This is a genomic window from Capillibacterium thermochitinicola (assembly GCF_013664685.1).
Taxonomy (GTDB): Bacteria; Bacillota; UBA4882; order UBA10575; family UBA10575; genus Capillibacterium; species Capillibacterium thermochitinicola.
Genome location: NZ_JAAKDE010000008.1, coordinates 57,672 through 115,342, shown reverse-complemented (window position 1 = coordinate 115,342; position 57,671 = coordinate 57,672). Strand labels below are relative to the sequence as shown.

Annotated in this window: 58 protein-coding genes (2 of these 58 cut by a window edge); 10 read left to right on the top strand and 48 right to left on the bottom strand. The window is 52.9% G+C overall.

Translation table 11 applies throughout. From position 1 onward, the window contains the following. From G5B42_RS04710 to G5B42_RS04695, 4 genes are all read right to left on the bottom strand, one after another. Window positions 1–30, bottom strand: partial view of an isocitrate/isopropylmalate dehydrogenase family protein gene (locus tag G5B42_RS04710; RefSeq protein WP_181339299.1) — the start only. Its footprint begins 1,050 nt before the window's first position; only the first 30 of its 1,080 coding nucleotides appear in the window; the start codon lies at window positions 28–30; the stop codon falls past the left edge of the window. Between the two features lie 108 nt (window positions 31–138). Continuing rightward, complete coding sequence (locus G5B42_RS04705; protein ID WP_181339298.1) at window positions 139–606, bottom strand: deoxycytidylate deaminase; 468 nt, start codon at window positions 604–606, stop codon at window positions 139–141. Between the two features lie 23 nt (window positions 607–629). Beyond that, entirely contained in the window at window positions 630–1,202 is a 573-nt protein-coding gene (locus G5B42_RS04700) for a hypothetical protein (protein WP_181339297.1), read from the bottom strand. Further along, window positions 1,195–1,740: a DUF523 domain-containing protein gene (locus tag G5B42_RS04695; protein WP_181339296.1), complete on the bottom strand. Its 546-nt coding sequence runs from the start codon at window positions 1,738–1,740 to the stop codon at window positions 1,195–1,197. Before G5B42_RS04695 ends, G5B42_RS04700 begins: the two co-directional genes overlap by 8 nt. 122 nt (window positions 1,741–1,862) lie before the next feature. Between G5B42_RS04695 and G5B42_RS04690 the strand changes: the two genes are divergently transcribed. After that, entirely contained in the window at window positions 1,863–2,405 is a 543-nt protein-coding gene (locus tag G5B42_RS04690; RefSeq protein WP_181339295.1) for a YpiB family protein, read from the top strand. Here G5B42_RS04690 and G5B42_RS04685 read toward each other — a convergent pair. The 3 genes from G5B42_RS04685 to G5B42_RS04675 all read right to left on the bottom strand — a co-directional run bounded on the left by G5B42_RS04685 (window position 2,402) and on the right by G5B42_RS04675 (window position 5,494). Continuing rightward, window positions 2,402–3,520, bottom strand: coding sequence for a DUF362 domain-containing protein (locus G5B42_RS04685; RefSeq protein WP_181339294.1), 1,119 nt, complete (start codon window positions 3,518–3,520; stop codon window positions 2,402–2,404). The two genes, G5B42_RS04690 and G5B42_RS04685, sit on opposite strands and share 4 nt — an antisense overlap. A gap of 113 nt (window positions 3,521–3,633) precedes the next feature. Further along, complete coding sequence (gene murC, locus G5B42_RS04680; protein WP_231133235.1) at window positions 3,634–5,055, bottom strand: UDP-N-acetylmuramate--L-alanine ligase; 1,422 nt, start codon at window positions 5,053–5,055, stop codon at window positions 3,634–3,636. Between the two features lie 238 nt (window positions 5,056–5,293). After that, the gene (locus G5B42_RS04675) at window positions 5,294–5,494 is read right to left on the bottom strand and encodes a hypothetical protein (protein WP_181339292.1); all 201 of its coding nucleotides are present in this window, start codon (window positions 5,492–5,494) and stop codon (window positions 5,294–5,296) included. 115 nt (window positions 5,495–5,609) lie between these two features. On the opposite strand from G5B42_RS04675, the gene G5B42_RS04670 reads away from it, so the two are divergent. The 4 genes from G5B42_RS04670 to G5B42_RS04655 all read left to right on the top strand — a co-directional run bounded on the left by G5B42_RS04670 (window position 5,610) and on the right by G5B42_RS04655 (window position 9,016). Beyond that, complete coding sequence (locus G5B42_RS04670; protein ID WP_181339291.1) at window positions 5,610–5,795, top strand: small, acid-soluble spore protein, alpha/beta type; 186 nt, start codon at window positions 5,610–5,612, stop codon at window positions 5,793–5,795. A 193-nt stretch (window positions 5,796–5,988) separates the two neighbouring features. Beyond that, window positions 5,989–7,182 (top strand): hypothetical protein, encoded by a 1,194-nt coding sequence (locus G5B42_RS04665; RefSeq protein ID WP_231133234.1) that lies wholly within the window; start codon window positions 5,989–5,991, stop codon window positions 7,180–7,182. Window positions 7,183–7,209: 27 nt separating this feature from the next. Beyond that, window positions 7,210–7,848 carry an N-acetylmuramoyl-L-alanine amidase family protein gene (locus G5B42_RS04660; protein ID WP_181339289.1) on the top strand — a complete coding sequence of 213 codons (639 nt, stop codon included), beginning with the start codon at window positions 7,210–7,212 and terminating at the stop codon, window positions 7,846–7,848. A 163-nt stretch (window positions 7,849–8,011) separates the two neighbouring features. Continuing rightward, a complete protein-coding gene (locus tag G5B42_RS04655; RefSeq protein WP_181339288.1) occupies window positions 8,012–9,016 on the top strand; it encodes a fibronectin type III domain-containing protein in 1,005 nt (334 codons plus the stop codon). A 149-nt stretch (window positions 9,017–9,165) separates the two neighbouring features. On the opposite strand, the gene gltA is transcribed toward G5B42_RS04655, so the two are convergent. The 3 genes from gltA to G5B42_RS04640 form a co-directional block, all read right to left on the bottom strand. Continuing rightward, a complete protein-coding gene (gene gltA / locus G5B42_RS04650; RefSeq protein ID WP_181339287.1) occupies window positions 9,166–10,560 on the bottom strand; it encodes an NADPH-dependent glutamate synthase in 1,395 nt (464 codons plus the stop codon). Further along, complete coding sequence (locus G5B42_RS04645) at window positions 10,557–11,390, bottom strand: sulfide/dihydroorotate dehydrogenase-like FAD/NAD-binding protein (protein WP_181339286.1); 834 nt, start codon at window positions 11,388–11,390, stop codon at window positions 10,557–10,559. The genes gltA and G5B42_RS04645 overlap by 4 nt, the downstream gene beginning before the upstream one ends. A 334-nt stretch (window positions 11,391–11,724) precedes the next feature. Continuing rightward, window positions 11,725–12,975, bottom strand: a complete 1,251-nt coding sequence (locus G5B42_RS04640) for a Glu/Leu/Phe/Val family dehydrogenase (protein ID WP_181339285.1) — start codon at window positions 12,973–12,975, stop codon at window positions 11,725–11,727. Window positions 12,976–13,277: 302 nt separating this feature from the next. On the opposite strand from G5B42_RS04640, the gene G5B42_RS04635 reads away from it, so the two are divergent. After that, window positions 13,278–13,979 (top strand): DUF421 domain-containing protein, encoded by a 702-nt coding sequence (locus G5B42_RS04635; RefSeq protein ID WP_181339284.1) that lies wholly within the window; start codon window positions 13,278–13,280, stop codon window positions 13,977–13,979. Beyond that, window positions 13,976–14,356 (top strand): DUF4363 family protein, encoded by a 381-nt coding sequence (locus G5B42_RS04630; protein WP_181339283.1) that lies wholly within the window; start codon window positions 13,976–13,978, stop codon window positions 14,354–14,356. Before G5B42_RS04635 ends, G5B42_RS04630 begins: the two co-directional genes overlap by 4 nt. Here G5B42_RS04630 and ftsY read toward each other — a convergent pair. From ftsY to G5B42_RS04545, 17 genes are all read right to left on the bottom strand, one after another. Beyond that, a complete protein-coding gene (ftsY, locus tag G5B42_RS04625) occupies window positions 14,353–15,288 on the bottom strand; it encodes a signal recognition particle-docking protein FtsY (RefSeq protein WP_181339282.1) in 936 nt (311 codons plus the stop codon). The genes G5B42_RS04630 and ftsY overlap by 4 nt on opposite strands. A gap of 11 nt (window positions 15,289–15,299) precedes the next feature. Further along, entirely contained in the window at window positions 15,300–18,857 is a 3,558-nt protein-coding gene (gene smc / locus G5B42_RS04620) for a chromosome segregation protein SMC (protein ID WP_181339281.1), read from the bottom strand. Between the two features lie 163 nt (window positions 18,858–19,020). After that, a complete protein-coding gene (locus tag G5B42_RS04615) occupies window positions 19,021–19,710 on the bottom strand; it encodes a sigma-70 family RNA polymerase sigma factor (RefSeq protein WP_181339280.1) in 690 nt (229 codons plus the stop codon). A 109-nt stretch (window positions 19,711–19,819) separates the two neighbouring features. Further along, entirely contained in the window at window positions 19,820–20,080 is a 261-nt protein-coding gene (locus G5B42_RS04610; RefSeq protein ID WP_181339279.1) for a stage V sporulation protein S, read from the bottom strand. A gap of 94 nt (window positions 20,081–20,174) precedes the next feature. Next, window positions 20,175–20,864, bottom strand: coding sequence for a ribonuclease III (rnc, locus tag G5B42_RS04605; RefSeq protein WP_181339278.1), 690 nt, complete (start codon window positions 20,862–20,864; stop codon window positions 20,175–20,177). Between the two features lie 22 nt (window positions 20,865–20,886). After that, window positions 20,887–22,128 carry a beta-ketoacyl-ACP synthase II gene (fabF, locus tag G5B42_RS04600; protein ID WP_181339277.1) on the bottom strand — a complete coding sequence of 414 codons (1,242 nt, stop codon included), beginning with the start codon at window positions 22,126–22,128 and terminating at the stop codon, window positions 20,887–20,889. A 126-nt stretch (window positions 22,129–22,254) separates the two neighbouring features. Next, window positions 22,255–22,491, bottom strand: a complete 237-nt coding sequence (locus G5B42_RS04595) for an acyl carrier protein (RefSeq protein WP_181339276.1) — start codon at window positions 22,489–22,491, stop codon at window positions 22,255–22,257. A gap of 93 nt (window positions 22,492–22,584) precedes the next feature. After that, on the bottom strand, window positions 22,585–23,322 hold the full coding sequence (gene fabG / locus G5B42_RS04590; RefSeq protein ID WP_181339275.1) for a 3-oxoacyl-[acyl-carrier-protein] reductase: 738 nt from the start codon (window positions 23,320–23,322) through the stop codon (window positions 22,585–22,587). 15 nt (window positions 23,323–23,337) lie between these two features. Next, window positions 23,338–24,258, bottom strand: coding sequence for an ACP S-malonyltransferase (gene fabD / locus G5B42_RS04585; RefSeq protein ID WP_181339274.1), 921 nt, complete (start codon window positions 24,256–24,258; stop codon window positions 23,338–23,340). A 46-nt stretch (window positions 24,259–24,304) separates the two neighbouring features. Further along, complete coding sequence (gene plsX / locus G5B42_RS04580) at window positions 24,305–25,291, bottom strand: phosphate acyltransferase PlsX (protein ID WP_181339273.1); 987 nt, start codon at window positions 25,289–25,291, stop codon at window positions 24,305–24,307. Between the two features lie 238 nt (window positions 25,292–25,529). Beyond that, window positions 25,530–25,715, bottom strand: coding sequence for a 50S ribosomal protein L32 (gene rpmF, locus G5B42_RS04575; protein WP_181339272.1), 186 nt, complete (start codon window positions 25,713–25,715; stop codon window positions 25,530–25,532). Then, entirely contained in the window at window positions 25,702–26,244 is a 543-nt protein-coding gene (locus tag G5B42_RS04570; protein WP_181339271.1) for a YceD family protein, read from the bottom strand. Before G5B42_RS04570 ends, rpmF begins: the two co-directional genes overlap by 14 nt. A gap of 84 nt (window positions 26,245–26,328) precedes the next feature. Beyond that, on the bottom strand, window positions 26,329–26,997 hold the full coding sequence (locus G5B42_RS04565) for an S-layer homology domain-containing protein (RefSeq protein WP_181339270.1): 669 nt from the start codon (window positions 26,995–26,997) through the stop codon (window positions 26,329–26,331). Continuing rightward, the gene (locus G5B42_RS04560; RefSeq protein WP_181339269.1) at window positions 26,972–29,101 is read right to left on the bottom strand and encodes a cohesin domain-containing protein; all 2,130 of its coding nucleotides are present in this window, start codon (window positions 29,099–29,101) and stop codon (window positions 26,972–26,974) included. Before G5B42_RS04560 ends, G5B42_RS04565 begins: the two co-directional genes overlap by 26 nt. Next, window positions 29,102–29,935 (bottom strand): energy transducer TonB, encoded by an 834-nt coding sequence (locus tag G5B42_RS04555; protein WP_181339268.1) that lies wholly within the window; start codon window positions 29,933–29,935, stop codon window positions 29,102–29,104. Window positions 29,936–29,973: 38 nt separating this feature from the next. After that, window positions 29,974–30,372, bottom strand: coding sequence for an ExbD/TolR family protein (locus G5B42_RS04550; RefSeq protein ID WP_181339267.1), 399 nt, complete (start codon window positions 30,370–30,372; stop codon window positions 29,974–29,976). A gap of 4 nt (window positions 30,373–30,376) precedes the next feature. Next, window positions 30,377–30,988 carry a MotA/TolQ/ExbB proton channel family protein gene (locus tag G5B42_RS04545; protein ID WP_181339266.1) on the bottom strand — a complete coding sequence of 204 codons (612 nt, stop codon included), beginning with the start codon at window positions 30,986–30,988 and terminating at the stop codon, window positions 30,377–30,379. A gap of 394 nt (window positions 30,989–31,382) precedes the next feature. On the opposite strand from G5B42_RS04545, the gene G5B42_RS04540 reads away from it, so the two are divergent. After that, window positions 31,383–32,714, top strand: a complete 1,332-nt coding sequence (locus G5B42_RS04540) for an aminotransferase class I/II-fold pyridoxal phosphate-dependent enzyme (RefSeq protein ID WP_181339265.1) — start codon at window positions 31,383–31,385, stop codon at window positions 32,712–32,714. A gap of 18 nt (window positions 32,715–32,732) precedes the next feature. On the opposite strand, the gene G5B42_RS04535 is transcribed toward G5B42_RS04540, so the two are convergent. Further along, entirely contained in the window at window positions 32,733–33,857 is a 1,125-nt protein-coding gene (locus G5B42_RS04535) for a DUF445 domain-containing protein (protein WP_181339264.1), read from the bottom strand. 189 nt (window positions 33,858–34,046) lie between these two features. On the opposite strand from G5B42_RS04535, the gene G5B42_RS04530 reads away from it, so the two are divergent. After that, entirely contained in the window at window positions 34,047–35,387 is a 1,341-nt protein-coding gene (locus G5B42_RS04530; protein WP_181339263.1) for an aspartate kinase, read from the top strand. A gap of 94 nt (window positions 35,388–35,481) precedes the next feature. Here G5B42_RS04530 and G5B42_RS04525 read toward each other — a convergent pair whose 3' ends face one another. The 3 genes from G5B42_RS04525 to G5B42_RS12105 all read right to left on the bottom strand — a co-directional run bounded on the left by G5B42_RS04525 (window position 35,482) and on the right by G5B42_RS12105 (window position 38,786). Then, on the bottom strand, window positions 35,482–36,879 hold the full coding sequence (locus G5B42_RS04525) for an asparagine synthase-related protein (protein ID WP_181339262.1): 1,398 nt from the start codon (window positions 36,877–36,879) through the stop codon (window positions 35,482–35,484). Window positions 36,880–37,010: 131 nt separating this feature from the next. Continuing rightward, window positions 37,011–38,435 (bottom strand): UDP-N-acetylmuramoyl-L-alanine--D-glutamate ligase, encoded by a 1,425-nt coding sequence (gene murD, locus G5B42_RS04520; RefSeq protein WP_181339261.1) that lies wholly within the window; start codon window positions 38,433–38,435, stop codon window positions 37,011–37,013. A gap of 216 nt (window positions 38,436–38,651) precedes the next feature. Then, window positions 38,652–38,786 (bottom strand): hypothetical protein, encoded by a 135-nt coding sequence (locus G5B42_RS12105; protein ID WP_269206159.1) that lies wholly within the window; start codon window positions 38,784–38,786, stop codon window positions 38,652–38,654. A gap of 239 nt (window positions 38,787–39,025) precedes the next feature. Here G5B42_RS12105 and G5B42_RS04515 point away from each other — a divergent pair, with 239 nt between their 5' ends. Continuing rightward, on the top strand, window positions 39,026–39,916 hold the full coding sequence (locus tag G5B42_RS04515; RefSeq protein ID WP_181339260.1) for a tetratricopeptide repeat protein: 891 nt from the start codon (window positions 39,026–39,028) through the stop codon (window positions 39,914–39,916). Here G5B42_RS04515 and G5B42_RS04510 read toward each other — a convergent pair. From G5B42_RS04510 to G5B42_RS04435, 17 genes are all read right to left on the bottom strand, one after another. After that, window positions 39,873–41,969, bottom strand: coding sequence for a thioredoxin domain-containing protein (locus tag G5B42_RS04510; RefSeq protein ID WP_181339259.1), 2,097 nt, complete (start codon window positions 41,967–41,969; stop codon window positions 39,873–39,875). The two genes, G5B42_RS04515 and G5B42_RS04510, sit on opposite strands and share 44 nt — an antisense overlap. A 451-nt stretch (window positions 41,970–42,420) precedes the next feature. Further along, window positions 42,421–42,585, bottom strand: a complete 165-nt coding sequence (locus G5B42_RS11805) for a hypothetical protein (RefSeq protein ID WP_231133233.1) — start codon at window positions 42,583–42,585, stop codon at window positions 42,421–42,423. Window positions 42,586–42,640: 55 nt separating this feature from the next. After that, entirely contained in the window at window positions 42,641–42,880 is a 240-nt protein-coding gene (gene mtrB, locus G5B42_RS04505; protein ID WP_231133232.1) for a trp RNA-binding attenuation protein MtrB, read from the bottom strand. A gap of 22 nt (window positions 42,881–42,902) precedes the next feature. After that, window positions 42,903–43,526 (bottom strand): TrkA C-terminal domain-containing protein, encoded by a 624-nt coding sequence (locus G5B42_RS12245; RefSeq protein ID WP_181339258.1) that lies wholly within the window; start codon window positions 43,524–43,526, stop codon window positions 42,903–42,905. Between the two features lie 126 nt (window positions 43,527–43,652). Further along, on the bottom strand, window positions 43,653–44,879 hold the full coding sequence (locus G5B42_RS04495) for an NAD(P)-dependent malic enzyme (RefSeq protein ID WP_181339257.1): 1,227 nt from the start codon (window positions 44,877–44,879) through the stop codon (window positions 43,653–43,655). A gap of 28 nt (window positions 44,880–44,907) precedes the next feature. Next, window positions 44,908–45,711 carry a TrmH family RNA methyltransferase gene (locus G5B42_RS04490; protein ID WP_181339256.1) on the bottom strand — a complete coding sequence of 268 codons (804 nt, stop codon included), beginning with the start codon at window positions 45,709–45,711 and terminating at the stop codon, window positions 44,908–44,910. 56 nt (window positions 45,712–45,767) lie between these two features. After that, window positions 45,768–46,121, bottom strand: a complete 354-nt coding sequence (gene rplT, locus G5B42_RS04485; RefSeq protein ID WP_181339255.1) for a 50S ribosomal protein L20 — start codon at window positions 46,119–46,121, stop codon at window positions 45,768–45,770. A gap of 37 nt (window positions 46,122–46,158) precedes the next feature. After that, a complete protein-coding gene (gene rpmI, locus G5B42_RS04480; RefSeq protein WP_181339254.1) occupies window positions 46,159–46,356 on the bottom strand; it encodes a 50S ribosomal protein L35 in 198 nt (65 codons plus the stop codon). A 36-nt stretch (window positions 46,357–46,392) separates the two neighbouring features. Beyond that, window positions 46,393–46,893, bottom strand: coding sequence for a translation initiation factor IF-3 (gene infC / locus G5B42_RS04475; protein WP_181339305.1), 501 nt, complete (start codon window positions 46,891–46,893; stop codon window positions 46,393–46,395). A gap of 227 nt (window positions 46,894–47,120) precedes the next feature. After that, a complete protein-coding gene (locus G5B42_RS04470; protein WP_181339253.1) occupies window positions 47,121–48,086 on the bottom strand; it encodes an RluA family pseudouridine synthase in 966 nt (321 codons plus the stop codon). Next, entirely contained in the window at window positions 48,052–48,843 is a 792-nt protein-coding gene (locus G5B42_RS04465) for a prolipoprotein diacylglyceryl transferase (protein WP_181339252.1), read from the bottom strand. Before G5B42_RS04465 ends, G5B42_RS04470 begins: the two co-directional genes overlap by 35 nt. Window positions 48,844–48,876: 33 nt before the next feature. After that, window positions 48,877–49,335, bottom strand: coding sequence for a signal peptidase II (gene lspA / locus G5B42_RS04460; RefSeq protein ID WP_181339251.1), 459 nt, complete (start codon window positions 49,333–49,335; stop codon window positions 48,877–48,879). Between the two features lie 219 nt (window positions 49,336–49,554). Beyond that, on the bottom strand, window positions 49,555–53,820 hold the full coding sequence (locus G5B42_RS04455) for a PolC-type DNA polymerase III (protein ID WP_181339250.1): 4,266 nt from the start codon (window positions 53,818–53,820) through the stop codon (window positions 49,555–49,557). A 59-nt stretch (window positions 53,821–53,879) separates the two neighbouring features. Further along, a complete protein-coding gene (locus G5B42_RS04450) occupies window positions 53,880–54,527 on the bottom strand; it encodes a glycosyltransferase family 2 protein (RefSeq protein ID WP_331274041.1) in 648 nt (215 codons plus the stop codon). 39 nt (window positions 54,528–54,566) lie between these two features. Continuing rightward, a complete protein-coding gene (locus tag G5B42_RS04445; protein WP_181339249.1) occupies window positions 54,567–56,279 on the bottom strand; it encodes a proline--tRNA ligase in 1,713 nt (570 codons plus the stop codon). After that, window positions 56,276–57,412 carry a flavodoxin-dependent (E)-4-hydroxy-3-methylbut-2-enyl-diphosphate synthase gene (gene ispG / locus G5B42_RS04440; protein ID WP_331274040.1) on the bottom strand — a complete coding sequence of 379 codons (1,137 nt, stop codon included), beginning with the start codon at window positions 57,410–57,412 and terminating at the stop codon, window positions 56,276–56,278. The genes G5B42_RS04445 and ispG overlap by 4 nt, the downstream gene beginning before the upstream one ends. 48 nt (window positions 57,413–57,460) lie before the next feature. Continuing rightward, a protein-coding gene (locus G5B42_RS04435; RefSeq protein ID WP_331274039.1) for a hypothetical protein crosses the window boundary here: on the bottom strand, window positions 57,461–57,671 show its final stretch. It continues 227 nt past the right edge of the window; only the last 211 of its 438 coding nucleotides appear in the window; the start codon falls outside the window, past its right edge; the stop codon is at window positions 57,461–57,463.

Genomic DNA, 57,671 nt, shown 5'->3' with positions numbered 1-57,671 from the left:
ACCCGGGATTAGCGTAATCCGATAAGCCAACCACATCGCTCCTTCCGCAAATTTTTAATGTTTTATGTTTCAACTTACGGACCAACCATCATTCCATTTTTGCCGGTCTAGTAACCGCTGATATTTTCTTTGTTCCATTCACCCCGGTCCTCTTTTACCCAATCTTGAACCGAATAACGGCAGACCCCCCCCATCGGGTGCGTCCGTGACCACCCACTCAATTCCGGCATTGATAATCATGCGCGTACACATTTTACAAGGGCGCACGCCGGTGATCCGCTCCCCGGTCTTGGGTGACAGGCAAGCCAAATAAAGGGTCGCCCCCAACATATCCGTCCGGGCGGCGTGGATAATGGCATTCATCTCCGCATGGACCGAACGGCACAGTTCATATCGTTCGCCGGAGGGAATCCCGGCTTTCTCCCGCGGGCAATCATTCAGATCAATACAGTTAATGCTGCCGCGGGGGGCACCAACATACCCGGTGCTGATAATCTGGTCCGCCTTGACGATAATTGCCCCGAAGTGCCGGCGCAGGCAAGTTGAACGTTTGGCGACCGCGGCCGCAATATCCAGATAATAATGGTCTTTATCCTGCCTCATCATCGGAAAAACACCCTTTCCCTCGTTTACTGGGGCACGTCCACTTTCGCGGCCTCCGGCAACCGGACCTCCACTTTGGCGACGCCTGGTTGATCATTAAGACTGACCACCAATAACAGCTCTTCCCGGGGAGTTGCGGCCAATTCGCCCGTAAGCGGCAATGTTTTAACCTCGCCCGGCTGGAAAGACGGAAGCGGGAACCGCTGCCAGGAGGTGCGGAAAGCAACACCGTTTCCCGACTGCCGCACGGCAAACAACAATTCGCCGCTGCCCGCCGGTATAGCCTCGCTTGAACGGTTTGCCACCATGATTGTTACCCGGTAAGTTAGACGGTTTGGCGTATTGAAAGCAACCGGTTCAAAGTTAAGCGTAGTAATGATCAGGCCGGGTCTTCCCTGGTCCAAAATATTCTGTAATTCCCTGTTTTCGTTCTGTAATTGCCGATAACTTTCCTCGAGCGCCATTGCCTTTTCCTGCCAGGCATTCCGTTCCGCCAACAAATATTTGTTTTCGCGGAAAAAACTATTGATCGTCAGAAAAAAGAGGATTACGGCCAACAAAGGCCCGGAAATCTTTAACCAGCGGTATTTTTTAGACATCATTGCCCCTCCTTTGTGCGGACCAGTCCGTCTCCGCGATAACCTGAATTCCATGTTTCTTTAATAAAGCAGCCGTTACTCCTACTCCAGCAACCAAGCGGTGGCGAAAGGTGCCATCATAGATCTTGTTGCAACCGCAAGAAGGGCTGTGGTCTTTTAAAACGGCTATTTTAACACCGTTTTGCTGCGCCAATTCCAGTGTTTTGCGGGCTCCTTCCCGGAAAGCCAACGTCATGTCACGGTTATCTTCGGTAAAGACACCCGCCTGTCCTTCCCAAACCAGCTCGCCGTCGCCCCCTTTCAGTTCGCAAGGAGGACGCGGTACAGGCAATCCCCCCAGTACCTCGGGGCAAGCCGGAACAACCGGAAAACCCTTAAGCGCTTCGACCAAGGAGGGCAAAATATAGCCTTTGCCGTTGTAACGACATTTCTCCCCCAAAAGACAGGCGCTGACTAAAACGGTAGGCGCCGGTGTTGTAATTCCTTTCCTCAGTTTCTTCCCCTGCCTCCATTCAATGATTAAATTGAAAACCACCATAACAACATGGTCTATAAAACCGGCCAGTTTGAGCCGAAATCAACAGTAAAGGGAAAAGGCGGAAATACGATTCATCAGTCCGGACCGACCGTAATATTAATATAATTAGGGAGGTGCCTGCCTTGAAGCAACCACTGGTCAGTCCCCTGGCCAAGAAAGCGTTTATCCAATGGTTCCTCACCAATTGTGAATTTCGGGGCGAAGCTCCCCGGCGCATCCTTTTGGCATTGCTCAAAGAGGAAAGCACCTTAAAACGGATTAAAATCGTCCGCCACGGATCGATTCTCCGCCCGCTCCTGGTGGTCTCAAGTCTTGGGACGGGAATGCCCCCAGCGGTGCTCCTCACTTACAACTTGGTCCTCACGGATCCGGATGATGTCCTCGAATACTTGTCAAGCACGGGCAACGACTGTTTTTATCTAACTTTTTATTTCCCGGAACGGGACCGCTGCCTGTCCTTCCGCGATGTCCTCGAAGAACTTCCGCTCCCGGTCGAACCGGAAAAAGTGGATAGTCTCCAAATGGACCTGGAACTCAAACTCGTCTTAATCGAAGCCGAAAACGAAGAGCAAAGAACCAAACTGCTGGCGCAGATCGACGAAGCCCTCGCAAAGAAAGAAAAAAAGACCTTTCTCCGGCTCGCCCGTTTATTAAAAAGCCTTTAGAGAAAACGCCCCAAAAACGGGATCTTTAATTCAATGGCATTGTGCGGGCAGAACTCCTGACAACAATAACAGCGTAGACAATGACGGTCGTCAATCATAACTTTGTCCCGGCCGAAGGTGATCAGGCGGGCCGGACAAGCCTCGAGACAAACCCCACATTTTCGGCAATTATCCTTAATCACGGGGTAAGGCGAAACGTACCGACGGAAAAAGCTGTTCACCACCGCGGGAACCCGAAAGCCAATGCGCGTTGCGGCCGGAGGCACCTTAAAATCAGAGATGATAAACGCCTCCAACGCTTCCCCCAGGACCTCCACCTCGGTTTCCTTGAGACCGGGGAGACCTCTCTTCGCGGCCAGCGCCAAGAGGGGAACAGCAGCGGGTTCAAGTCCAACCAGCCGGGCGATGGTGGCATCGACGGCAAAAGGATCGGTTCCCGCGATAATTAAACCCATAAAACGCAAGCTCCCGTTGCGCGGCCCTCCTCCTTCCATCGCCATGATCCCGTCCACGATGTTCAGAACCGGTTTAATGGTCAAGGCCAGATCAATCAGCATCTCATGGAAAACTTCCGCGTGCTGCAGGCGAAAATGCATCTCGCCCTTGCGCAGGCCGGCTACGCAACCAAAGAGGTTTTTCACCGCTCCCGTTAAGCGGGTCAGCCCGTGGGTTTTCACCCGCGGCAAGTTAATGACCGCATCGACTTGGGTGACCTCTTCGACCAAAGGAAAGGATCTTAAAATCCGCCCATGGGGTGCCTTCACCTCGATTTCGCGGTCAAAGACCCCGAGCGGTACCCCCAGTTCCTGACAGACTTGAGTGATCCCGGTCTTTTGCGCCACCCGCGCCAAACTCCCCAACCCGGGGCTGTCGCCCACCAACGGCTTCGCCCCGATGGCCAAAAGCTCCTTGAGGACCGCCCGGACAACTTCCGGGTGGGTAACAACCCCCCGTTCCGGTGGTTCCGCGGCCAACAGGTTTGGTTTGACCAGCACCCTTTGGCCGGGACGGACATAGCGTGCGATGCCACCCAATTCAGATAGGCTTTTGCGGACCGCACTTTCCACCGCACTCCGCTCGTAATTATCACAACGGGCAAGGGCAACTTTGGTCATTAGTATTCTCCCTTTCGGCTTTACGTTCGGCATAGAAAAAGTTCCCTGGATGAATTTCTCCAGAGAACAGAAGGACTCCTTTGGCAAAACTCCTTTTTTACTTGGTCTTAAATTTATCCCCTCGCCCCTTGCGCCTGCAGAAATTCTTCCCCAACCTTAAAGATATCGCCAGCCCCCATGGTCAGCACCAAATCACCCGGCTTCGTCTCCTTTAAAAGGTGGTCTTTAATCGCCGCCATGTCACCGAGGTACCGGACATCGGGATGGTATTTCCGGGTTTCGTCCGCCAACTGCCGACTGGAGACCTCCCCCCGGTCAACTTCACGGGCGGCGTAGATATCAGCCAAAACAAGAACATCGGCGTCACCAAAGGCCTGGGCAAACTGGGAAAAAAGGTATTTTGTGCGGCTGTAAAGGTGAGGTTGGAAGACACACCATACCCGGCCCGGATATTGATTTTTGGCGGTCGCCAGGGTCTGACGGATCGCGACCGGATGATGGGCATAATCATCAACCACCACCACACCGCCGGCTTCGCCTTTTAATTCAAAACGGCGGCGCACCCCGGTAAACGTTTGGAGATGTTTAAGGCTATCGGCCAGCGGCACTCCGGCCTCCAGCGCAACGATCAACGCCGCCAGGGCGTTCCGGATGTTATGCTCGCCGGGAACTTGCAAAACTAAATCACCACAATAGTTTCCTTTGTGATAAAGTTTACCTTTGGTCCCCATCGGCGGGACCGTTTCAATCTCAGTGCAGTACCAATCGGCTTCCGGTGTTAGCCCGAACGTTAAAACCTGAGCCTTGGCCGCTTTCAGTAACTCCTCGCGATTAGGATCGTCCTGCCAGAGAACGATCTTTCCCTCCGGAGGGACAAGCGCAATGAATTCTTTAAAAGTATCCACTACCGTACCGGCCGTGGGAAAACAGTCGGGATGATCCCAATCGACATTGGTGACAACGGCAATCTTGGGTGAAAGATAAAGAAAGGAACGGCGAAATTCACAGGCTTCCACCACAAAGTAAGGGCTTTTCCCGGTCCGGTGGTTCCCCGGCAACTCCTTCATCTCCCCGCCAACTTCCACCGTGGGGTCTTTTCCCCCTTTAATGAGAAGCAAGGAGATCATCGCGGTTGTCGTTGTTTTTCCGTGGGTTCCGGCAACGGCAATCCCCTTCCCTTTTTCTTTCATCAAAAGACCGAGAAGCTCAGCCCCCTCATAGAGGGGAAGTCCTTTGGCTCTGGCCGCCAATAACTCCGGATTTTCCTCGCCGACCGCATTGGTATAAATCACCGCATCAATATCATCAGTGATTTGTTCAGCCTGATGCCCGTAATTGATCTTAATCCCTTTGGTTTCCAACTCTCTGGTACTACGGCTGGACATCCGGTCCGAACCGGTTACTTTATAACCGCTTTCCAGCATGATCTTGGCCAAGGCGCTAAGGCGCGCGCCGCCAATGCCAATAAAATACAGATGGTCTCCTGGTTTCAACCTGATCCGTCCCTTCTCGGCCAATCCTCTTTTTTTCCACATTTCCTATTCTATGACGATTGACTAAATAAAACAATAGTTCTTTTCGCAAAAAACCCGAATCTTTCATTTTTAAACCCGGTTTAAACAGAGACTTACCAATCCTTTCCGCTTGATTTATTAGTTATTTTATCCATTTTTGTTAAGTTTAATCATTGGACGGTCCTTCGGCATAACTCCGGTTAGAACCGGACTTATGGGGCAAAAAAAAGAAAACCCGGTTTCCCGGGTTTCAGTGATTCTAATAGTCTTCATTGGAAGAATATAATTGGTGTTCACCAACGGTGGCGACCTGCCCTTCACAGACTGGGCAAGTAACCACTTCGTCCTCATCATCATATCCTAAAAGAATCATTGTTCCGCATAAAGGACATTTAACACTTTCTTCCGCATTATCCGCCCTTTCGGAAAGGCTAAGCGGTGGACGGCCGTCTCTACCCATCTTGTTGTTCCCTCCTCGCTTATATTGTCCTTAAATGCCTGCTTGAGTATGCATCTTTTTTTTTACACGTGTTTTCTAACGGCAAACGGAAAAACTATTCTTGGGAGGTGAAGCTGTGGCGCGTCGTAGTATCGTATCTGATGCGGTCAAATACGAAATTGCCAAAGAACTTGGTTTTGCTGACCGTATTCAGATCAACGGCGACCGTTACGACTACAGCAATCTCACTACCCGGGAAGCTGGCCTGATCGTGCGCGGCCTAATCGAAAAAGCCGAGCAATTGTTGGCCAGCCAAAAATAGGATTAGGGGGGTGCCCGCCACCCCCTAATCCAAAAAATAAAAATTACACCGTTCATGTCTGAAAACGCAGTTTTTCGAGGCCGTACATTGTTTACCATAAATTCCATTCCTGCCTTGAGCAGGGATTTTTATTTATAACGAGAAAATTAAAGGGCAGATGGGGAAAAGGTACTTTCGGCCAAACTTGTAAAATTTGCAGAAAGAAACGGAGGAATCTTCTTTGCGACGCCAGACCAAAAATAACTTGCCCCTTGGCTGCTTTCTCTTTTTCGTATGCCTCACTTTGATCGGCGTTTTGTGGGCAATCCCCGCCCAGGGTGCCACGGACAATATCACGAAACGCCTCTCCAACTTGGAAAGCCGCTGGGGCCATCTCCAACTTGGAGGCGAATTCAGCTTACTCGCCGATTATAAACAACGGTTCTTCGAAGAATACCGCACTCCGGATTTAAAAAACTACCTCAACCTCTATCTGGATGCGCAGATCGACCGGAATTTCTATTTTTATCTTATGCTTTCCTACTACGATAATTATGGTTATATCAACCATCTTTATCTCAGCGAAGCAGCGGTTCGTTACCGCTCACCCCAACTGTTAGTTGATTTGGGGAAATTCTATTTTACCCTTGATCCGCTTGGCTTGATCGCCGACCATTCGACGTCTCCCCTTCAAGGTTTCGCCGTGCAGACCGGGAACACCGACCTTTATCTCGGTGGCTTTTATTCCCGGCTCTTCCTGAACCCGGCCAGTATTGATGAAGAAAAGATCGGGGTGACCAGTGACGATCAGTTAGGGTTACGGATTGCTGTCCCCAAACCCGGCTATATGCTGGGCATGACCTTGGTAACTACGCCGGAGGGCGACCTTAGTGAAACCGCCATTGGACTTGACTTTATTACCAATGTGGCCGACGGGGCCCTTCAAACCGAAGTGGCCTGGTATAAACCGGGAACAGACAGCTTCCAAAGCTACAAGCATGATGGTGCTTACGGCGGCTTGGTCACCTGGAGCAAAAACATTGCGGCCACAACTTATACCCTGAACGCCTGGTATTTCGAGAAAGGGTTTGCCCCAATCTCTTCGGTCCTAAACGACAGTTTCCTTGAAAAAGGCGAAATCTATGCCAACAACTCTTACGGGATTGGCGGCGGCCTCCAGCACAAAATGGCCAACAACTGGGATGCCACGGTAAAAGCCGGTGTCCTGCTCTCCCCGGACCAGACCTTCTCCGGACCCCAGTTGACTTTCTCCGGACGGCTTCGGAAAGCCTTTTCCATCGCCACCAATCTTGAATTCGGCTTTGATTCCGGTTTTGAGGCGGACGTCAATAAAATTGACCTCCACCGGTACAACCGGTTGTTTGTCGGGTTTAATACCATATTTTAGTTGTCGAACGAAAGGGAGGAGACCGCTTTGTTTAAGGCTAAACCTTTCACCATTCTGATCCTCGTAATCCTGTTTCTGGTCGCCACCGGGACGGTTGCCGTCGCCAACAAGCCCCTCGCCGGGGTCAAGGTTGTTGTCGATGCCGGCCACGGTGGTTGGGACCCGGGTGCCGTCGGGGTGAACGGGTTAACCGAAAAACAGGTCAACTTGCAGGTGGCCAAAGCGCTTCGCAATTGTCTGATCGAGTACGGAGGAGCCGACGTCATCATGACCAGGACCGACGACTCCTATGTCTCGTTGGCGGCCCGGGTGCAGAAAGCCAATGCCAGTTGGGCGGATCGTTTCATCTCCATTCACCATAATGGATCGGTCAACCCCGCGCATAACGGCACCTCGGTCTATTCGGCCAAGACTGGCAGTGCGGCCAGCCATGATTTGCGGAATAAAGTGCAAAAACGTCTACTCCAAATGACCGGTCTCCGGGATCTGGGAGCCAACACCGCCAATTTTTATGTCTTACGAAACACAAGGATGCCGGCGATCCTCACCGAAGCCTCTTTCATTACCAATCCCAAAGAGGAAGAAAAACTACGGGATCCCGGCTACCTCTGGCGGGAAGCCTACTATATTTACCAGGGCCTGGTCGACCACATGGGGAAACAATGAGCAGACGGAGACCGCTAACCGCGGTCTTTTTTTTACGTCACTGACCCCCTCCGCCACAACAGGAAAAAAGGATTTTTCCAATTTCTGTATAATATTTATGTTAAGTTATTACTTTTATTGGTGGTGATTACATATCATGTCTTGTTTGAGGCGTGTGGGGGTTATGGTCCTGCTCACTCTGGGCCTTTTCTGCCACAGCGGCTGTCTGTCCAAACCTTATCTGCCCGGCCAGGATCTGGGCACTCTCTCCCTCCGGCTGCAACGGGCGGAGACCTCCCCCGACCAAAAACAATTTTCCGTAATGGCCCATTATCAACCGATCAAAAAAGTTACAGTCATCATCAGCAGTAAAAAAACGGTCATTACAAAGACGGTCGATCCGTATGTCGAAGGTGATGTGATTACCATTGGTTCCATCTACCCGGGCTCCTGGCAGATTGAAGTGAAATGCTATGACGCGGATGACCAATGGTCCCTCTACGGGGTGACAACCAAGACGATTCAGCCGGGGGAAAACGCGGAACTTTTGATCATCATCCGGCTGGCCCCGGGAGAATTATCCATAACGATGGATGTCGCTCCGCTCTTGGCGGCCGGGTATGACGCCTCCCGTGGACGGCTGTACGTTTATGAAGATCCGGCAACCGACCGCGCCACCATCTTTGATTTGATTTTAGAAGGAAAAGTGCTGAAAAACCGGGAGCCAATCCTGTTGCCGCCGGGAACCTATAACGCCCAAATCTACATCCCGAACAAATCTAATTCTTTTTATGAAAGCGATTATATACTGTTTGACATTATAACGGGACAAATAGAAAGCTATGCTCTAACCGCCGATGCCAGTTTAGTCGTGGCCGGATTGGTTGATCTCCCGCCCGCGACGCCGGAAAACTTCGAAGTACGCATGGCAAACGGTCAGCCTCTGCTCGGCTGGGATCCGGTTCTCGACGCCGATCTGGCCGGTTATAATGTTTACCGGACCAACCGGGACGGCCGGTTTGTTCTTCTTGCCCAAGTCGGCAACGACACCTGTGTATACCATGATCGCGAGGTAAAAATCGCCGATTATGCGCAGAGCCGCCTTGGTTACGCCGTAAGCAGTTATGACCAAGGGGGAAACAACAGTCTTTGGACTCCCACTCTTTACTGGCCTTTTGACGAGGAATAACGGCCGTATTGTTTAAATGAAAAATACAGCAAAGATCAACGCGTAACCGGTAAATTGAAAAGGGGCCGCGCTTGACGGCGGCCCCTTTTTGTGCGGGTAGTTGATGCCTTATCCATGCATGGTTTCCGGAGTGCGTAATGATTTCATCCTTATTTTCCAGCCTCTTTCTTCGCCGCCAAATACCGGTCGATGGCCCGGGCCGCCTTCTTCCCGGCCCCCATGGCCGCAATCACAGTCGCCGCACCGGTAACGATATCTCCACCGGCAAAGACCCCCGGAATACTGGTCATCATGGTCTCCGGATCCACTTCGATATAACCTCGTTTGTTCAATGCTAAACCGGTGGTCGCTTGCAGGAGAATGGGGTTAGGTCCTTGACCGACGGCTACGATCACCGTGTCCACCGGCAGTTCCTCTTCCGAACCGGGAATTGGCACCGGTCTTCGGCGTCCGGAGGCGTCCGGTTCCCCAAGGGCCATTTTTTGACAGATCATGGTCGTCAGATTGCCGCGCTCATCCCCTTCCAGGCGAACCGGGTTGGTAAGCAGTCGGAAGACAACCCCTTCCTCTTCGGCGTTTTCAATCTCTTCCCGGCGGGCGGGCATCTCGGCGCGGGAACGCCGGTAAACAATGCTCACGGTCTCCGCCCCGAGCCGTAAGGCCGTACGTGCCGCGTCCATCGCCACGTTCCCGGCCCCAACCACCGCAACCCGTTTCCCGATGCGGACCGGGGTGTCGTATTCCGGAAAAAGATAGGCTTTCATCAAGTTAACCCGGGTGAGGAATTCATTGGCCGAATAGACGCCGTTCAAGTTTTCGCCGGGAATATCCAGGAAATACGGAAGCCCGGCCCCCGTCCCAATGAACACGGCTTCATAACCGGTGGCAAACAATTCTTCGATGGTAATGGTCTTGCCGACCAAAACGTTGGTTTTAATCTCGACACCCAGTTTCTTCAGATTCCCCACTTCATAGTCAACAATGGCCTTCGGTAACCTGAACTCGGGAATGCCGTAACGCAAGACCCCGCCGGGGGCATGGAGTGATTCAAAAAGGGTGGCTCTATAGCCCATCAAGGCTAAATCGGCCGCCGCCGTCAGTCCCGCCGGACCGGAACCGACCACCGCCACTTTTCCTTTCACGGCGCATTCCGGCTCACAGCTCGGTTCCACGGCCTGGTTGGCCCGGCCCCAATCGGCACAGTACCGCTCTAAAGCACCGATTGCTACCGGCTCGCCCTTCCGCCCCAAAACACACTGCTTTTCACACTGGTTTTCCTGGGGACAGACCCGACCGCAAATGGCGGGCAGACTGTTCTTCTCTTTGATCTTGGCCAGCGCTTGATCCGGCTTGCCGGCAACCAGTAACGTAATAAACTGCGGAATATCAATCTCCACCGGACAGCCTTGCACACAAAGGGGTTTTTTACAATTCAAACACCGCTTTGCTTCGGCCAGCGCCTGCTCGGCGGTGAAACCAAGAGCGACTTCATCAAAGTTGGTCCTTCGGACTGCCGGGTCTTGTTTCGGCATTTGTTGTCTCATTCTTGTCCTGCCTCCTCTAGTTTGCAACGGTGAAATGCTTCTTTCTCCTGTTCCTGGTAGTAGCGTTGGCGCATGAGCAGTTCCTGAAAATCCACGGCAGCACCGTCAAAAGTCGGCCCGTCCACGCAGCAGAATTTGGTTTCACCGCCCACCGTAACCCGGCAACCACCGCACATGCCGGTGCCATCAACCATCAACGCATTCAAACTCACAACCACCGGAACATTGAACTCCCGGGCCACCTTTACCGCAGAGGCCATCATCGGCACCGGCCCCACCGCCACCACTTCATCCACCTTTTCGCGGGCCAGTACCTGACGGAGGGGTTCGGTGATGAAACCATGGTGGCCAAAACTGCCGTCATCGGTACTGAAGTGGATCTCCGCGCTGATCGCGGCCATCTCTTCGGTCATGATCAACAGTTCTTTCCGCTGGGCGCCAATCAGACTGATAATTCTGTTCCCCGCTTCATACAGAGCTTTGGCTTTCGGGTAAAGGGGCGCAACCCCCAAGCCGCCGGCGACGCAGACAACGGTGCCCAGTTTTTTAATGGGGTAGGCTTTCCCTAAAGGCCCCAAAAGGTCTAAGAAGGAGTCACCCACTTCCATCCGGTTGATCTCATAAGTGCTCTTCCCGATCCCCTGGCAAACCAAGGTGATCGTCCCCTTTTCCCGGTTGTAATCGGCAATGGTTAACGGGATCCGTTCGCCGTTTTCTTTATACCGTAAAATAATAAAATGTCCCGGTTGGGCTTTTTTGGCGATCTGAGGAGCTTCCACGATAAATCTCACGATCTCTGGTGCAAGTTGTTTTTTGTCGATTATTTTCACTTCGTTCTCCTCCAAATTGGTTATTGTTAATTAAGAAACAAAATTGGTCATCGATTATTGTAACATTTATTGTTTGTTTTGAAAACCGTTTACCATCCTTCTCCGCAAAAAGAACCAGTAATGACGCTGTAGAACAATTGGCGGCTTTTCACCGGGGTAAATGCCCATTCCCATTATAACATGCCGGTTTTGAAATGCAATGGAAACCGTTGTCGGTCATCAAACTATGGTCAAGTCATTTGTCAAGTCTTTGTTCTTTGTATCGAATTTTATCGAAACCAGCCAAGCGAGGGATAAAAACGAAAAAAGCGGGAAAACCCCGCTTTTTTTCGCTTTATGCCCAACCGCGCACTTTGATGGCCTCGGCCAACCGGGCAATGGAATACATGTAGGCAGCCATCCGCATCCCAACCCCATACTCCTGGCTCATCTGGTAGATCCGGTCAAAGGCTTCCACCATCTTCTGTTCCAACCGGGTGTTAATCTCCTCGGCGGTCCAGTAGTAGTTCATAATATTCTGCACCCATTCAAAATAGGAGACGGTAACGCCACCCGCGTTCGTTAAAATATCCGGCGTTAAAAAGATCCCCTTCTTGTCCAGGATTTCGTCAGCTTCCGGGGTGGTTGGCCCGTTAGCGGCTTCGGCCACAATCTTTGCTTTAATTCGGTCGGCGTTTTCATGGGTAATCTGATTCTCCAACGCCGCCGGAACCAGAATATCGCAGTCCAAGGCGAATAACGTTTCGTTATCGATGGGCTCGCAACCGGGGAAGGTGGTAATGGTCCCATGTTGTGCCCGGTAGGCCAAAAGGGCCTCCGGATCAATCCCGTCCTTATTGTAGATCCCGCCGTCAATCTCCATAATAGCGATGATCTTTACCCCTTCCTTGGCCAAAAACCGGGCGGTCGCACTACCCACATTACCAAACCCTTGAATGGCCGCGGTTGCCGTCTTCAGATCAATCCCCAACCGTTTGGCCGTTTCCCGAATGATGATCACACACCCCCGGCCGGTTGCTTCGCCCCGGCCAAGGGAACCGCCGACGATAATCGGTTTCCCGGTAACTACGCCCGGATAAGTGATCCCGCCTTTATATTTACTGAACTCATCCATCATCCAGGCCATGATCTGCGGATTGGTATTGACATCAGGAGCCGGAATATCCTGATCCGGACCGACCAGTGCGGAGATCGCACCGATATAGGCCCGGCTAAGCCGCTCCAGTTCACCTTGGGACAGCGTCTGCGGGTCAACGACGACCCCACCTTTGCCGCCACCGTAGGGCAGACCCAAAACACCACATTTGAAAGTCATCCACATGGAAAGCGCCTTCACTTCTTCCATCGTCACTTGCGGATGAAAACGGATTCCGCCCTTGGCCGGACCAAGCGCGTTATTATGTTGGGCCCGGAAACCTTTGAAAACACGAACCGAACCATCATCCATCCGGACCGGAAAATTTACTTCCAAAACCCGGGCCGGTTCTCTCAGGATGGCATGGATATTCGGATCCAGTTTCAATTTTTCGGCTGCCAGATCAAGTTGCCGTTGCGCCACAGCCAGCGGACTAATCTGCTGCTGCATAAAAAATCCCCCTCATTCAATATTTATTTTACATTTCACAATGATATCTTTTCCCCAATCATTAAGTCAATAACATTATCATTCATCACAAAAAGTATATAGTATACAAACTCGCCGTTCGGTTCTCGTTGCCCGTGGGTAGGTCGCGCATGCGCAGGAATGCCTTAGCCCGTGTTTACCAGGACGGTGCAGAAGTCTCCGTAGGCTTGAAGATCTTGACACGGTTCAGCTAATTTGAGATTCAAGGCTAAAGTATAGATTCAAGCCCAATGTGCTAATAATAAAAAAATAAGGAGGTCAAAATGCTGATCATTTTTGTGCGCACCCTCTTCCTCTACCTTTTGGTCGTTGTCGTCACCCGTTTAATGGGAAAACGACAAATCGGCGAGTTACAACCCTATGAATTTGTAATAACCATCATGATCGCAGATTTAGTCGCCGTACCCATGCAAGACCGGGGTTTATCCTTGTTTAGCGGCGTGATCCCCGTCCTCACCCTCCTTCTGGTCCAGGTCGTCTTCTCCTACTGGTCGCTGAAAAGTCTAACCTTTCGCCGGATTCTCTGCGGCAAACCGAGCCCCATCATCGAAAAGGGGAAGATCAACTGGGCCGAAATGCAGAGTAACCTGTATCATGTCAATGACCTTTTGGAACAACTGCGTTCCCAGGGCTATTTTAACCTTGACGAGATCGAGGATGCACTGCTGGAAACAAACGGGAGTTTGACGGTTTTCCCCAAGGCGGAAAAACGCCCGGTGACCCTGGCCGATCTCAAATTGCCGGCCACACCGGAAAGAAGGCCGCTCGCGTTAATCCTCGACGGCAAGATCGAAACCGCCAATCTGGTACGGGCCGGACTTAACCACCAGTGGCTCCAGAAGGAACTAAAAAAACAAGGCGTCACCGATCCGCGCACCGTCTTAATCGCGATGCTCGACACCCGCGGCCGCTTTTACTGCCAGACGAAACCGCAAACGAAAAAGGAGAAGCAGAGGCAAAAATGAAGGTTTTCACCGGTGTGATCATCTTTTTTCTCTTTTTTTTGGCCTTTGGTTGGTATACGGAAATCATCATTGCCAAACAGGCGGAAGTGATCCTCACGGAACTCGAGCGACTGGCCACCTATGTTAAAAACGCCGATCAAGAAACAATCGCCACCCAACTACAGGTCATCAATCAACTCTGGGTCAAAGCGCGTAACTTCTGGGTTCTCCTCATCGATCACCATGATATGGACGATTTTGAGGTGGCGCTGGCGCGGACAAAAGCCTTCCTGGACAACAACGCGCCGGTCCTGGCTTTAAGCGGCATCGCCGAATTAAAACAGATCATCTACCGTATTCCCGACCAACTCCGTCTAAATTTAGAAAACCTTTTTTAAGCTTTTGGCTCCTCCTCGTGGCCCAACAGCGCCGTAGCAAACTCTGCGGCGTCAAAGCGGCGTAAATCTTCGGCTTTCTCACCGATGCCCAACCAAACAATGGGCAGTCCCAATTCGACCACAATCGCCAGCACAATTCCGCCTTTAGCCGTACCGTCCAGCTTGGTCAGGATAATTCCATCTATGCCGATCGCCTCATGAAAGACACGCGCCTGCTCCAAGGCATTTTGCCCCGTAGTCGCATCCAGGACCAAAAATTTAACCAATTGCCTGGGGCCCAGATTCTGGGTGACTACCCGGTGAACCTTTTGTAATTCGGACATTAGATTAACCTTGGTGTGTAATCGCCCGGCCGTATCAAAGATGACCACATCGGTCTTGCGGGCGTTGGCCGCCGAAATTCCATCAAAAGCAACCGCCCCCGGATCAGCCCCCGCTTGGTGACTGACCAAATCGGCCCCGGTCCGCTTTGCCCAGATCGCCAATTGATCGATGGCGGCCGCCCGGAAGGTATCCCCCGCCACCAGTAGGCAGGATTTGCCCTTCTCTTTGTAGTGGGCGGTCAACTTCGCAATGGAAGTGGTCTTGCCGACCCCGTTCACGCCAGCCACCAGAATCGCCAAAGGCGAATCACTATCGAGCACCGCCGGCGGTGGTACCGACAGCAGTTCGGTGATGATCGTATGGAGGTAACCGAGGACGGCTTCGGTATCGTCGACCCGTTCGGCTTTCACCTTCGCTTTCAGTTTCTCCATCAGGAGCATGGTGGTCTTCATCCCCACATCGGAGGTGATCAGGATCTCTTCCAACTCTTCATAAAACTCGGGACTGATCCTTTTATGGAACTGAACCGCCTCTTCCAATGGGCCTAAAAGTTTCTGGCGGGTTTTATTTAAACTTGCTTTTAAACGAGCAACTAAACTGTCGGCCATTCTTCCCCTCCTTAACTGGCATCTTCCTTTAATTCGAGCGAGATTAGTTTGCTGATTCCTTTCTCTTCCATCGTTACGCCGTAAAGGACATCGGCCACTTCCATCGTTCCCCGTCGGTGGGTGATGACGATAAATTGCAGTTCTTTACTGAAGATCCGCAAGAGCTCGGTGAAACGTTGCACATTGGCCCCGTCCAAAGTGGCATCAATCTCATCCAAAATACAAAACGGAGAGGGTTTCACCCGGAGAATCGCAAACAGCAGGGCAATCGCCGTCATCGCCCGTTCCCCACCGGAAAGCAGGGATAAATTCTGCAGGCGCTTCCCGGGCGGCTGCGCCAAAATCTCAATCCCCGATTCCAGAGGTTGATCCGGATCGGTCAACTGTAAATCGGCTTTTCCCCCTGAGAATAAGCGCTCAAAGAGCTCGATAAACTCCCTCCGGATCTGAGCAAAGGTGGCGGTAAACTGCTTCTTGATTGTCTTTTCGATCTCGTCAATCACTTTGTGCAACGATTCCCGGGCCGTGGTCAGGTCGGTCAACTGCTGGGAGAGGAAATCAACCCGCTGCTTTAAATTTTGATAATCCTCAATCGCCTGCAGATTAACGGGCTCGAGCGCTTTCATCTGCGTCTTCAGCCTTAAAATCTCCTGGCGCGGGTGGGCGGGAAGCGCCCAATCGGTTTGGACCTCCTGCCACCAATCTTCCCCATAAACTTCCGTGAGATTGGCGGTCAAGTTATCCCGATTGATATTTAGGCGGTTAATCTGCAGTTCCAAGCGGTGAAGTTCGGTCAACAATTCCCCTTCCAGTTTTTGTTGCTGGCGGAGGTTGAGCTCCATCTGATTGACGTGATCCAAAGCCGCTTGCCATTCGGCCCGCCGCTGTTGTAACTCCGTTTCTTCCGCCGTGAGTTCCTGCGCGGTCTTCGCCATGGCCGCTTCCAACTGCGCCCTTTCCTCTTCCAGGCGGCGCAGTTCTTCAGTCGCCCGCAGCAGCTCCCTTTCCTGCCGGGCCACTTCGTTCTGCAGTTCTTCAAGGTTACGACTTAATTCCTGTAGGTTTTCTTGTTTCCCAACCCATTCCTGTTGGACCCCGGCCAGGCGGGAGGAGAGCGTGGACAGATCCTTTAAACATTGTTCCCGTTCTTGAACAAGGACGCCTTCCTGCTCCTCGAGGGTGCGAATTTCGGCCGTAATCAGCTCAATCTCTGTTGCGGAGCGCATCAGTTTTTCCTGCAACTGGTTGACCGTGAATTCCTGAGCTGTTAACTCGTCGCCCAGTTTTTGGAGGGCTGTTTCCAGGCCATCCCTTTGCTTGACCACCCTTTGGTAACCGGCGTTCAGGACTTCCATATCCTTTAAGAATGAGTTTTGCTGGAGACTAATCTCCTGACCTCTATTGCGTTTCTCCTCGTATTGCCGGGAAAGTTCTTTCAGCTCCGTTTGCAGCTTGTTTTCTTCGTTCAGTCCCCGTTCCAAAAAAGCCAAAAGGCTTTGCTTTTCTTCTTTTAACCGGCGGATTTCCCCTTTTCTGCTCAGCAAGCCGCTTTCCCGGCGTTCGAGATTACCACCGGTGATGGCACCGCCGGGCGCAATCAGCTCCCCTTCCAATGTCACCACCCGGAACTGCTTCCCGGTCTTTTCGGCCACGGCCACGGCGGTTTTAAAGTCGGGTGCGATCAAGGTCCCGCTTAACAGGTGGGAGACAACTGCCTGGTATTGCCGGTCATAAGACACGGTCTCCGTCGCCGGTCTGGAGTTATACTGGGCGAGAATTGATTTATACTCGCCAAAGCGGTCCGGCTTCCCTTCAATCAGGTTCAGCGGGAGAAAAGTTGCTCTCCCCAGGCGGTGTTGTTTAAGATATTCGATGGCTTGTCCGGCGTGGCGGTGGTGGGTAATCACCAGATTTTGCAGTGCCGAACCAAGCGCTACTTCCAAAGCCAGTTCGTAGCCGGGTTCCGGGCGGATTAAATCGGCAACCACCCCGTGGATCTCCTGGTGGAACGGTTCCCGTGTTGCTTGAAGAAGGGCTTTAACCCCTTGGTAGTAGCCCTGGTGACTCCGTTCCATCTCCGTCAGGACGGTGATCTTCGACTCCAGTCCGCGCAGGCGCTCCCGTATTTCCTGGTTTTTCTGGACCCGTTCCGCCAGATAGGTCTGGTGTTTCTGTAGCGCGGCCGCCAATTGACGTTCCTCCGCCTTCGCCTCCTCGGCTTCCTGCCGTAATGTTTCCAGTTTCGCCTTGATGGTCCGTAAGCGTTTCTCGGTCTCCGCCATTTCTTTTAGGGTCAGCTCCAATTCGGTCCGGAGTTCAACCTCTTTCTCCCGGCGGAACGCTTTTTGCGCCCCCGCCTCGCTAATCTGCTGTTTTAAAACGGAATCGGCGGCCAACTTCTCCGTATAAAGGTTCTTTTTCTCGCCTAATTTGTTCCGGAGCTCCTTAATCTTCTCTTCTTTCTCCGCCAAGGTCCGTTCCAAGTCCTTGACCGCACCAGCGAGCCGGTTCTTTTCCGATTCAATTTCGGTGGCGGACTGCCGAAGCTGCTCCTGTTTCTCCGCCAAAAGTTCGCTCTTTTCCTGCAGCGCCGCCAGGTTCCCGGTGAGCTCTTCTTGCCGGTTCTGGAGGGAACGTTTCCGTTCCGTATAAAGGTTAAGTTCACCCGTTACCCGTTCCCGTTGGGCCAACCCTTCCATCAGCTTTTTCTGTCTGGCTTGTAATTCGGTTTCAAGGGCAGTCGCCCGCGCCTTCTCCTCCTGCACCTTTTCGGCCAGGACTTCCGCCTCGCTTTGCAGGGCGGTTAGGGCTTGCTGTTTTTCTTTTTGCGCCGCTTCCAAGGTCTGCAGGTTTTCGTTGATGGTATTAATCTCCCGGTATGAGTGGTTAATCTCAATTTTTTTCAAGTTTTCCCGGAGATCGATATATAAAGAAGCCTTCTCGGCCTGGACCGACAGAGGATCCAACTGCGCACGGAGTTCTTGTAACAGATCCTCGATCCGCAAAATATTATTCTCGGTTTCACCCAATTTCTTTAGGGTTAAATTTTTTTTCACCTTATACCGCATGATCCCGGCGGCTTCTTCGAAAACGCTTCGCCGGTCCTCCGGACGTACGGAAAGAATCGCATCGATCTTCCCCTGACTGATTACGGAATAGGCCTCTTTGCCCAAACCGGTATCAAAGAAAAGTTCTTGAATATCGCGGAGCCGGACCGGCACCCGGTTGATCAAAAATTCGCTCTCGCCCGAACGGTAAACCCGTCGCGTAACGGCAACCTCCGTATAATCCAATGGTAAAGTTTGGTCCGTATTATCCAGAACCAAAGTGACTTCGGCCATCCCCAAAGGTTTCCGCTCTTCACTGCCGGAAAAGATCACGTCATCGGTTTTCGTTCCCCGGATGTTGCGGAGGTTGGTTTCACCCATTACCCAACGCAGACTGTCGGCAATATTGCTCTTCCCGCTTCCGTTCGGGCCAACGATCGCGGTAATCCCTGGTTTAAAGACTAAATTAATCCGGTCGGCAAAAGATTTGAACCCATGAATTTCCAAACGTTTCAGATGCAAAAGGGCCCCTCCCGTACATAATTTAGACTGCTCGGTCTTGGCCAAACCAAACTATTTTATTTTACCATATTTTTCGCAAAAAATCACCCGTAACCCATCCTGCGTTTCTCCGTTTACCAGCATCTTTCCAAATAAAAAACTGCCCTTGGGGGCAGTCTTTTTTTTAAATCACATTAACCTCCATGGCAAGATCCGCCCGTTTCCGGGCCCGGAGGGGAATCTGCGGATTGGAAAGGGAACCGTACTGGTGGATTATTTTTTGCAATTTCCGCCGTGCCCTGGTCTTTGCGTTATCCACCACTTTACTGTCCAAGCCGAGTTGCTCACCGATCTCCCCACAGTTCATCCCCTGGAGATATAACCAAAAGACCACATATTCAATCTTTGTCAAATAAACCCGCAGCACTTCGTTTAAACGGCGGAGATTCGCTTTTTGGATCACCAGTTCCTGGGGGTCCATCGCGGCTTGATCATCAATCACGTCCATTAAACTTCTCGATTCCTCACCAGCGCCTTGGCCACATAAGGAGAGTGTATTCGTATTAAATTGGTGTTTAACGGAAGCATAGTGTTTCTGGACATTTAACATCTTCCGCAAGACGCAAATGTAAGCAAAAGTACTGAACTTCACCTGATACTGATGGCCGTTGTAATTATCAATCGCCTTTAAGAGACTGATCAAACCCTCTTGGATCAAATCCTCAAACTCGTATCCCGGCCGGTATTTCCGCTTAACAATGTGTTTGACCATCGGCAGATATTTGGTTACCAGTTCTTCTTTGGCAGACCGGTCCTGACCTACTTTAATCCTTTTGAGCAACTCCAAGTCCTGTCTTTGATTCGGAGTAGTCACTAGGAACACCCCCTGCCCAGCAAGCCGTATTCCTTTCCTCTCTGCGAAAATTATATGGTCAGGTTGTCCCCAATATGCCAAAAAAAAAAACGCCCGTAAGGGCGTTCCGTCACCTGGGCTGTACAATAAAGCGAATTGCCGTCCGTTCTTCTCCATCAATATCAATCTCAGAAAAGGCCGGAATACAAACCAAATCAATCCCGTTGGGGGCAACATAACCTCTGGCAATAGCAATCGCTTTTATGCTTTGATTGACGGCCCCAGCTCCCACCGCTTGCACTTCGGCACTGGATTTTTCACGGACAACCGCTGCCAGAGCACCGGCAACCGATTTCGGATTCGAGCTGGCTGAGACTTTCAGAATCTCCAAACATGAACCCCCCTATAGAAATTGTCATCGCTTTGTCTTTTAATTGTTTTTGATGTAATTTGTTATTCCACAATTAACGGAAATTTCCTTCTTTCTATTCTAAGTCTTTCAAAGCTTCCTCCGCTGCTTCCTGTTCCGCTTCCTTCTTGCTGCGGCCTACGCCTTGGCCTAAAAAGGAATTTCCGTTGTAAACCGCGATTGTATAAAGGCGGTTGTGGTCAGGGCCTTCCGCTCTGACCAATTTGTAGCGGGGAACGGAGCCCTTCGCTTGTAACAGCTCCTGGAGATGGGTTTTCGGATCGATTGGTAAAGGATACTTTTCCATCAGGGCGAGCAGGGGCTCCCATTGTTCCAAAATAAAAGTCTTCACCCGCTCCCACCCGTATTCCAAGTAAATGGCCGCGATCAAGGCCTCCATCGCGTCGGCCAGGATCGACCTTCTTTCCCGGCCGCCCGATTTGTCTTCCCCCACGCCCAAGAGCAGATACCGGCCAAGCCCCAGTTTCCTCGCCAGGCGCGCCAAACTTTCGGTACTGACCAGATAAGCCCGCCACTTGGAAAGGTCTCCTTCGGGTTTTTGCGGATAATGCATAAAGAGATATTCACTGATTACCAACGATAATACGGAATCGCCGAGAAATTCCAGGCGCTCGTTGGAATCCCCACCGGCTTCGTGCGTATATGAGCGGTGGGCTAAGGCTTGTTTCAATAAGCGACTGTTTTCCTGAAAAAGCCCGAGCTGCTGGATTAAGGGGTTTATTTCCGCTAAAGATTCACCGTTCATCTTTCCATCCTTCAATCACTGATCATTCCTCATATTTCGCAAAAGCCAAGGTGGCATTGTGTCCCCCAAACCCGAAAGAATTGGAAAGAACCCGTTTAATCGGTTGGCGACGGGCCTGGTTTGGCACGTAATCCAAATCACAATCGGGATCGGGATACTCGTAGTTAATGGTGGGTGGAATGATCCCGTCGCGGATGGCCAGCAAACAGATGATCGCTTCAATCCCGGCAGCCGCGCCCAAGAGATGGCCGGTCATGGATTTGGTTGAGCTAACGGCCAGCTGGTAGGCTTTTTCCCCGAACAATTGTTTAATCGCCTTCGTTTCCAGCAGGTCATTCTGGAGCGTCGAGGTTCCATGGGCGTTAATGTAATCAACCGTCTCCAGCTCCCACCCGGCATCTTTCATCGCCATGGCCATAGCTTTCAGCGCGCCTTTCCCTTCGGGATGGGGTGCCGTGATGTGGTAAGCATCACCGGAGAGGCCGTATCCTTTTATCTCACCGTAGATCTTGGCCCCCCGCGCCAGTGCATGATTCAGCTCCTCCAAGATGAGTACGCCCGCCCCTTCACCCATGACGAAACCGTCTCTTTTCGCGTCGAAGGGCCGGCTGGCTTGCTCCGGATGCTCATTGTTCGTCGACAGAGCCCCGGCGGCGTTGAAGCCGGCCAACCCTAGAGGAGTAATCGCCGCTTCGGCACCACCGGCAATCATCACCTCGGCATCACCATATTGGATTAACCGGAAGGCCTCACCGATGGCGTGGGCGGCGGAAGCACAGGCGGTCACGGCCGCCAGGTTCGGCCCCTGCGCACCGGTGAAAATGGAGACATAGCCGGAGGCCATATCCGCGATGATCATTGGAATAAAAAAGGGACTGACCCGTCGCGGCCCATGTTCGAACAAGCGCCGGGTTTGCTCCTCCAAGGTTTTTAAGCCACCGATCCCGGATCCGATGACCACCCCCACCTGGTGGGCATTATCTTCCGTAATTTTGAGTTGACTGTCGGACAACGCCTGTCGGGCAGCCACCACGGCAAACTGAGTGAAACGGTCCATGTGGCGTGCATCTTTTTTCTCAAAATGATCGGTCGGGTTAAAGTCCTTAACTTCGGCCGCAATTTTCGTCTGAAACTCCGATGTATCAAAGGACTCCACCAAAGAAACGCCGGATTTACCGTTCACGATGTTCGTCCAAAAGGTGTCTACGTCAAGCCCAAGGGCCGAGATGACACCCAGCCCGGTAACAACCACTCTTCTGCTCATTTCGGCACCTCTTTCTCGTGCAAGTTCAATCCTTCATACTTATAAAATACCCCACCGTAACGGCGGGGAAAAACAAAGATTAGACCTTTTTGTGGTAAGTCCCGAGAAATTCCCGGGACTATGTATTTATTGAGCATTCTCTTTAATGTATTTCACCGCATCACCAACAGTGACAATCTTTTCGGCATCTTCGTCCGGAATCTCGGTTTCAAAAGCCTCCTCGAATGCCATAATCAACTCGACAATGTCCAACGAATCGGCACCTAAATCATCGACAAAAGAGGCCTCCATGGTTACCTCTTCCTCATCTACACCCAGTTGTTCAACTACGATTTCTTTTACTTTCTCGAAGATCTTTTCCAACCTGCTTCACCTCCTTCCAATGCTTCCTCAATTCTATTTTAATTTATAATTTAAGTTAAACGCGAATGTCTCTTTCGTCGGCAACAGCAGATGTTACATCACCATACCGCCATCGATGTTTAAGACCTGCCCGGTAATGTAGTCCGCATCGGAAGAGGCTAAAAAGACGACTGCTTTGGCCACATCTTCCGGTAGGCCCAAACGGGAGAGGGGAATCTGTTTTTCCAACTCCGCTTTGACCTTATCCGGCAAGACATCGGTCATTTGGGATTTGATAAAACCCGGGGCCACGGCGTTGGCCCGAATCCCGCGGGAACCCAGTTCCTTGGCGACCGATTTGGTAAAGGCGATGACCCCCGCTTTCGAAGCGGCGTAGTTTGCTTGTCCCACGTTGCCAATCTCACCAATAATCGACGCAATATTGATAATTTTCCCGGTTTTCCTTTTTATCATATGTTTAATTGCCGCTTTCGTCAAGTTAAAAGTTCCGGTTAAATTGATGTTGATCACTTTTTCCCAGTCTTCCGGGGGCATGCGTAGTAATAGATTATCCCTGGTAATACCAGCATTATTCACCAGAATATCAACTTGTCCAAAATGCGCAATCGTCTGGTCGACCATCTGCTGGGCTTCATCAAAGCTGGACACATCCCCCGTGAGCGCCAGAACTTCATGACCGGCCTGCCGCAGCTCCGCAGCGGTGTCATGAACGGCGGGCAATAGATCAACCAGTACTACTTTGGCGCCCTCTTTGGCCAATGCTTCCGCAATCGCCCGTCCAATTCCGCGGGCCGCCCCGGTAATGATTGCCACTTCCTGAGCCAACTTCATATTACTAAACCTCCCCTACTTTTGCAAGTATTTTTTTACATCCTCCGCTTCCATGAGGGAAATGACCTTCGCCCCTGCGGTGGTCTTTTTCACCAGTCCGGAAAGGATCTTCCCACCCAACTCCAGGAAAAGATCGCACCCGGAAGCAAGCAAGTGGCGCGTCGTGGCCTCCCACTGTACCGGCGAATAGATCTGTTTTTCAAGTAAGGACGGGAGTTCATCTGGGGACGTCACCTCTTCCGCCGTCACGTTGGAGATGAGCGGTGTTTTCAATGGCAAAAAGTTTGTCCGTGCCAGATCGTCGTGAAAACGCTTCGCCGCCGGTTCCATAATCCGGGAATGGAAAGCACCCTGTACGGCAAGGGGGATTGCCCTCCCGACTTTTTCTTCCGTTATCCGCGCCACCAGCGCCTCAACCAACTGCTTTTCGCCGGAGACCACAATCTGCGTTGGTGAGTTAAAATTGGCAAGTTCAATTATCCCATCAGCCGCCAGCTCTTTAACCATCGCCTCAAGCTGGGCAAAAGGATAATTGACGACCGCCGCCATCGCCCCGTCAACGGGAACCGCCGCCATATACTCGGCCCGCTTCTGGACCAGCTGCAAGGCATCGGCGAACGTAAGGGTCCCCGCGGCAACTAAAGCGGCGTATTCGCCCAGACTGTGACCGGCCACCCAGGTCGGGGCCACCCCTTCTTCGGTCAGGAGACGGTAAATTATGTATTCCACCGTCAGGATCGCCGGCTGTGCGATCCGGGTCTTGGTCAACTCGGTTAAAGGCCCCTCAAAACAGTATTTCCTTAGCGGAAGCCCGAGTACTTCCTCCGCCTCGGCAAAGATGGAACGCGCCAGCGCGAACTCTGCGTAAAAAGAGGCCCCCATCCCTACATACTGACTTCCTTGTCCCGGAAAAAGATAAGCAATTTTTTCCGCCATTAAAAGCCTCCTTGTTGCCGTGTTACCGTCTTGCTTTTAAACTAAACTAAACTAACGAGGAGCGGATCTTGGCAATAATATCCTGCTTTACCCCATTGGCCGCCGCTTTGATCGCATTTTTGAACGCTTTCGCGTCGGACCGGCCATGACTAATGATACTTACGCCATTTACACCCAATAAGGGGGCACCACCATATTCCGCATAGTCAAAACTGGCTTTTAACTTTTTCAGCCCCGGCTTAATGGCCAAAGCGCCCAGTTTGGTCACGGGTGATTGCAGGAGCGCCTCTTTCATCTTCTGGAAAAGCGCGGCGGCCATCCCTTCCGCAAACTTCAGGATAACATTGCCGACAAAACCGTCGCAGACGACCACATCGGCAACCCCCATTAAAATATCTTTCCCCTCGACGTTACCGATAAAATCAAGACCACTGGTCTTCAGGAGCTGGTGCGCCTCCAGGGACAGTTTATTCCCCTTCGTCTCTTCTTCGCCAATATTGAGTAGACCCACTTTGGCACTGGCCAGGCCGAGGACCGATGTGGCATAGATCGTTCCCATCACCGCAAATTGGACCAGATCTTCCGGATCATTTTCTGCGTTGGCCCCGGCATCAAGTAAAACCGTGACCCCTTTCACCGTTGGCAAGGGTATGGCGATCGCCGGCCGGGAGATTCCCGGAATTCGCCCTAAAATAAACAGGGAGGCCGTCATCGCCGCTCCGGTATTTCCCGCGGAAATCACCGCGTCGGCTTCCCCGGTTTTCACCAGTTGGTTGGCGACGACAATCGAGGAATCCCTTTTTTTCCGCACCGCCATGGCCGGGTTATCCGTAAACTCCACCACTTCCCGGGCATCCTTGATCGTAATCAGATCTTGCGGGTAATCCTGATACTGTTTCAGTTCCCGGCTGATCTCTTCGCTTCTGCCCACGAGTACCGAAGCGATTCCCTCTTCCTTCGCCGCCAGAACACTCCCAAGAACAGCTTGTTGGGGGGCATAATCACCACCCATCGCATCCACCGCTATGCGCAAATTAACACCTCCTCCTAGGATTAACTCCCAAAAAAGAGTATAGCAAAGATAAAAGCGGGAGTAAAGTAATATTTATACAATAATGCCATAAAAACTTGATTTTCCTCTTTGCGGCAGGGGCAAAACCCAGCCTGGCCCACATAACCGCCTAAGAAATATTATTTTCCTTTATCTTTTTTATGCCCTAAATTAAGTGAAAAAGAAAAAAGGTCATAAAAGACCTTTTCCTTATTAGCTTTTAACCTTCAGTTTTTACCTCCATCACTTTCCTTCCCCGGTATGAACCACAACTGGGGCAAGCATGGTGCGGTAAACGCGGGGCCTGACATTGTTCGCAACGGGACAAAGAGACCAGGTCCAATTTCCAGTGGGTACGACGTAATCTCCCCCGGGTGTTGGTATGTCGCCGTCTAGGATTGGCCATCATCTCCACCTCCTTTGTCTTGCTTCCATTTAAGCAACATCGCCATTCTTGGATCGAAGCTTTCGGGCTTGCAGTTACAAGTCGCCTTATTCAGGTTTGTTCCGCAAACCGAACATAGCCCCCGACAAGCTGGCGTACAAAGCACTTTCAATGGTATTTGCAGAATAATCGCTTCCATAATCGCCGTCGAAAGATCCATTTCGTCACCGGTAAAACTCCTTGCCTCTTCTTCCTGGTGGGAAATGGCTTCCGGCAAAAAAAGGTCGTTGAACTCCGTCTCCAGTGACAACCGGACCCTTTCCAGACAGCGGTCGCAATCCAACCGGTAACTGCCACCGGTTTTGCCGTTAACTTGATACCCCCGCGACACATTAGTTACTTCCAGTTCAATCCACCACGGATTGTCAAACTCCAGTAGCCGTTCACCCTCCCAAGTAATGTTGGGAAGGGTAATCTGGTCCCGAAGCTCCAGTCTTGCCCCGGGTGAATCTTTGATCGAAGTTAGATCCACCAGATAAATGGGTTTCATGGTCAAACTCACCTCTGTATTATAAACGAGCAGGAAGCGGTTGTCAATTTAAAGAAACAAGCTGCCCGCTCCATTTTCCGCATCCTATTGTGCCGGGAGGAAAATACCGGCCGCCCCGATCAGCCCAAGAACAATCAGTAACATCCGGTTTGTTCGTCGCTCCTTCTCCAGCTCCGCACGGAGATTCTCCAGTTCAACCTGGTGTTCTTCCTGTTGCGTTTCCAAAGTGGAAAGCCGGGCCTCCAGTTGGTTTTTTTCGGCAAGAATCTGTGCAACTTGATTGCGCAGCGCCTTCAGTTCGTTACTGAGGGCCTGCATTCCGGCGGTGTTTTTCGTCTGGTCTTCAGCCAGGATGAGACGGCCTTGCTCGATCTGGACCAGCCGTGCCTCCAACTCCTTATTCTTCAGGGTCAAAAGCACCAGTTCATTCTGGAATTCATTGGACAGTTTGCGCAGCAAAGCCACATCATCCTGCCCGGCACGGGTGACCCCTTCGCCAAAGTTCGTCAACAACTTGGCCACCACCATCGCGAAAGTGTAGCGGTCAACCGGATTACCGCCACGGAAGGTCCCATCTTCATAGAGTTCAAGGTAGCCATTGTCCACCAGTTTTTTTACCGCCTGGTACGCCCAGTCGGGAACATCGGAATAGGCACGGTTTTGCCCCAGGGCCGGTACCGCAGCCAGCAAGAAACACAAACCCAAGACCACCGTTGAGAGCCATTTTTTACTGGTCAACCGTAATAGTGTCAATCCGCACACCCCCCTGTTGATTAATGGTTATTTTCAACCCTTCAACCTGATAAAACGGTATTTTGGCCACGGTGCTCTGGAGGGTAACGGCCGATGGGGCTAGAATTGCTTCGCCCGGTTCCTTGCTTAGTTGAATATGGATCGTGGCCAAAGTCGAACTGGTCAAGGCCGCCGTTTTCCGCTGGCCGCCAATCTGCGCCACCACCCCGGTGGCACTGTCGATGGTTCCCGGTTGCCAGGGGGCCATCGCCTGATCCTCAATAAAGAAGAGACCCCTTGATACCCTAATTATCTCCATTAGTTCGGGATTATACGTTAGATCGAACTCGACGCCGGTCAGCATCGGCAAGTTTTCGACCCGGACTTCAACCTGGAGGATCTCCCCGGCTTTCGCCGGAGTAATGGGGACCAAACGCAGTTTCGGCGTTAAAACCGGCAACTGCACACCGGCGATGTACATCACCGGTTTGGTCGAGTTCGATTCAAACTGAATCCCGAGGTAGGAGCGTTTACCGATTCCTTCCGGAGACAAATACCAGGTTAGCTTATATTCTTCCCCTGGTTTCAAGTTGCCGATGTAGCGCCGGAGAATCTCCTTGGGAGCCGGTTGCATCCCTTCGCCCAACTGCAAGCTGCCGATCACCCCGTAGGCTTCCGACTCCCCGGTGTTTTTGATCACCGCCGTCACCGGGTACGGAACCGGCGTAAGCTTTTCATCCACCACCTTTAATCCCGGTGGCGGGCTGACCTTTAACGTTAATTCGGCCGGTTTCAACACCCGGATGTTTCTTTCCACCTTGTTTTCAGGCACATTGATCGCCGAAGCCACCACCGAGAAGGGGGCCAGTGTCCCAAAGACCGAACCCGTCGGCCTGACCTTCCAATGGAGCTGGGTCACTTCGCCCGGCTCCAGCTTTCCAATGTAAATGTCGGCCGGCTTTCCTTCCGCAATCCGCAGGGCGGACGGTAAATTCAAACGGGCCCGCACGCTCATGGCGGGTGCCGCGCCAGTGTTCTGGATATAGGCGACCACCGAAAATGGTTCGGCATCGGCGGCGTAAACAACCTCCGCCGGCGAACTAACCCCCAACTGGAGTTGACCGGGGACCACAGTTACCCCGCCCAGCCCGTAGTAGAGGACATAAGTCTTACTGCCGGCGGCCGGGATCGTGACCGGTTGCCAAAGGTAAACCGCGGCGCTGTCCAATTCAAATTCACCCGCCCTGGTAAAGTCCCGATCCGGAACCAAAGGGGGCTCCCAGTGGTAATCCGCCACACTCCCCCAGTTCGTAAAGTAAAGCAGATCCGGGGGCGTTGCCTCCCTTCCCTTTAAGGTTCCTTGGGCAATCACCTTTGGGTCCTTCAACGTATCAAAAGCCTGCCAAAACTCGGGCAAGCGTTCTTTATCGAAGACCGCGTCGGTCTGGACCGCCGTTTCCCCGATCCGGAACGGGGCGCCGTCGTTCTCCCCCAGCATTGTATCGATCACGACCCGCAGCCCGACCTCATGGGACACCTGGTCGCGGTTGATAATGGAATACTTGATCTTGGTTGTATCCGGATAACCGGTGGTGGTGCTTTCCACGATGGAGATCTCCTGGATCACCTCGACCATACCATAACGGCAGGTCATCGTGATACTATTGGTCGCGCTATCCCAGGACGGGCCGCTGACCACCGTTCCGTATTCACCGGTCCCGCCGGAACGCCGCCGCGTTTTTCCGCCAAATATGTAATTTTTCCCGTCCAACCGAATGGTGGTGAAGGAGGTCCATGGCATTTCATAACCAAAGATCAATGGTTTCTCCTCGTCTCCCCGCCGGAGCGGATCGCCACCGGTCACCTTGACACCGAAGCGGCCGGTGGCATCGGTGGAATTGTTCACAGCCACTGCGATGAATTCGTTTTCTAAAATTAAGCGTTCCGGATCCCGGTAGAGCGATTCCGGAACCGCTGGTTTGGCTCCACTACCCCCTTGGGCAGACCCCTCGCTACCCGCCGAATAGACCGCTGGGCCTTGGGCGTGCAGCGTAAGGGAAACTCCCAATAAGCACAGGCCGATGATTAAGTTAAAAAGCCATTTTTTCTTGCTTTTCCCCTTCAATTATGATCCTCCTTCCTCCGTTGAAAGGTAAGCCGCTTCCCCTACCGCCACCACTTCCACTTCATACTTCCCGTTCCCTTTGTTATAAAAATACCTGATTTCCATCTGCAACTTATAGGGCTCAGGCGCCGTTTTAAAGCGCAACTGGCCCGAAGCGAGCAAGCGCCGGGCATGTTCATCCAAAACCCCATGCCCGGAAGAGGCCAGCATGAGCGGTTCTTTTAAGAACACCCCTTCCGGGGTCAGGTAGATCTCCATGACCACCGTTCCTTCAATCCCCAGGTGTTCCGCATTTTTGGGAAAAGTAAAGCCGGGGATCGGCCCAACCATCCCGCTGGCCCGCCCTAAAGGCGGTAAAACCGGAACGGACGGTGTTTCCCCTCCAGCCGCCGCTTCCCCCTCGCGGGCAGTGGTGCCGTCTACAGGCTGTTCCTTCCCTTCGCCCGGGTCATCAACGGTAGGGGGTGTTTCTTTAGCGATCTCGCCCGGTTCGGGTTTTGTTTCCCGGGGTGCCGGTTTCTCCTGGTGTACTTCTTCGATCTTCGTGGCCGGCTTTTCCGCAGCGGAGGCGGGTTTCTCCGCCGCCGGTGGCTTTTCCACCGGTGGCGCCGGCGGTTTGGGGGTCGGCTGCGGCCTGGCTTGTTCGGCTCTTCCTTCCCGCCGCACCGGTTCAATCTCGACCAGACGCGTTTGAATCAACGTGTAACCAAATTCGTCGCCACCGGCCCGCCAATACCCACCAATTTGGATCGCGAAAAGGAGCGCATGCAACCCCACCGCCAGAAAAAAAGAAGCGGCCTTTCTCGTCAGTTCTCCGGAGCGGAGTTTATCCATAACAAAAAAACCCCCTAGTGAGCACCGGTGGACAGCGCTTAATTTTTCTTTTCAACCGCTAACGCCGGTTGAGCAACACCGGCCTCGGTGATCGCATCCATGACCGCAATCAATCGCCCGTAAGTCACCCGGGTATCGGCATTGATCACTACTAATAGATTGGGATTCACGGCAACAAGCGGCGTTAACCTTTCCGTAAGTTTCGCCAAGGAGATTTCTTCATCACCATAGTACACTTTTTCTTGCCGGTCGATAGTGACCATCACCCGTTGTTCCTCCAAAACCACCGCCTGGCTTGAACTGGGCAATTCCAACGGAATCCCGGAAATTGACGTGCGAAAGGTCGTAAAAACCATAAAAAAGAGCACGAGATAGAACATGATGTCAATCATCGGGACAATATCCAAACGGGCAACTTTCGGTTTGCGCTGAAACATGATGCTACTCACCTCGGTTACCGTAGTTGTCGAGAAACTCCCGGGCCATCTGGTTCATCACCTGGATCCGCTTCTCAATGATGGCGTTGAACCAGTGCTGTAAAAAGAGGGCGGGAATTGCGATAATTAACCCAAAAGCCGTTGTCAACAAGGCCTCGGCAATCCCCCCGCTTAACTGCGCCGGCGAGGCCACGCCTTGTAATGCTCTTAACACATTAAGACTGGTAATAATTCCGGTCACCGTTCCGAGCAAACCAAGCAGCGGCGCCGCCGTAATGATGACATTAAGCAGCCCTAAGCCCCGTTCCATCTTTCGAATCTCCACTTCCCCCGCATCCCGCAACGAAATTTCCACTTCGGACTGGGGTTTACCGTAATGAAGCAAAGCGGCTTGGTACATCCGGGCCACCGGTTGGTTTAATTTTTGCAAGTATTGAATGGCTTCCAGAGGAGCATTCTTCTCCATCAGGCGGAAGACGATTCTTCTGATCTCATCAATGTCGCCCCGCTGACCGATGAAAAACCAAAGGCGCTCAATGGTAATCGCCAAAACCATGATCGAACAGAATAATAAAGGAAACATCACCGGACCGCCGCTTAAAAACAATTGCCACATGTTTTCTCCTCCTCAGCTCTTTTTCCAATCCTTATTGGTATTAGCTGAAATCGGTTGGAAAAACAAATTCAACCGGTTGCTTTATCTTAGAGTTTCGCTGAGCAACATTAAATTCCTTCCGTTTGTTAGGTGCAGGAACAATCTTCCATCGGTAGCGCCCAAGAAGTGAAAGGGTTTTCCGCTGACTTTCAGCGCTTTCATTCATAAATTATATTATAAACAGATCGCTGCTAGCAGAAAATCCCGATTTTAGGGACAGGCGTTAACCGGGATTACCATAAGACAAAAGGATATTAATAAGGTATACTTGTATACTTTCGCATCTTTGTTGCTTTTCGATCCCGCCTTACTTATAATTAGAATAATGACGACCACTTTTGCAGGGGGATTTATAATGGCGGATTTTATGACGTTGAATAATGATACCCTACGCCATATCCAAAAACAGTTAACCTTAAAATATGAGGAGTTCAAACGGAAAAATCTGAAACTCAATATGTCCCGTGGCAAACCTTGCCCCGAACAGCTGGATCTCTCCGCCGGCCTGTTGGAAGGTCTGAACGGGAACTACTGGGCCGAAGACGGAACCGACTGCCGGAATTACGGCGGCCTCGAAGGTTTACCGGAAGCCCGGCGCCTTTTTGCCGAATTATTGGAAGTCCAACCGGAGGAGATCATTGTCCATGGCAACTCCAGTTTGGCCCTGATGCACGATCTCGTGGCCCGGGCCCTATTCTTTGGCGTGGACGGACAGCACGCTCCCTGGGGACAACAACCCGTCAAATTCCTTTGCCCGAGTCCTGGTTACGACCGGCATTTTGCCATCTGCCAGTTTTTCAATATCGAAATGATCACCGTCCCGCTGCGGGAAGATGGCCCCGATATGGATTTAGTCGAAGAACTGGTGGCCACGGATGAAACCATCAAAGGAATCTGGTGCGTGCCCAAACATAGCAACCCCACCGGCATCACCTACTCGGACCAGGTGGTAACCCGCCTGGCGCGGATGAAAACGAAAGCCCCGGATTTCCGGATCTTTTGGGACAACGCCTACGCCTGGCATGATTTCACCGCCGATCCGGTTCCTTTAAAAAACATTCTCACCGCCTGTAAAGAAGCCAATCATCCGGACCGGGTCTATATCTTCAGCTCAACCTCGAAGATTACGTATGCCGGAGCCGGACTGGCCATGGTCGCCTCCAGTGTCCAGAACATCAACCGGCTGAAAAAACAGATGGCCATCCAAACAATCGGACCGAACAAACTAAACCAACTGGCCCACGTCCGCTTCTTTAAAAATGCGCAGAATGTTCGGTTGCACATGCAAAAACATGCGGCAATCATCCGCCCCAAATTCGATTTGGTCCTCAATCTTTTACAGACCGAACTGGGCGATAAGAAAATCGCCACCTGGAGCCGCCCGCAAGGCGGGTATTTCATCAGTTTTGACACCATGCCGGGCTGTGCCAAAAAAGTAGTGCAAATGGCGGCCGACGCCGGCGTGGAACTGACCAAAGCCGGGGCGACCTTCCCCTATGGGATTGATCCCACGGACCAAAACATCCGCATTGCCCCCACCTACCCGCCGCTGGCCGAGTTGAAAACAGCAATGGAATTGTTTATCGTCTGTGTCCAGCTGGTTAGCATCGAAAAGATTCTCAGGAGCCGGGAGGTTACGACAGAAGAATATGCCTTTCTCCCCGGCGACGAAGCACAGATTGTTTGAACCAGCTTAAACGCTGGTTTATTTTTTTTCAACCGTACGGAGGTAAACCACCCACAGCACTAAACCGGCCAGTAAAAAAACGGGGCGCAAGAACGGGTAAAGAATGGCCAGTCCCACCAGGAAGCCGAAAATACCGCCGGAAGTCTGGATAAAAACCAGCTCCGCTGAGATGTTGGCGGTTAATAAGTGCTCGAGGGCGGAAGGATCCATCTTTTGCAATTGGGCGCGGATCACTTTTTCCAAATCGATCCCCCGCACCCCTTCGGCTATTAAGTCCGCCACCAGCGGTTCCACCACCTTTTCCCCGGCGACCAACTTGACCGGGATGGTTTCCAGATAAGCCACCAGCCGTGCGGTAAAATAATCGGAACTGGCGGGTAACTGCGCCAGCAAACCTGAAACCTGTTTACGCAGCGATTTTACCCAAAGCTCCTTCGTCCACGCCAGCACCTTCCCACTAAAACTTTCGGTGCTCCACTCCTTGATAAGCTGTTCGAGGTACTGGTCGAGACGTGCTTCGGTCCGCGGGTCGTTGCCGATCCGGGCCAGCAATTCGGCAACGACTTCTTTTAATTCCTGCTGAAACTGGGGGTCCCGGAACACCCCATCCAGCGCCCCGGCAACGGCGGTAGTCAACTTATTGAGGACACCATGCTCGTAAAGGTAATTCCGGATAATCTCCGGGGAAACCATCGCCGACTGGATCCCCGCAGCCAAGTTTAAAATTAGCTCTTCCCGGCGGGCATGGATCAATCCCCACCAAACCGCGTTTTTACGCTGGGGATGAAAAAGCATCTTGATCGCCAGCCAATTGGTCCAATAACCCACCGCCGCCGGTCCGCAGACCGCCACCAGTGGTTGGCTGCAACTTTGCACTTGCGCCCGCACCGTGGGCGGTAAAAAAGGGGCGGACAGGTATTCGAAAAGAAGCCAGCTGCATAAAACAATCCCCGACCAGTACAGGGGATAGTTCAGGAGATTTAAAACCATGGCGATCCGGATCGAAAGCGGCCGTTTTCCCTGCCCCGCGCCCTGGTCTCCAAGGTTTTGCCCGGCCCGCTCCGGAAGCAGCCGGTCTCCCAGATCGGATTTGAGTTTACCTAACCATTTATAGACAAATGATTTTTCAGTGGAATCAGCCATGCCCTTGTCTCCTTTATGGTTAAACTATTAAACCTGGCCGTTGCTTGAACATCGCCGCTCGGTACGCCGGCCCCAATCCCGGCCAAAGTATTAAATATTAGTAAAGAAGAAGGCGTTATATTTTTTACGCCTAATATCTTCTAGAAATTAAGATCCCCATCAGGTCGGATTTTGTAAAGGAGGAAACAGATGGATATCAAAGTTGCAAAATTCGGCGGTTCATCCCTGGCCGATGCCGCCCAGTTCCGCAAGGTACGGGCCATCGTGGAAGCAGATCCCGCGCGTCGGTACGTTGTTCCTTCCGCCCCCGGAAAAAGAGACCAACATGATCAGAAAATTACCGACCTTTTATATAAATGTCATGCGCTCGCCCAAGAAGGGCATTCCTTCGCCGAGGTCTTCGGCCTGATCAAAGGGCGGTTTCTCACCATCTGCGCTGAATTAGGACTATCTCTTGATCTCCGTCCGGATCTGGAGGAGATTGCAGCGCGGATCAAAGCCGGCGCTTCCGCGGATTATGCGGCCAGTCGTGGTGAGTTTCTGAACGGCAAAATCCTCGCCGCCTACTTAGATTTTGCTTTCGTAGATGCGGCTGATGTAATCTTCTTTGACACGGAAGGCCGCTTTGACGCGGAAAAAACCCAATCCGTGCTCAGCCGGGAGCTCGCCCGGTATCCACGGGCGGTCATTCCCGGCTTTTACGGGTCCACCCCTGACGGCCAGGTCCGCACCTTCTCACGGGGTGGGTCGGACATCACCGGCGCCATCGTCGCCCGCGGGGTAAACGCCTCCCTCTACGAGAACTGGACTGACGTCTCCGGTTTTCTCATGGCGGATCCCCGGGTTGTCAAAAACCCGAAACCGATCCGCGAGATCACCTACCGGGAACTACGGGAGTTGGCTTATATGGGCGCTTCGGTTCTCCATGAGGAGGCAATCTTTCCGGTCCGGGAAGCCAAGATTCCGATCAATATCAAAAACACCAACGATCCGGACGCCCCCGGTACCTTGATTGTAAGTGATAACGGGAATTATCGTACCCCCGGCTCGATCACGGGGATTGCCGGGCTAAAAGGGTTCACGATCATCGCCATCGAAAAAACCTTGATGCATTCGGAATTGGGCTTCGGCCGGAAACTGTTGTCGGTCATCGAAGACCATGGGATCTCTTTTGAACACATGCCTTCCGGGATCGACACCATTTCCCTGGTAATCGCCGATTCCCAACTCAACAATAATAAATTGGACAAAGTGCTGGGGGATATTGAACGGGTCTGCCAACCCGATTCCATTGAGGTTTTCCAAGATATCGCGCTCATTGCCACGGTCGGTCTGGGTATGGCTTACACGCCCGGAATCGCCGCCAAACTCTTTACCGCCCTCGCCGAAGGCGGGATCAACGTCCGGATGATCGACCAGGGTTCCAGTGAGATCAACATCATTGTCGGCATTGAAAACAAGGATTTCGAAGAAGCAATGCGCCGGATTTATTATGCCTTTGTCCCCCCGGAACCGGATTCCCCATGTTGACCTGAAAAAAGAAAACCCCTTTCGGGTGACGGCGCGATTAGAACAGCCGTCGCCCCCAAAAGGAGCACGCAAAAGTCAGGGGTTTTCTTGTCTTTTAGGACGCCGGCGCACAGGGAGCTCCCTTCGTCCGCCCAACAAAAGACAAATCCGTAAGCGTCCCGAAGTGTTCCTTAAAAATACGGTAATAGAACAGCTCTTCTTTGGTGTTTAGATAAGAACCATCCGGCAAACGCCGTTCCCTTCGAAAATCGACATCACTGATTTGGGTTTCAACGCGGGCCGCGATCCGGTCCCCTATCCCGGTCCCCTTCCAAAATTTCACCTTCGGCCGCCAGAGGACATCATCAGGGAGTAAGTCCTCCACCGCTTTTCTTAATATCCATTTTTCCACCGGTTCTTCACCGGCCCCTTGGTACAATTTGTACTCAACCGGAATCCGCACCGCCAGTTTCACCACCGGTGGCGCAAGGAAACCTACGTAAGCGTCGGTTCCGTAGGCAGCGGCGGAGCGGTCAACCCGTTGTAAAGCCGTATTATGAAGCCGTTTGATGCTCTCAATTAACTCACCGTTCAGGAGTTCCGGCGGCAATTCTTTGTAGTAATCATAACCGGCAAACAGCTCGTCCCCGCCTTCTCCGGAAAAAGCGGCCGGGACATAATCGGAGACCATTTTGGTTACTAAATAATGGGTAACCGCGGAACGGATAAGCAGCGCATCAAAGGACTCTAAATGGTAGATCACATCGGGTAAAACTCTCCATATATCTTCAATCGTATAGACCGCCTCGTGGTGAATGGAGCCGATATGTTTCGCGACCTCTCTAGCGTACTCCAGATCGGATGCCCCCTCCAGTCCGCAAGCAAAGGTGTGTAACCGGTCCACCCGCCGGCGGGCTAACGCTGATAAAGTACTTGAATCAAGACCACCGGAAAGGAGCGAACCCACCTCGGTTTGGCCTTTAATATAATCAGCAACCGCTTGCTCCAATGCCTTCCGCAAACGGCGCGCGGCTTCCTCTTTCGGTAACGGCCAGGTCTCAACTGGTTTTAACCCAAAAAATCGTTGGAAACCTTCACCGGAGACATATTTGTGGCCGGGCGGAAACTCCCGGACTTTCTGAACGATCCCCACCAAAGCTTTTACCTCTGAAGCAAAGACCAAAATCCCATCGACTTCACCATAATAAAGCGGAGAAATACCGAGCCCGTCCCGGACAAGTAAAACTTTCCCGTCCTTTAAGGCGGCTAACGCTAATGGGGTATCGGTCTCCACGCGGTTCAAATTGCGAGAGAAACGTCCATCCCAGACTGCGCTGCACCGGGGTCGATCCAGGAAAGGAGGCTTCGTTCCCTTACGGTAAACTACCCCCAGGACACCCCCGTTTTTTGCGATCACTTTTTGACCGCCCGGTCCGCGGTGGCGAATCTTCGCCAACATCTTTTCTACCAGTTCACATTCGCCAGTTCGACAGACTCCTACAATACCAGCCATTTCATCCTCCTTAAAAAACACTCTCCTCGGCTTGTTCTCCGGCTCCCCTCAACTCTGCTCTGACTTTTATTCTTTTTTATTTTCATGATCCGCTTGTGGTTTTCCTCTTTCAATTGCTAAATCTCCTCTTCTTATTTGGCCGCCAAGGCCAGTACGGCCTGTTTAAAAAGGTCGCCCCGCTCTTTGTAGTTTTTAAACAAATCAAAACTGGCGCAGGCGGGCGAGAGCAAAACCACATCGCCCGGTTGGGCGATTTCTTTTGTCACCGCCATAATCGACGCCATATCGTTGCCGCCTTCCGCCAGGAACGGAACTTTTCCTTTCTCCGTCCCCACCCTGATGATAAGCTCCTTCAAAACCGGCGCCATCTTCCCGATTAACACGACCGCCTTCACGGAACCGGCGATAATCTCCTCCGCCAAAGGCCGGTAGTCGGCCCCTTTATCAACACCGCCGGCAATCAAGACGATTGGTTCCTTAAACGCCCGCAGGGCAACGATGGTCGGTTCCGGCGCGGTGGCAAAGGAGTCATCAAAGTATTGGACCCCCTCAACGGTCGCCACGTACTCCAGCCGGTGCTCGAGACCATTATAGGTGCTGATGGCCTCCACAATACTGTCCCGGTCCGCCCCCGCTTGCGCGGCCGCCAACGCCGCCGCCGCAATATTTAAGAGGTTGTGCTCGCCCCGGAGTCTAATCCGGTCGCTCCCGATCAGCTCCTCCGGTTTTCCGTCCAGGTTCCAAAAGATCTTATATTGGCCGCCCGGCGCCTGCTCATACCAGGCCCCCAGCGCCTGGGCGCGGCTTCCGTATAAAAGAAGCTTACCCGGGACCAATTCCTGCAGGCCCCGGCTGGTCGGATCGTCATGATTGAGAATCGTGACCCCGGAAGCATCCTGGTGCCGGAAAAGATTGGTTTTGGCCTGCACATATGCTTCCCGCGAGCGATGGTAGTTGGGATTGTACGGATCCGCCGCCGTTAAGTGATCTTCGGTAATATTCGTCACAACGGCAATCGGCACACTTTCTTCCATATCCTCCAACTGAAAACTGGAGAGTTCCAAAACAACCACATCGTCCGGAGAGAGATGTGGCAAAAACGAAAAAGGCGCAATCCCGATATTTCCTCCCAAAAAGGATTGGGCACCGCGCCGCCGCTGACTGGCCGCCAACATCCGGTGGATCAGCGCCGAAGTGGTTCCTTTCCCTTTGGTTCCGGTTACCCCCACAATCGGACAGGGACACAAAGAAACGAAAAGCCGGATCGCGCTGGTTATCTCCACCCCCTGACGCTTGGCGGCCACCAGCTCCGGTTGGAATAAAGGCAATCCGGGTGAACGGTACAGGACCTGAAAGTCTTCCAGCCTTTCCAAATAGGACGGGCCAAGCCGGAAATCAACCCCCAACTTCTGTAAGGTCGTATAACGTTCCCCCAGTTGCTCCGGGGTACGCCGGTCACAGACCGTAACATGTTCACCCTTCTGCAACAAATATTCGGTTAAGGCCAGGTTTTCAATGCCCAGGCCTAACACGGCCACCTTTTTTTTCAACTTCACCACTATCCACTCCCTGCAACACCCGGAATAACATATGATGTTTTAAGCAACTACGCGGCGCCGATGAATGGTTAATGTCGACAACCACCTAGTCGACGGAGAGGGTCGTTTTCAACGAAGACAACCATCTTAACATAGGTGAGCAACCACTTTCTATCTTATTATATATAAACCAATTTTGACAAGGAAAAGTCAAAAACACCCCGCGCCTTTTCCTTAGTTTTCGGCCTTGTCTTCCTTCTCCTTCTGTATCTTTTGCCACCATAAACGGGCGGCCCAGGCCAGGATTGCCACCAGCGTTATCTTATGCAAATACCAGAAGAAAAGGTCGCAATAAAAAAGCAGTTTCATCCTTCCCACTCCCGTTCCTTCTCTTGTTTCTTGGGATTTTTTAGTGTAACCACTTTTTTCCGGAATCATACTTGCGAAAGGATCCTTTTGGCAACCGGGAGTGTACTGCCCCTTTTATTGAAGAAAATGGTTCCCTCCGGTATAATAGTATAGTACTATGCGGCCTCCCCACCAAAACCAGGTCCCCCTTTAAAAGGGGATGCAATACATAAAATCACAAGTTTAAGCGAGGGATCGAAATGTACAAACGTTTATGGGAAGAAAACATCCAATGGTTGCTTGTCGGCTGGTGCTTATTGGCCCTGTTTCTCCGGCCCGGTTGGCTCCCCTTCGGCCTCGGCGTCGCCGTTTGGGCGATCCTTCTTTACGTTACCGCTCCTGGCAAGTTCTGGAGCTTGGTTGCCCTGGCGAATATTGACCGGAACAAACTCGAAGCCCATTTGCGAAAAGCCGTTTCTTTCCAACCGGCGAGCCCAAACCCCTACATTAGTTTAGCTTTGGTTACCGCATACAAAAAAAACTGGGCGGAAGCGATTTCCCTGCTGGAAACGGCCGCCCAAAAACCCGGTAAACGGCTCGCACCCAAGATCAGAAATGTCCTGGCCGTATGCTACCGCGAGACGGGGAAACTTGACCAGGCGCAAACCATCATTAATGACTTGTTGAAAGAAGGTTATGCCGACGGAAAAGTCTATTATAACCTGGCTTATATCAATTATAAAGCAGGCCGCCCGCAAGAAGCGCTCCAAGCCGCCGAAAAGGCCCGCTCCTTCAATCTAAGCGATCCCGACCCCGTCCTCTTAACCGCCAAAATCTACTTTGAACAAGGCGATTACGCCGCCGCCAAAGATAATTACGATTGGTGTATAAAGCATCTCTCCTGGCCGGTCGAGTCCTACTACTGGTTAGGCCGTTGTGAGTTGGAACTCGGCCTCATTACGCAAGCCCGCGACCACCTGGCTACCGCCGTGGAGAGGATCACTTCCGATCCGGAACTCTCCGATGTCCCGCCGGAGGAGGCCCAAAAGTGGCTTGACGAGGCGAACCGCCTCCTCGCCGCCGACAAGTCAGTAGATCCGGAGAACCTTACCCTTGAACCAACTCCTGAAACCGACCCCAATCAGTCGTAGGCATACTGCACTGGTAGTTCCGGCAAACATAAGCCGTGGTCTTCCCGTCCAGCGCCGTCAGTTCCTTGGTAAAAGGAGCAAGACTGGCCAGTACCGGTTCCTCTTCCGCCGCCGGACGAAAGAGACCAATGGTCCGCGGCAGGTAAGTGGTTTGCACCAAAGCCAACATCCGTTCGGTCATCTCCTCGCCCCTTCGCCCGACAATGACGATCTCCCGTCCGGGCCCAAAGGCAAAATCCAAAGCGGAAAGAAAGTGGGTGTAATTGACCGGCGCCCGCCCAACCCGGTCGCCAAAAAACCCACTGCTTCTTTCCGCTTCTTGCTGCCAGGACGGATCACCGGTGATCCGGGCCAGTTTCAGCAGGTTGGCGAGCATGACCGAGTTGCCGGAAGGAATGGCGCCGTCATACAATTCTTTCTGGCGCACCAATACTAGTTCCGCATCGGTTGCGGTTTGAAAATAGCCGCCGCGGGCCGGATCGAGGAAATTACGCTGCAGAACCGTAGTTAACGCCAAAGCCTCCGCCAAATAGTTCGCTTTAAAGGTTGCCGCATAAAGCTCCAATAAACCCCAGATTAAAAAGGCATAATCCTCAAGAAAACCGTGAATCCCCGCTTCTCCCCGGTAATAACGGTGCCATAAGCCACCGTCGGGCGTGCGCATCGCCGTAAGGAGAAAACGCGCCGTCTCTTCCGCCGTATGGATCCATTCTTTTTTTTGGAGTACTTGTCCCCCCTTGGCCAACGCCACCAGGAGCAACCCGTTCCAGTCGGTGAGAATTTTCTCATCTTTAAAGGGGGGAACACGCTGCTGACGGTAGGCCAAGAGTCTTGCCTTCGCGGAGACGAAAAGCTCCTCCGCCCGCGCCGGGTCAACTTCCAAGCGCCGGGCGACCGCAGGCAACTCCGCCGTAATGTAAAGCAGATTGGCCCCGTCCGGCAGCTCCGGGCTGCGGCAATTCCCGGCCGGTTCCAGGTTAAAATAGGCGGTCACCAGCCGTGCCTCCTCCGGATTCAACACCTGGTGCACTTCCGGCCAGGACCATAAATAAAACTTCCCCTCCACCCCTTCACTGTCGGCGTCTTCCGCGCTGTAAAACCCGCCGCTTTCATCCCGCATCACCGTCACGAGGTAGGTATAGATCTCTTCGGCGGTCTGCCGGAACAAACTGTTACCCGTGACCTGATAAGCTTCCAAATAGGCCAAAAGGAGCATCGCTTGATCGTACAGCATCTTTTCAAAATGGGGAACAAACCATCGTTCATCGGTGGAGTAACGGTGAAAACCACCCCCAAGGTGATCATAGATCCCCCCATAACGCATCGCCGTCAAAGTGCGCTCGACCATGGTCAAGGCTTTTGCTTCCCCGGTCCGTTGCCAATAACGGAGTAAAAAAAGGAGATGATGGGGGGTCGGAAACTTCGGGGCAAAACCAAAACCGCCGTTTATTTCATCGTAAAGCTGGGCCAATTGGACAAATCCCCGGTCCAGAACCTCCGGTTGCAATTGTCCACCCGTCCCCGCTGCCTCCGCCTCCTCCTGAAGCAGGTCCAGGTTGTGCGCGGCCATGGCAAGCAGTTCTTCCCGGCGGGTCCGCCAAAGCTCTTGTATCTTCTTGGCCAGCTCCAACAGGCCGATCCGCCCGAAGCTGCTTTTTTTGGGAAAGTACGTTCCGGCAAAGAAGGGCTTTTGGTCGGGGGTCATAATAATGGTCAAAGGCCAGCCGCCGTTCCCTGTCATCGCCTGGCAAACCGCCATATAGATCCCGTCCAGGTCGGGCCGTTCCTCCCGGTCAACTTTAACGGGGACAAAGACTTCATTGAGCACCGTGGCCACCTCCGGATCGGCGAACGACTCCCGTTCCATCACATGGCACCAGTGACAGGTCGAGTAACCGATACTAAGAAAGATTGGTTTGTCCGCCGCCTTGGCGGCCGCAAAGGCCTCTTCACCCCAGGGATACCAATCAACGGGGTTGGTGGCATGTTGTCGCAAGTAAGGCGATTTTTCCTTGGCTAAACGATTCTGCTTTTTACCGGTTATTGGAACCATCCTTTCTAACTGCCCCTTGTTTGTACTTTTTTAACGTTCCTGCACCCCGGTAAACTGGGGGGTCCTGCGCCTTCCCTCTTATCATCCCTTCAATCCGGTTTCTCTATTATTTATCATCCGGCGCCTAGCCCGGCTAAAATGAAAAATAAAAACCAGGTAAGATTGGATCTCCCTGGTCAGTAATGAGCTTGTTGTTCACTTGGCTTTGCCTTTTGCCTTTATATCCTTTCGGTCGCCAGCGTGAACTCCCAACATCCACCTTTAGGAAAAACCCAAAATCAATAAGATCAAAATCAAGAAAAGAATGAAGGGAGAGATGTTCAAACCGGCAAACTTCAGATTCATCTTGGACCTCCTCCCGCTTCGAGGATTTTCAACACTCACCGGTATGACAAGAAAAAGATGAGACCGGGGAGGCCCGTTCCCCCCGGTTCGGTCATTACATTAAAAGTCAGTAGCCAACACTACCCAGAATAAGTAAAATAAGGATCAGGAAAATCAAAAAAGGCAAATAACTGTAGCTTTTTCCATAAGAACCAGTGGTCATTAAAACTCCTCCCTCATCTTGTTTACTACCATTATATGAAACCACACGGAAGAGGGAAATCGCCGCCACTGGTTTTTTTCGTCCACCACCGGTTTGTGCCGAAAGCCCGCCCGTAAGGAAAACCCTAGCGTCCCGCCACCATCGGACCGTGTTTCGTTAAAATCTCTGCCTTCCCGCGAATCTTGATTGCCGATGTATGCTGAGTAAACTGGAAGATCATCACTTCACCCTGGTCCAGTTTTTCCGTATGGTGAAATTTGGTCTCTTTCCCCCGCGTCAGTCCGATAATCGTTACGCCGTCTTCCAAGGCCTTTACCATAATAAAATCGCCTAATACTTCTCCCATGCTTAGATCGGTCTGCATAAGCCATTCCTCCCATCATAGACTACTCCGCATCCGGTCCCAAACCGCCCAATGGTACTGCCGGTAAAGTCGCTGTTTTCCCAAAGACCAGTAAGCGGTCGTCGGCCAAGAGCACCTCGGGTCCTTTGGGGAAAATAATCACCTTTCCCGCACGGGTGATTGACAAAACCAACAATTCCTTGCGCCGCAGATCCAATTCGGCCAAGGTCGTACCCACCCACTCCCGGACGGGACCGGAAGGTCTGAGGACAATCTCATAGACACCGTAACCATCAGTTAATGGGTAGACACACTTTATCTCGCCGGTTCGACTGCAGAGCGTAGCCAGCTGGTAAAGGGCGAAAGCCCCCGCCCCCAGAAGCAACAGGAGCAAAATCAGCTCTCCCCACCAGGTTACCCAAAAAATCCGCAGTAAAAGCACCAAGCAAAGCAGTTCGCCGGCCTTGACCAGAAAGGCGGTCTTTATTATCTGCCGGTTTTGACACCCGGTAAAACTTGCCGTAACCGGGTAATCACGGAAGAAAAGACGGTAAACGAAGGCCGCCGCCCCGGCTGTCCCCTGCTCCTGACATAATCTTTTAAAATGATCATAAGCACCACTTGTCCATAGGAGAACAAGAAGGTAGAAAAGAACAGCGTTTTTCACCAGTAAACCCTCCCCTTTCGCCGCTCGGTTTTTTCCGAACGCCTGGACCAAAGTTCTTTATAAACTATGACCCAAGAGAAGGGTTTATGTCATTTTTTCCCGGACCACCTCAAGCCGGAGCAGGAGCTACCAGGCACCGAATTGTTCCTGGAGAGAAGTGCGCAATTGTTCGTGATTAATCGGCGCCGCCGCCATCCCGGCTTTCAGCGCTTCGCTGCCGACGGCCCAGGCGACTGCCGGGACCACCCGGCGGTCAAAGGGATTGGGGATAATGTAATCGGCGGTCAGCTCGGCAGGCTTTACCAAGTCGGCGATGGCCTCTGCCGCGGCCAACATCATCTCCTCCGTCACTTTCGTCGCCCGAACCGCCAACAGACCACGGAAGATCCCGGGGAAACCAAGGAGATTATTGATCTGATTGGGATAATCGGACCGTCCGGTCCCCACCACCGCCGCACCACTTTGTTTTGCCTTCTCCGGACTGATCTCCGGATCCGGATTGGCCATGGCAAAAATCACCGGTTGCGGGGCCATGCGCTCAACCATCGCCCCTGAAACCAGATTGGCGGCGGAAACCCCGATAAAAACATCCGCCCCGCGCAAGGCCGTTGCCAAATCGCCCGTTTCTCCCCGGCTGTTGGTCAAGCGGGCGAGGGCTTCCTGGTAAGGGTTCAACCCGGCCATTCCCGGCGCGAGAATTCCCTGGCGGTCACAGAGGAGCAGCCGGCGGGCGCCGGCCCGGTACAGGAGACGCGCAATCGCGGAGCCCGCCGCGCCGATCCCATTGATCACAATCTTCACTTGGGACAGCTCCTTACCAACAACCCGCAGGGCGTTACGCAGGGCGGCCAAACAAACCACGGCGGTTCCATGCTGGTCATCGTGGAAAACCGGAATGGAGAGCCGGGCCTGCAAGGCCTCTTCGATGGCAAAACACCGGGGGGCCGCGATATCCTCCAGATTAATCCCGGCGAAGTTCGGTGCCAAGCGGACAACAGTCTCCACGATCTCCTCCACTTTGGTCGTGGCGAGTGCCAGCGGAATGGCGTCCAAACCGGCAAAGCGTTTAAAAAGAATGGCTTTCCCTTCCATCACCGGCAGCGCCGCTTCGGGGCCGATGTCACCCAGGCCGAGCACGGCGGTCCCGTCGGTAACCACGGCCACCGTATTCCCTTTATTCGTGTAAGTATAGACCAAACTCGCATCCTGCTGGATCGCCCGGCAAGGCGCCGCCACCCCCGGCGAATAGGCCAAACTCAAATCGGCCGGACTGTTAATCTCCACTTTACTCCGGATCTCGATTTTTCCTTGCTTTTCTTTATGTAATCGTAACGCTTCCGCGTCATTTCCCATCTTTTCTCCTCCCGTTGCCATTACACTTTCAGCCAGTACCGGTCAGACGCTGACGTAACGCTTCGTAAATTAAGATTGCCGCCGAAACCGAAACATTCAACGATTCCGCCCCGCCCGGCACCGGGATGCGCACCCCCTCGACCACCCAGTCCGGCTCGATTGTTGTCCAATCGAAACCATGAGCTTCATTGCCAAGCAAGAAGATGGTGGGTCCGGTTAAATCCTGTTCAAAATAGAGTTTATCCCCCCGGGGATCGCCGGCCCAAACTTTAACCCCGTTGGTACAAGCCCACTCCAGGATGGACGCCAGGGGGCGAAAGTAAAGGTTAAGGTGAAAAATCCCGCCCTGACTGGACCGGACCACTTTTCCCCCATAGGGATCAACCGTTCCCGGTGTCAGAAAAAGGTTGGCCAGCCCGGCCGCCCAAGCCGTCCGTATAATCGTCCCCAGATTCCCAGGGTCCTGGAGCTGATGGAGGACCAAAGCGCAAAAATCCTTCCCGACCGCCGGAAACCCCTCTGTTTCCGGTGGTTGTTCCACCACCGCCAGCACATCCTGAGGAGTTTCGGTCTCCGTTAAGACCGGAAAAAGGCGGGCGGAAACCTGAGTTACAGAAACCCCTTTTGCTTGGATCAATTCCCCCAAGGCGCCGGGACAAATCGTCCCTTCCTTCACCAGTACGTTCCGCACCTTGAAAGAGGAACGCAAAGCTTCCTCCAACAGATGCGGTCCTTCCGCCAAAAAAAGGCGGTGTTTTTTGCGTCCGTTCCTTCTTTGCAAGGAAATAACAGTCTTTATGAGCGGATTGTCGCGACTGGTCAATACAGTCACTAATGTGCCCCCTCGCTTGAAATGAAAAAACGGCCGATGGCCGTTTTGTCATTGGTCTACTGTTGCTGTTTAGCTACGGAAACAAGTTTCTCAAACGCCGCACCGTCGTTCACGGCCAGATCCGCCAGAACCTTGCGGTTAATCTGGACACCGGCCTTCCTCAAACCGTTGATAAACATACTGTAAGACATACCGTTCATCCGGGCGGCCGCATTGATCCGGGCAATCCAAAGTCGTCTGAAATCCCGCTTCTTGTTCCGCCGGTCACGGTACGCATAGCTCAAAGACTTGAGGACTTGCGGATTAGCCACCCGAAAGAGGCGACCTTTAGTCCCGCGATACCCTTTCGCCAATTTCAAAATTTTTTTATGACGTCGACGTGTGGTCGTACCACGTTTTACCCGTGCCAAAGCTATTCCTCCTATCTATTCGCCATCAAGTCGTTAATTATTGTAATCCTAACATCCGTTTGACCCGTTTGGCATCAGCCGCCGATACTAAGCCGGCTTTCCGCAAATTGCGTTTGCGGTCGGGCGATTTCTTTTCCAAGATATGACTGTGAAATGCTTTGTTCTTTTTGATCTTTCCCGTCCCGGTCAGCTTAAACCGTTTTGCTGCCCCACGATGGGTTTTCATCTTTGGCATGTGCTTCTCTCCTTGTCATATTATTCCATATTTTTATTATTCCTGTTTGGCGGCAAGAACCATGATCATGTTTCTTCCTTCCACCTTTGGCTCCCGTTCCAAGGTAGCCTTTTCGCGAACGGCCTCGTAAAGCTGCAAAAGGAGTTTTTTCCCCAGGTCGGCGTGGACAATCTCTCTGCCCCGGAATCTGACGCAAACCTTAACTTTGTCGCCACTCTCCAAAAACTTCAACGCGTGTTTTACCTTCACTTGAAAATCATGCGTTTCAATCTTTGGCGTCAACCTGATTTCCTTAATATCGACTACTTTCTGGCGCTTTCGGGCCTCCCTCTCCCGCCTGCTCTGCTCATAACGGTACTTACCGTAATCCATGATTTTGCAGACGGGCGGTTTAGCGGTAGGAGCCACCTCCACCAAATCCAAGTCTTTCTCCCGGGCGAGCCGCAAAGCTTCTTTTATGGGGAGAATTCCCAGCTGTTCCCCATCGGCGCTTACCACCCTTACCTCTTTCACCCGGATCGCCTCATTTACGCGCAGCTCATTATTAATCGGCCGCCACCTCCTGTTTTTGATGAATGAATAAGTAAAGCATAAATATAAGCGAGTAACCTCTACTCGCTTAATGACAGTGCCACCGGCCGCAAGGTTTTCCTTTGCTCACCGATGTTTATCTTTCGTGTCACCAACAACCCAAGCTGGTTAACAACCGCTGGGTGAGAAGCAGAGGCTTCTACTTAATGCTATTTTTCAAAAGAAGTATACCACTAATCTGAAAATGGGTCAAGTATGATCCCGTTTTTTTTCGGGCCCCAACGCGCACAGCAATAACGAATGGCGGCTTCCAGATCGGCCGGGAGGGGGGCCGCGACCTTTATCTCCTGACCGGTCCGGGGATGAATGAACCTAATTCCGGCCGCATGGAGCGCCTGACCGCCGATGGCAAAGGGTTCCTTCCCCTTCCCGTAAACCGGATCGCCCGCTACCGGATGGCCGATATGGTGAAAATGAACCCGGATCTGGTGGGTTCGTCCGGTATGGAGCCGGACCCGCACCAAAGTATAAGGGCCAAAGGCGGCCAACACCCGGTAAGAAGTGTGGGCGGGCTTACCCTGCGGCACCACCGCCATCTTTTTCCGGTGCACCGGATGGCGGCCAATCGGCGCGTTGATCTCCCCCTCCACCGCCGGCAAAGCACCATGCACTAATGCCAGGTAAATCCGGCTCATTTGCCTGGTCTTTAACTGAGCAGCCAAACCCAGATGGGTAAAGTCGTTTTTCGCCACCACCAACACACCGGTCGTATCCTTGTCCAAGCGGTGCACAATGCCGGGGCGCAGCACCCCCCCGATCCCGGACAGATCCCGGCAGTGTTTAAGCAGGGCATTAACCAGAGTACCCCGGGGATTACCCGCTGCCGGGTGGACAACCATGCCCCGGGGTTTATTCACCACGATTAAATCCCCGTCTTCGTAGAGGATCATCAGCGGCAGATCTTCCGCCTCCACCGTCAGCGGCTTGGGTTCCTCCAGTTCTACTTCGATCACGTCCCCCGGCTGCAGGCGGTAACTGGGCTTGACCGGTAAGGATTCCAGCTTAACCTTCCCGTTTTTCAGCAGCTTTTGCGCAAAAGCCCGCGAAGGAATCTGCTCGACCTGAGCCAGAAAGGTATCAACCCGGATTCCTTCCTCCTCCGGACTAATTGTGAAGCGGAGAAGAGGCACGACGCTCATCCCCTGCCTGTTTTTTTAGTCGCCCGAACAAGTAAGACAGGACAACCAGGCCAATGGCCAAGGAAAAGACCTGCGTGGTCCGGAGCCAGCCGAAGGCCAGAATCTGGCTGTCCCGAAAAACTTCCACCACAGTCCGGGCTAAACAATAAAGACCAACGTAAAGGCCAAAAATGAATCCGTCAAAATACCGGCCCCTGCCCTGCTGGACGCGGCGGTCAAAAACAACCAGCACCGCAAAGATCAGCACATTGGCCAGGATTTCGTAAAGCTGGGTCGGGTGCCGCAAGGTCGGATCATCAGCGGCACATGGTAAAGCCCACGGCAGATTGGACGCAACCCCATAGCAACAGCCACTGAGCAAACAACCGATACGCCCCAGACTATGGCCTAACGGGATATAGAGCGCGATCAGATCGGCCAGCCGCCAGGTGGCAATCTGCGCCCGTTTCGTATACCAAACCCCGACCAGCACGCCACCGATGACCGCCCCGAAAAAGGAACCGGTAAAACCGGAAAAGATCGCCGCCGGATTGTATAGATAGGTCCGAAATTCATAAAGCACATTCACCAGTTTGGCAAAGATTAAACCACCAATGATCACATAAAACGCCAAATCGGTGATCTGGTCAAAAGTGGCGATTCCTCTTTTTTGTGCCTTCGCCCCGACCCACAAAAGACCACAGAGTAAAGTGAGGGCCACCATGAAGCCATAAGAATAAATGTTAAACCGGCCGAAAGAGAACAAGACAGGAAACATTTTGCCATCCTCCCACTAACTCAAAAATACCCCTCATCTTTCGTCTTGAAGGTGCATGACACTAAAAAAGATAATTAAAGCACCAATAAAGATCGCCGTGTCGGCCAGGTTGAAAAGGGGGAAATTATCCAGCGGCCAAAAATCGAGATCAACAAAGTCAATGACCTGACCGCCATTACCGAGCCGGTCGATTAAATTGCCCGCCGCCCCACCCAAACATAAAGCCAGGCCCAACCGGAAAGGAGAAGGGTACTGCGCAATCTCCCGCCGCAACAGAAAGACGAGGAAAAAAAGGACCAGCGGCATCAGCGTCAAGAAAAAGGTGCGGTGCGACAAGATCCCGAATGCGGCCCCCGGGTTATTGATCCGGGTAAAGGAAAGGACCCCGGGAATAACCGTTACGGTTTGGTGCAGAGCCAACGCGCGTTGCACCAGCCCCTTGGTCAGTTGATCCACACCGACTATTATGACAAAAAGCACATAATAAAACAAGCTGCATCCTCCACCAATTGTTCCTTTAATTAAACCACAAATTATGGCATTAAACAATTCCTTTTGAACGTTCCACCTTATGTTGCCTCTACCAACCTTTATTTCCCCAAGGTTAAATGGTGTTCTCCGCTGCCTTAAATTTGTTGGCATTGTATTCTTAGCGAAGCGTGGGTTGCAAGCAAGTCAAGCGACATGGAATTGCGCGCCGCATCCAACGCCCTAAAAAAGGGTCAACTGGTTCGTGGCGGGCAACCCCTTCAGACACCCTTGGCGCGACAACACTTCGATCACGGCCGAGGACAACCGGGCCCGTGTTTTGAGATCCTCCACCGAATAGAATTCGCCCTCGGCGCGGGCTTCCACCAAAGTGCGCGCCGCCGCCTCGCCCAAACCCTGAATCGTCGTCAGCGGCATCAACAAGCCTCGGGGTGTGATTAAAAAACGGGTCGCATCGGATCGGTACAGATCAACCGGGAGAAAGCGGATGCCCCGGAGCATTGCCTCGTGCGCCACTTCCAAGGTGGCATACAGTCCCTTCTCTTTGGCGGTCATCTCGTTCCCTTTGGCCTTCAATTCTTTCATCTTTGCTTTCAACTGCTCCGGCCCGCCCAGGACCAACTCGGCATCAAAATCATTGCTGCGGATGGTGAAAAAAGTCGCATAAAAGGCCTCCGGGTAGTGGACTTTAAAATAAGCGATGCGGAACCCCATCATCACATAGGCGACGGCATGGGCCTTTGGGAAAAGGTACCGGATCTTTAAACAAGAGTCAATATACCACTGGGGGACATCATACTCCTTCATCAACTGGATATCTTCCGCATCCAAACCGCGCCCTTTCCGTACTTTTTCCATAATCGTAAAGGCGGCCTTCGGTGGCAAGCCCCGGTAGATTAGATCGGTCATAATCTTATCCCGGGTGGAAATAACCTCCAACAAAGTGGCTTGCTTGTTTTTGATCAATTCCTGGGCATTCCCCAACCACACGTTGGTACCATGGGAGAGACCGGAGATATAGACCAGCTCGGCAAAGGTCTGCGGTTTGGTCTCTTCCAACATCTGCCGGGCAAACTCCGTACCAAACTCGGGAATCCCCAGGGTGCCCAGGTCAAACCCGAGATCTTCCGGGGTAACCCCCAAGGGTGCCGCCGAGGAGAAAAGTTTCAGTGTTTCCGGGTCATCCAAAGGCACCTTCTTCGGATCGACCCCGGTCAAATCCTGGAGCATCCGGATGACGGTCGGATCATCATGGCCGAGAATATCCAGTTTGACGAGGCGTCCCTCCAAAGCCCCGTGGTAGTCAAAATGGGTGGTGATCCATTCGGCCGAACGGTCGTTGGCCGGATACTGAACAGGGGTAAAGTCATAAATCTCTTGCCCTTCCGGAACAACGATCATCCCGCCCGGATGTTGCCCGCTGGAACGCCGCACCCCCGTACACCCTTGGACCAAACGGTCAATCTCGGCCTGCCTTAATTTCAGTCCTTTCTCTTCGATATAACCACGGACAAAGCCGAACGCCGTCTTCTCGGCCAACCCGGTGATCGTTCCCGCCCGGAAGACATTGCCTTTGCCGAACAACTCCTCCGTAAACCGGAGAACCACCGGCTGGTATTCACCGGAGAAATTAAGGTCAATATCGGGCTCTTTATCCCCTTCAAATCCCATAAAGGTCGCAAACGGAATATCCTGACCATCCTTGAGCAGCACCGCGCCACACCGCGGGCAAACTTTATCCGGAAGGTCAAAACCCGAGCCGATGGCGCCGGTCGCCATAAATTCGGTATAATAACACTCGGCGCAACGGTAGTGGGCCGGCAGGGGATTAACTTCCGTAATCCCGCACATGGTGGCCACAAAGGACGACCCGACCGAACCCCGGGAGCCCACCAGATAACCGTCGTCCAACGACTTTTTCACCAGTTTGGCCGCGATCAGATACAGGACGGCGTATCCGTGGCCGATGATACTTTTCAGTTCCAACTCAAGACGATCCACCACCACCGACGGGAGAGGCGAACCGTATAGCTCCTCCGCGCGGCGGTAAGCCATGGTACGGATCTCCTCGTCCGCCCCGGGAATATGCGGGGGGTAGAATTGATCGGGAATCGGTTTGACCTCGCCGATCCACGCCGCAACTTGTTTCGGCGCTTCAATCACCACCTGGCGGGCCAGTTCTTCACCTAAATACGCAAATTCGGCCAGCATTTCTTCGGTCGTCCGCAAGTATAAGGGGGGCTGCTGGTCGGCATCCTCGTACCCCTGCCCGGCAAGTAAAATGCGGCGGAAGATGGCGTCCTGGGGACGGAGGAAGTGTACATCACCGGTGGCGACCACCGGTTTGTTCAATTCTGCTCCCAACCGGCAAATCTTCTCATTCAAGGCCATCAATTGCTCGCGGCTGAGCCGTCCCTCGCGGACTAAGAATTCATTGTTCGCCAAAGGCTGAATCTCCAAATAGTCATAGAAGGCGGCAATTTCCCGCACCTTACTCTCATCGACCCCGTTGAGCAAAGCGGTAAAAAGCTCCCCGGCTTCACAGGCCGAACCCACAATGAGCCCTTCCCGGTACCTGTTTAAAAGGGAACGGGGAATCCGGGGGTGGCGGTGGAAATGTTCCACATGGGATGCCGAAACCAACCGGTATAAATTACGCAACCCCGTTTGGTTTTGGGCCAAAAGAACAATATGATAGGGGTGTAAATTCTCCACCTTTTGCTCGTACGTCAAAGTGTTCAGATCCACCCAGCGCGTCAAGGATTGTTCCTTACAAAGGGCCAGCGCTTTCTCGAGGATCTGCCAAGCGGTGAGGGCATCATCCCCCGCCCGGTGGTGTTGCTCCTGAATAATGCCAAGTTCTTTCGCCAACATATCCAGACGGTGGCTCTTCAGGTGCGGCCAGAGCGCCCGGCTGAGCGCCAGCGTATCGGCGACGGGCGGGTTAAACTCTACTTGTAAATGTTTTTTGAGCTTTGCCCGGAGAAAACTGTAGTCAAATTGGGCGTTGTGGGCAACAAAAACCGCATCCCCCACAAAGGTCATGAACTCGGTCAATACTTCCCCGGGCGGCGGGGCGTCTTTCACCATCTCCTCGGTTATCCCGGTCAACTGCTCAATTTTATAGGGAACCGGCCGGGTCGGGCGGACCAGTCGGGTAAAGGTCTCGGTCACCACCCCGTTGACAATCTTAACCGCCCCGATCTCCAAAAGCTCGTTCCATTCCGGATTGAAACCGGTGGTTTCGATATCAACCACCACGATTGGCCGCTCATGAAAAGCGCAGGCGGGAGCACTGGTGACGATCGGTTCCTGGTCATTGACCAGGTAGCCTTCTATGCCATAGATAATCTTGATCCCATATTTCTTGCCCAAACGGGCCGCCTCGGGAAAAGCATAAACCACCCCGTGGTCGGTAATGGCCAGGGCTTCATGGCCCCAGTCGGCGGCCATCTTGATCGCCTTCTCCAGTTCGACGATACTGTCCATCGCCGACATCTTTGTGTGCAAGTGCAACTCAATCCGTTTCTCGGCGGCATCATCCGTTATTTTGGGACTCGGCACCTGCTGGATACTGTTGGCCATCAAAACAGTTTCTTTGGCATACTCATCATATTGCAAATCACCTTTAACCCGTAACCACATCCCTTTCTCGATTGCGGGCGCAGTTTCCTGTTTGGGTGGGACAAAGGCCTTGACCGAGATGGAATCGGAATAATCGGTCAGGTCAAAAAGAAGCAAGTTACGGCCGGATTTCATGGTCCGGACTTCCGTCTTTAAAACTTCCCCTTCAATCACAACCGTTTCCATCTCGGCGGTCACGGTGTTAATTGGGACCGGCTCTTCTTTAATCTTCCGCCCCAAGAGCACCGCATTGGTCTGTGGCGCCTCCGGCACGGTCTTCGTTTCCACGACCGGGATGCTCGGTTCGTAAAAATATTCGGGCGGGGCGGGCGGTTCCAAAGGTTCTTCTTCAATTTCATAATTGAGCTTGAAACCCTTACCATCAAGCGGCGGTAAGCAGGCCAGCAGTTGTTTTTCCCGCGCCCGGATGTAATCCACCGCTAAAGACGAATTGACCCGGAGGGTAAGACGGTTGGTGGTCCGGTCCAATGACAGGGGCGGTGAAGCGAGCCAGGCAAATACCGATGGAAAACGCTCTTTCAACACTGCGCTCAGGGTTTCCTCTGTGACCGTTGGCGCAGAGGCGGGCTGGGCGTTGGCGGCCGCCGGGAGCAGCTCCACTTTGCACTTGGCATTGAGTAATCCGGAAAACTGCGCCGCCAAACGCTCTTGGATCTCCTGATTCCAACCGCCGTTCGCCTTTAGGCGTAAAACGACCTCTCGCGTTTCACAGTCGACAATGATCTGTTCAATCTCGGTCTCCGCCAAACTCTGCGTTTCAGGAAAGAAAAGGGAGATCTGATCAATCCCCCTTAGCTCCGCTAAAGTCTTTGCCTTCGGTACAATCCGATACTCTTTTGCCATCATGACCTCCGCCGGTTTTTGTTGCAAAGCAAATTACCAAAAGCTTCTTTATTACTGCATCATTGCAGTTTAACCGTGACCAAAGCACGGAGAATCTGCCAGTACATCCGCATCCGCGCGGCAACCCCCCGCGCCAGTCCCAGCTTCTCCTCCTTGAGCACCTGGCTCAGGTGCGGAAGATCAACCCAGACCACTTTATACCGGTTAACCTGGGCCAAACGGTTCATAACCACTTCAAATCCGTATCCGCTCTGGGCCAACTCGGGATGGGCGACCAACAACTCCCGCCGGATCGCCCGCTGCCCGTTAAGTTTTGGTGCCATATGTTGTGAAAGATCGGTGGCCAGCCGTCCTCCGCTAAAACAACCGATCGTCATCATCGCTTCCTGGGTAAAGATGGGCTCAAGCAGGGTTTTCACATGCTGGGCGGTTAACCCGATCAGGTCGGCGTCGAGGAGGAGGATAACTTCGGCCGTGGTCGCCGCGACTCCCGCCATCACCGCCGCCCCTTTTCCTTTGTTCTTTGGTAATTCAATCACCTGGGCCCCCATCTTTCTGGCCACCGCGGCAGTTTGGTCCGTTGACCCGTCGCTCACCACGATCACCTGAGATAATTCGGAACAGCCCCGGAGCGGCGCCAAGACCCGGCCGATATTTTTCGCCTCGTTATAGGCGGGAATAACGGCAGCAACCTCCAACCTAATCACCCCGGCTTTCCTGATAATAACTGGATTAAGTTTCGGACGCTAAGCACCGACCGGATCATGCTCTTTGATATAGGCTAATACCCGTGCCGTGATCTCCGCCAAAGGCCAACGGAAATCTTCTCCCGTCATCCGGACCTTCACTTCCACTTCGCCCTGGGCCAAACTCTTCGGTCCAACCGTCAGGCGCAGGGGAATGCCGATCAAATCCGCATCCTTAAACTTAACCCCCGGCCGCTCGTCACGATCGTCATAAAGTACTTCCACACCGGCGGCGGTAAGTTCCCGGTAGATCTGTTCCGCCGCGGCTTTCTGTTCCTCGCCCAGGGCCAAAATAATCACCTGGAAGGGAGCAATCGGCAGCGGCCACTTGATCCCGTTTTCATCGTTATTCTGCTCAATCGCCGCGGCCATAATGCGGCTGATCCCGATCCCATAACAGCCCATGATAAAGGGTTTTTCCACGCCATCCTCATCGCGGAAGGTCGCGTTTAACGCACTGCTGTACTTGGTCCCCAGTTTAAAGATGTGTCCGACTTCCACCCCTCTGGTCTCCTGAAGCGGCTGCCCGCAATGGACGCAAGCGTCACCCGCTTTCGCCAGTCGGAGATCGGCGAAGGTATCCACGGTAAAATCCCGCTCCAGGTTAACATGGCGGAGATGAAAGTCTTGCTCGTTCGCACCACAAATTGCGTTCTTCATCGTCTGAATTCTGAGGTCGGCGAAGACTTTAACCCCTTTTTCCTTAAGGCCGACCGGTCCGACGTAGCCGACCGGTAATCCAAGTTTTTCGGCGATCTCTTCCGGTGCGGCCAACCAATAAGGCTGATTCAACAAATTCCCCAGTTTAATTTCGTTAAGATCATCATCACCCCGGACGAGAACCGCAATGAACTCGGACTCGGTTTTATAAAAGAGGGTTTTGATTAGTTTTTCGGGAGCCACCTTGAGGAAGGCCGTCACTTCCGCCACCGTCGCCTGGTTGGGCGTGGCCACCTTTTCAACCGCCAGCAGCGGTTCGGCCGCCGTTTCCGGCAAAGCGGCCGTGGCTTTTTCATCATTCGCCGCATAATTGCAGCCTTCACAGTAAAGGATCACTGCTTCGCCCGCCGGAGCCAGCACCATAAATTCATGGCTCACCTCACCGCCAATGGCCCCCGAATCGGCTTCCACCGCCCGGAACTTTAGACCGCAGCGGGTAAAGATCCTTGTGTAGGCCTCATACATCGCCTCGTAGCTCCGGTTTAACCCTTCCTCATCCCGGTCGAAAGAATAGAGGTCTTTCATGATAAACTCCCGGGCCCGCATCACTCCGAAACGCGGCCGGATCTCGTCCCGGTATTTGTTCTGAATCTGGTAAATACGCAAGGGCAGGTCGCGGTAGGAACGGACCTCGTTCTTGAGCAGAGTGGTGATCATCTCTTCATGGGTGGGTCCCAGGCAGAAATCCCGTCCGTGGCGGTCTTGCAAACGGAACATCTCATCACCATAGACGTCCCACCGGCCCGTCTGGTGCCAAATCTCAGCCGGCTGAACAATCGGGAGCAAAACTTGCATCCCGCCCGCCCGGTCCATCTCTTCCTCAACAATGCGGATGATCTTTTTCAGTACCCGTTGGGCCAAGGGTAAAAAGCTGTAGATCCCCGCCGCAGCTTTCCGGATCATCCCGGCCCGCAGCATCAACTTGTGACTGTCCAGTTCCGCTTCGGAAGGGACCTCCCGCAGGGTTGGAATATAGTACTGGCTGTATCTCATGATTTACCTCCTTCTTCTTCCTCTAGTTCCTCCAGCCGGAAATCGGCCTGATTAAACTTTAGATTAACACCATATTTTTCCCGGATCAACCGGGCCAGCTCCTCGGCAAAGGCCGGAAGTAGCCGGGGTTGTTTCTCCTTGCGAAGGATTTCGCCGTTCCGGAAGATCAATCCTGCTTCTTTTCCACCGGCGATCCCGAGATCCGCCCGGGCGGCTTCGCCGGGGCCGTTCACCACACACCCCATCACCGCCAAATGCAACGGGTAAGGCAGATCCTGAACCAGTTCCTCTACGCCCTCAACCAATTCTTCCAAGCCGATCTGACAGCGTCCGCAGGTCGGACAGGCCACGACCACCGGACCGTGTTCCCGTAAATGGAGAGCTTTTAGGATCTCATAAGCCGCGGTCACTTCATGCCGCGGATCCCCGGTCAGCGACACCCGGATTGTATCGCCGATCCCCTGTTGCAGCAAGATCCCCAGCCCGACCGCGGACTTGATCGTGCCCCGCCACCTGATGCCCGCTTCGGTGATGCCTAAATGGAGGGGAAAATCCCACCGCTTGGCAAAGGCCTTATTAACCTCAATGGTCTCCACCACATCCGATGATTTCAACGAGACTACAATCTGATCAAAGCCGTCCGCCGTAACCAGGGCCAATTGGTCCTCCACACTCGCCAGCATCGCCTGGATCACATCCCCTTTATAGCGCGTCAAATAATCCCGGTGCAGCGAACCGGCGTTAGCCCCGATCCGCAAGGCCACGCCATTGGCTTTGGCGGCCCGGACCACGGTCCTTACCCGGTCGGCCCCGCCAATATTCCCCGGGTTCAGGCGAATCTTGGCCACCCCGGCGTCGATCGCCGCCAACGCCAGGCGGTAATCGAAATGGATATCGGCGACCACGGGGAGTTTTGAGTACCGGACGATCTCCTTGAGCTTGGCCGCGGCTTCCTGGTCCGGAACGGCAACACGGATCAATTCGCAACCGGCCGCGGCCAACGCCTCGATCTGCCCAAGGGTAGCCGCCACCGCCCGCGTGTCGGTGTTGGTCATCGACTGGACCACAATTGGTGCCCCGCCACCGATTACCAGGTTCCCAACCCGGACCGGCCGGGTCTGCTTTCTTTCCATCATGATTTCCCCATTTCTGCCATGTTTGTCAAAGATTAAAATAGCTGCCTAAAGCTTGTCCGGCGTTGGTCTCCGTTGGGCGCAAAGGTCGCAAAAACCTTGGTTCTTCCGGACTTGAGCCGGCGCTTCCTTCCCACACCGCAGACAGAAAACTCCGGCAGTTTCGGCACAGGCCCGGCACAGTCCCAATTTGGGGATCGCTACCGGGTCGGGCCGGCCACAAGCCGGGCAAAGGCAGTTGCGGCAGTAGCCCATTCCC

Coding starts and splice junctions, on each gene's coding strand:
- fabG (WP_181339275.1), bottom strand. CDS start 23,322: ATGAAGTTGGCTCAGGAAGTGGCAATCATTACCGGGGCGGCCCGCGGA.
- G5B42_RS04515 (WP_181339260.1), top strand. CDS start 39,026: ATGTACAAACGTTTATGGGAAGAAAACATCCAATGGTTGCTTGTCGGC.
- G5B42_RS04635 (WP_181339284.1), top strand. CDS start 13,278: ATGCTGATCATTTTTGTGCGCACCCTCTTCCTCTACCTTTTGGTCGTT.
- G5B42_RS04640 (WP_181339285.1), bottom strand. CDS start 12,975: ATGCAGCAGCAGATTAGTCCGCTGGCTGTGGCGCAACGGCAACTTGAT.
- G5B42_RS04655 (WP_181339288.1), top strand. CDS start 8,012: ATGGTCCTGCTCACTCTGGGCCTTTTCTGCCACAGCGGCTGTCTGTCC.
- G5B42_RS04530 (WP_181339263.1), top strand. CDS start 34,047: ATGGATATCAAAGTTGCAAAATTCGGCGGTTCATCCCTGGCCGATGCC.
- rpmF (WP_181339272.1), bottom strand. CDS start 25,715: ATGGCCAATCCTAGACGGCGACATACCAACACCCGGGGGAGATTACGT.
- G5B42_RS04535 (WP_181339264.1), bottom strand. CDS start 33,857: ATGGCTGATTCCACTGAAAAATCATTTGTCTATAAATGGTTAGGTAAA.
- G5B42_RS04445 (WP_181339249.1), bottom strand. CDS start 56,279: ATGAGATACAGCCAGTACTATATTCCAACCCTGCGGGAGGTCCCTTCC.
- G5B42_RS04630 (WP_181339283.1), top strand. CDS start 13,976: ATGAAGGTTTTCACCGGTGTGATCATCTTTTTTCTCTTTTTTTTGGCC.
- G5B42_RS04675 (WP_181339292.1), bottom strand. CDS start 5,494: ATGGGTAGAGACGGCCGTCCACCGCTTAGCCTTTCCGAAAGGGCGGAT.
- G5B42_RS04705 (WP_181339298.1), bottom strand. CDS start 606: ATGATGAGGCAGGATAAAGACCATTATTATCTGGATATTGCGGCCGCG.
- G5B42_RS04685 (WP_181339294.1), bottom strand. CDS start 3,520: ATGACCAAAGTTGCCCTTGCCCGTTGTGATAATTACGAGCGGAGTGCG.
- mtrB (WP_231133232.1), bottom strand. CDS start 42,880: ATGCAGACCGATCTAAGCATGGGAGAAGTATTAGGCGATTTTATTATG.
- murC (WP_231133235.1), bottom strand. CDS start 5,055: ATGTGGAAAAAAAGAGGATTGGCCGAGAAGGGACGGATCAGGTTGAAA.
- G5B42_RS04570 (WP_181339271.1), bottom strand. CDS start 26,244: ATGAAACCCATTTATCTGGTGGATCTAACTTCGATCAAAGATTCACCC.
- gltA (WP_181339287.1), bottom strand. CDS start 10,560: ATGAGACAACAAATGCCGAAACAAGACCCGGCAGTCCGAAGGACCAAC.
- G5B42_RS04700 (WP_181339297.1), bottom strand. CDS start 1,202: ATGTCTAAAAAATACCGCTGGTTAAAGATTTCCGGGCCTTTGTTGGCC.
- G5B42_RS04470 (WP_181339253.1), bottom strand. CDS start 48,086: ATGAGCGTCGTGCCTCTTCTCCGCTTCACAATTAGTCCGGAGGAGGAA.
- ftsY (WP_181339282.1), bottom strand. CDS start 15,288: ATGGCCGACAGTTTAGTTGCTCGTTTAAAAGCAAGTTTAAATAAAACC.
- fabF (WP_181339277.1), bottom strand. CDS start 22,128: ATGAGCAGAAGAGTGGTTGTTACCGGGCTGGGTGTCATCTCGGCCCTT.
- G5B42_RS04540 (WP_181339265.1), top strand. CDS start 31,383: ATGGCGGATTTTATGACGTTGAATAATGATACCCTACGCCATATCCAA.
- G5B42_RS04510 (WP_181339259.1), bottom strand. CDS start 41,969: ATGGTTCCAATAACCGGTAAAAAGCAGAATCGTTTAGCCAAGGAAAAA.
- G5B42_RS04525 (WP_181339262.1), bottom strand. CDS start 36,879: ATGGCTGGTATTGTAGGAGTCTGTCGAACTGGCGAATGTGAACTGGTA.
- rpmI (WP_181339254.1), bottom strand. CDS start 46,356: ATGCCAAAGATGAAAACCCATCGTGGGGCAGCAAAACGGTTTAAGCTG.
- G5B42_RS04545 (WP_181339266.1), bottom strand. CDS start 30,988: ATGTGGCAATTGTTTTTAAGCGGCGGTCCGGTGATGTTTCCTTTATTA.
- fabD (WP_181339274.1), bottom strand. CDS start 24,258: ATGGCGGAAAAAATTGCTTATCTTTTTCCGGGACAAGGAAGTCAGTAT.
- ispG (WP_331274040.1), bottom strand. CDS start 57,412: ATGGAAAGAAAGCAGACCCGGCCGGTCCGGGTTGGGAACCTGGTAATC.
- G5B42_RS04495 (WP_181339257.1), bottom strand. CDS start 44,879: ATGGGAAATGACGCGGAAGCGTTACGATTACATAAAGAAAAGCAAGGA.
- rnc (WP_181339278.1), bottom strand. CDS start 20,864: ATGAACGGTGAATCTTTAGCGGAAATAAACCCCTTAATCCAGCAGCTC.
- G5B42_RS04550 (WP_181339267.1), bottom strand. CDS start 30,372: ATGTTTCAGCGCAAACCGAAAGTTGCCCGTTTGGATATTGTCCCGATG.
- G5B42_RS04555 (WP_181339268.1), bottom strand. CDS start 29,935: ATGGATAAACTCCGCTCCGGAGAACTGACGAGAAAGGCCGCTTCTTTT.
- G5B42_RS04695 (WP_181339296.1), bottom strand. CDS start 1,740: ATGGTGGTTTTCAATTTAATCATTGAATGGAGGCAGGGGAAGAAACTG.
- G5B42_RS04455 (WP_181339250.1), bottom strand. CDS start 53,820: ATGGCAAAAGAGTATCGGATTGTACCGAAGGCAAAGACTTTAGCGGAG.
- G5B42_RS12105 (WP_269206159.1), bottom strand. CDS start 38,786: ATGAAACTGCTTTTTTATTGCGACCTTTTCTTCTGGTATTTGCATAAG.
- G5B42_RS04465 (WP_181339252.1), bottom strand. CDS start 48,843: ATGTTTCCTGTCTTGTTCTCTTTCGGCCGGTTTAACATTTATTCTTAT.